The sequence below is a fragment of the Rhizobium sp. M10 genome (assembly GCF_002531955.1).
Classification (GTDB): Bacteria; Pseudomonadota; Alphaproteobacteria; order Rhizobiales; family Rhizobiaceae; genus Rhizobium; species Rhizobium etli_C.
Map to the genome: position 1 here is coordinate 1 of NZ_NWTA01000034.1, position 40510 is coordinate 40510.

A 40510-nucleotide genomic window follows, 5' to 3' on the forward strand; every position below is an offset into this window, starting at 1 on the left:
CGAAATCAAGCGACGCACCGAGGTCGTCGGCATCTTTCCGAACGACGAAGCCATCGTCCGTCTCGTCGGTGCATTGCTGCTCGAACAGAATGATGAATGGGCCGTTCAACGCGCCAGGTATATGACGCTTGAGACCATGGCCCAAATGAGCGATGATCCCCAAATCAGCCTGCCCCGCTGTGATGTCGGGTCAGGAAACGAGCGGGACAGCAGGCTAATACACTGCCCGAATTGCCCCGTGTGGACGGCAAGCGTCAAGCCTTGATGCCAAATTCAAACGGATATGAGTGGGGCTTCGCAGCTGCGGCGAGGTCTCGATAGGGTCCGACAGTAAGCCCGAATGAGTGGGCACAATGGGACTGAAAGTGGGATCACTTGGTGAGCCCGTTGTTCCCGCGCGGAGTTCCCGCCGCTATTCTCGCAAATGTCGGACAGCCGCCGCCCTTTGTCGCATTTGTCGAGATCACGACAATCGGTTTGTCCCGCTCTGCTCTACGCACCCGTCAAGCCACGGAGTGGTGCCTGCTTCGCAGCTTTGAATTTGAGAGCGAGCGGGCTACGGCTCCGTCATTGCTGGGGGTCCGATAGGGAAAGCCTGTTCGAGATGCGTGCTTCTCTATCGTCGCACAGGGCGTTTTCAGCATCTTGGGCCCTCTCACCGGTCTGAACAACTGTTTCAGCTTGATCATTTGAGGTTTTCGCAACCGAACGTGCTTGCCGTGGCTGGTCGGCAAGCCGTCGCTCGAACGATCATGGAATGCGATACTAAGTTTTCCGGAATCTGGATTCCAACTGGAATGCAGGAATACGATCGGTAGTAGCGTTTTTAGCTCGCATTTTACGCTGCATTTTCGAGTGGCACGTCGCTTGCTTCATTTCTCGTGCCGCCGATTCACCGAAACTCAGAAAGAGCCAACGCAAGCTCTATGGTGGTGCGAATTGCCCACTGCTCCCGCGCCCAGACGGCGCGGAACCGGCCTAAAAGCGGCATTAATCTTGGCGAAGGACAATTCAAATCCAAGGGAGAGTAAGATGAGCATCACACGCAGACATGTCATCGTTCAGGGTGGCGTCATTGCAGCAGGCCTGCTCGCCAGCGGCCTACCGGGGACAAAAGCCTTCGCGCAGATACCGTCAATCCCTTGGCGGCGCTCACTGCAGGGCTTGGCCTGGAACGACCCGATCATCGAGACCTATCGCGACGCAGTGCGCCTTCTCAACGCCCTTCCCGCCAGCGACAAATTCAACTGGGTCAACCTCTCGAAAATTCACGGCAGCGGTGACGTCGTCAAATACTGCCCGCATGGCAACTGGTATTTCCTGCCGTGGCACAGGGCCTATACGGCTATGTACGAGCGCATCGTTCGGCACGTGACCAAGAACAACGATTTCGCTATGCCGTTCTGGGACTGGACCGACAATCCGTACCTGCCCGAAGTGTTCACAATGCAAAAGACGCCCGACGGCAAGGACAATCCACTTTATGTTTCGTCGCGCACCTGGCCAATCACGCAGCCGATGCCGGACAATATAGTTGGGCCACAGGTTCTCAACACCATCCTAACGGCGAAGCCATACGAGGTCTTCGGCACCACCCGCCCCGAGGGACAGAACTCACTCGATCCTTCCTGGGTCACCACCAGCAGCGGCACGCAGGGGGCGCTGGAATACACACCGCACAATCAGGTGCACAACAATATCGGTGGCTGGATGCCGGAAATGTCGTCGCCCCGCGATCCGATCTTCTTCATGCATCATTGCAACATCGACCGCATCTGGGCGACCTGGAATTTGCGCAACGCCAACAGCACGGATCGACTCTGGGCCGACATGCCGTTCACCGACAATTTCTACGATGTCGACGGCAACTTCTGGTCCCCGAAGGTCTCTGACCTTTATGTTCCAGAGGAACTCGGATACAATTATGGTTTCCGGACCTACTTCAAGGTCGCGGCGGCGAGCGCCAAAACGCTGGCCCTGAACGATAAACTCACGTCCGTGATCGCGGCGACGGCGACCGATGCTGCAATCGCCGGCGTGACGACCACCTCCACGGACAACAGCAAGGCGGCAACGGAAAACGTGCCGCTTTCGCTGCCGATCAAGATCCCGGCGGGCGCATTGCAGGAGATCGTCCGCCAACCGCCTCTGCCATCCGGCATGGATACAATGGATTTCGGCGCGGCACAGGAGCAGGCGGCCTCCGCTCCTCGTGTGCTGGCATTCCTGCGCGATGTCGAGATCACCAGTGCCAGCACGACCAGCGTTCGGGTGTTTCTCGGCAAGAACGACCTTAAGGCCGATACGCCCGTCACCGATCCCCATTACGTCGGTTCTTTCGCCGTTCTCGGTCATGACGGCGACCATCATCGCAAACCATCCTTCGTCCTCGATCTGACGGACGCGATCCAGCGGGTTTACGGCGGAAGGGGGCAGACGGATGGCGAGGCCATCGACCTGCAGCTCATTCCTGTCGGATCGGGAGCGGGCAAACCCGGCGCCGTAGAGCCCGCAAAGCTAGAAATAGCCATAGTGTCCGCCTAACATCCGGACTGGCTGGGTTGTGGAGACATCGATGCGCTATCATCGTTGGGTGCTTATCGCTATTCGTGCGGCGGCATTATCGATGCTGCGCATCGTCAGCCCGGTTCAAGCTAACGAGAGCGACATGCGGGCAACGACCAGTAAGCCCGCGACGATAACCATATCGAGCAGAGCAGTCCACTCATCGGTTGATACCAGTGCGCGGGTCGTCCTTACTGTCACTGGTTATGAACCGTCGACTTCAGGACCAGTGACGACGGTCGTTTCGCTTGACTGCGGCAGTAACGTTCGCGAAATTGGTAGGTTTGGTATTTTTCCGAACAAGGCGTTTTCGGTATTGGACGGGGCAAAGCCTCAACGATTTGGGTTTCCCTTGCCCGATGACCCGTCTTGCCGTCAGCCACAGACCGTCATTATCCGGCTGGAGCCTCAAACAGGCGGCGGTTCGGGCGCCAGCATCACTATCAGCGACGCTAGCATTGAATAGATTGGCAGTCGGGGCTGATTTGCCGCTAGCTCCAGAACCTTGGCGGCAATGAAAGTCCGCCGGATAAAATAGAGGGTTTTGATAGGTTGTTGTGACAAAGGTCCAACGCGCAGCGCCTATCGTGGTCAACAGTTTACAGTCTTGCCGCTGCATTCGGCGACTGATGGTCGTCTGCAAGCAGGCAAAGGTTTTTGGCCGACCCGAGACTAGGCTCAAGATAAAGTCGCTCTTAAAGGCATTGAACCAACGACGCGTTCCTAGATCAGTAAAGTGACTCTTCAACCACTTCAGATGCTTGCGCGGAGTCTGTCCGAAAGCTGCATTGACTTCGCACGCGGTCCAAAACCGATTCAGACTGCGCGTTCAATTCAAAACTGAAGATTAGACGTGTGCTTTTAATGGCACTGGATTTGCAAGGACACGGGCGGCGTGCGGCCATAGGTATCGCTTCCATTCGTGATAGAGAGGCGCGGAGGTTAGTCTTGAAACGAAGAGATTTTTCGACTGTTGGGCTCACTGCTCTTCTCGCCGGGATCGTATTCCCGGCTTTTCCCAGCACCGGATTCAGTGAGCAGCGAAAGCCGTCCATCCCCGCACTCCCTGATCAGCGGAAACTTTGGAGTTGGATCAAAAGGCTCAACAGTTTCGGCCCCCGATTGACCGGCAGCCCGGCGCAAGCACGGGCAATCGATTATCTTGCTGGTGAGTTGAGAGGGATGGGCCTTGAGGTGAAGCGCGATCAACTCACGATGCGCCGGTGGATGCCACGAACCACCGCGTTCAAACTGTCAAATGGTGAAGTAATTGAGGTAGCGGCGCCGTTCCCGTATTCCGGGCTTACACCTCCCGGCGGTATCTCGGGTAAGATGGTTCTTTTCAACGGTCGGGTTCAGGCGTTTGAGAAAGCCCGCGGCAAAATTGCGGTGGTGACGGTAAAGCGTCGGGATCTGGCGGCATTCCTCGAACTGGTGACCAATCGACGCGGCAGCCTGCCGGAAGGCATAGACTTTCCCAAAGCCGTAACCACGCCGCTTATCACCGGTTTGCTTGGCGTACCGATCGACAAGGCGCGTGAAGCAGGGGTTTTAGCCGTCGTTTGCATTTTCGAAGGCGTCTCGGAAGTGCAGTTGAAGGGGCAGGTGCTGCCATTCACCACACCGTATTGGGGCTTACCTGCAATATGGGTGGCGCAATCTGAAGGAGAGCGGATCAAAGCCGCGAGCAAGCACGGTTTGAGCGGTCGCCTGACCTTGGATGGCACGTTGGAAGACGTTGCGACCGATACGATTTATGCGGTTTTGCCGGGCTGCAACCTGCTTGAGACAATCATCATCAACACCCACACCGATGGACCTAATGCGTGCGAAGAGAACGGCGGTGCTGGGGTACTCGCTCTGGCGCATTATTTCTCCTCGCTACCGAAATCTGCCCGCAACCGGAGCCTCGTCTTCGTACTCGTCACGGGTCATTTCCAGCTTCCCCAGTTCGGCCGCCACGGGAATCAGGCGACGGCGACCTGGCTCGAAATGCATCCAGAATTGTGGGACGGCAAACCCGGCCATGCTAAAGCCGTTGCAGGAGCTACGATTGAGCATCTTGGATGTACCGAGTGGCGAGATGACTTTGCAAAAGGGCACCCCGCGCCCACCGGGAAGCCGGAACTCGATTTGATCTATACCAGTAATAAGTCGATGAGTGACGTGTACATCGCTGCCGCACGCGGGCGCAAAAAGGTACGCGCGGATAGTCGCCCCAGCGGCGGCGCAGGTGATGTTGGGCGAAGGACAGCCATTATACGCATCAGGAATTCCGACGATATCAAGCTGTCCGATACCGGACTATCTTTGCCAGGTCTTGCCGGGCGGAGGCTTGGACCGGCTCGACCCTGATTACGCCTTTCAGCAAGTCGAAACCTTTGCCCGCACGGTCGACTTGCTCGACAGGATGCCGCGTGGTGAGATCGGAATCGTTCCGTTTAACCTGTCCACTGTTATCGGTGATCTGCTGTAAACCTGACCAACACTAACGCCAGCGAAAATGGCGGTGTCACGCGGTCGGCACTTTAACTGGCGCCGAGGATCATCTGGCTGTTCACGATAGTGCCGGGTCATAGCCGTCCCATCTGGGCACGCTTCGTCATGCATCAGATGACCGGCCTGCGTTTCCACATCGCGGCCTTCGAGGCTCTCGGCGGCGCTCCGCGGGAGTGCTTTGCGACCGGATGAAGACTGCCGTCATCGGTGAGCGTCAGACAGAAGGCATCGTCTATAACCGTGCCACCACCAGCCTTAGCCCCAACCAAAGCCACGCGGACGGCCGCTGAAACATCCTAGTTGGTGGGATCCCACACCGCAGGCGAATCCATCACCTCCTGTCCTCCGATAGTCTCCAACGAGCTGGGAGAAACTGCTGATCCAGGCTGAATGAAGACTTTGTGTGGCTTTCCCTGGCGACGAGCTTGCTGCCCCCTCTCCCGGCGTAGCTGGCTGACCCAGTGCTTGGCATAGACATTGCAGGGGATGAATGCGGCGGTAACTCGTTGGGGTCGGAAGTCGTCAAACTGCTTTCCTAGGCGTCGGCATTGCCTACCGAGCACCTCGCCAGACGGAAGCACGATCGATCTGGCACGTATGTATGCGTACGGGATCATAACCATAGAGGAGTTGAAACGATGGCGGATATTCTTACATCTCTAAACCCGCTCCGGTGGATTGAAGCGCCATCCACGGAACTGGACAGCCAAGTGACCCAAAGTCTATTCCCGATGTTCCAACGCTTGGCGGCAGCGGGCGCTGAAACCGCTAAAATTCTGCAGGTTGCCTTATTGCGCCGCGTGCAAGTCATGTGCGACACCCACTCTACCCGCCAGGGAAAGCTCTTTACTGAGGCCGAACGTCTTGCCGAGAGTCTACGCGAGGTGCACGGCAATGGGAATTTGGGCCACGCTTGGGCGGAATACCTGCGCGACGCTAGTGAGCGCGCCATATTGTGCATGGATCTTCTCCGACAGCGCGGCGACATCTTCCTCGAACATGAAGCGGCAGGCTGTCCGCCGGTTTTCTTCTGCGACTACGAGACAGTTATGGATGGAAACGATCTGCCCTTGAAATCCAATTACGTGTTACTTCGAATGATCCCGCCCCAAGGTGTTAACGTCGATGACACGAAGCGCCCCTTCATAATCATTTGCCCGCGCGCCGGACATAGTCCCGGCGTCGGTGGCCACAAAGAAGACAGCCAGGTCGGCGTGGCGTTCCGGGAAGGTCACCCGGTTTATTTGGTGTCCTTCCGCCGAGAGCCAGAGGGGGGCAGTATCTCTCTAATGTCACGTATGCGGAAGCGGCCTTTGTTCGTGAGGTCATGCGCCTGCATCCGCTTGCCCGCCTTCCAGTCGTAGTCGGCAACTGCCAAGCTGGCTGGGCTACCCTTCTGATGGTTGCGACAAATCTCGACTTAGCTGGCCCGATCATCCTCAACGGATCGCCGGTGACACCTACCTCGGGAAATATCGGCGAAAATACCCTCCGCTACATGGCGGGCCTCTTCGGGGGAGCTTGGATAACCATGTTTTTGTCAGATCTGGGCGGAGGCATCTTCGACGGCGCCCATCTCGTACAGAATTTCGAAACGCTCAATCCCGAGCGCCAGTTATTCATGAAGTATGTCGAACTGTTCCGAGATGTGGATGCGGCGAGCGAAGCCTTCCTTAAGGCTGAGAAGTGGTGGGGCGGCTTCTGCCTGATGCGGGGAGACGAGATCCGCTGGATAGTTGAGCACCTCTTTGTTGGTAATCGACTGGCGCACAACAAGGCGTATGGGGAGCCGGACCGGCGGCATTTCGACCTTAAGAAGATCAGGGCGCCTATTATCATATTTGCCAGTCATGGCGACAATGTAACGCCGCCGCAGCAGGCGCTGAATTGGATCCCCGAAATCTATGACAACGAGGAGGAAATCCGCCTTCTCGGCCAGCACATTATTTATATGGTACACAACGACGTCGGTCACCTCGGTACATTCGTTTCCTCGAGAGTAATCAACAAAGAATACAATGAGGTTGCAAGCACGCTCGAGGCAATTGAGGCGTTGTTGCCTGGCCTTTACGAGATGCGCATCACGGACATTCAAGAAGATGCTGGACACAAGAGCTATAGTGTTGAACTGATCGAGCGCACCTTCGAGAATATCCGTGAGTTTAACGACGGCCATGACGATGGAGGTCCCTTCGCTGCCGTCGCCCGCGTCTCTGAACTGCAAGCGCAGATCTATCACACAGTTGCCCGCCCCTTTGTGCAGGCCGCGGTCACAGACATCTCAGCAGACGCCAGCCGAATGTTCCATCCAAAGCGGCTGGAGCGATCGCTGCTGTCTTCTCAGAATCCGATCATGGTTGGCTATAAGTCAATTTCAGAGCAGGTACGGAACTCCCGGGCGAACGCAGCAGCGGAAAATCCTTTCCTGGCTGCGGAAGCGCTCTATTTCAAGGCTGTCGAACAGGCGATCGTGGTCATGCGCGACTGGCGCGACATGGGTTATGAGCTCGCGTTTCACATGATCTGGAACAACCCCTGGCAGCGATATTTTGACAATCCCCACGAAGCATACCGCAAAGGGACGACACTTGACGATATGAGATGGCAGCCGGACATCGCCAATGCGCTCAGGAGGATCGCGATCGGCGGACTCGCCGATGCCATCATCCGTATGGTCGTACTCCTGGTGAGCGATCGTGGCGGGATCCGACGCGACCGCCTGGCGCGCTGGTCACGGGTGCTGACCGAGGACGAGCCCTTCCGCTCACTAAGCGCTGATCATTTGGCCGAAATCACTCGCGTGCAGACGGCTATCGTCACCTTTGAGCCGGAGCAAGCAATCGAGACGCTGCCGCTGTTGCTAACGGAACCGAGGCAACGGCAACTCGCTTATGCAGCCGCTTGCTATATCCCGGGCTCCAGGGCGGAGATGTCATCGAGTACTGTTGCCATGCTACAGCGCTTCGCGGACGTGCTTGGCCAGCCATCGATCGTCGATGTGATTGAGGATCCGCTGGCAGTGACATAGTTTGTTCGTAGAGTAGCGTCTCGATCTCACCGAATCACATAATTATTGGTTTTCGCTCGTTGGTCACGGAGGCGCTTGAAACAATTCCATCGCAAATCCAGCCAGGACCGCAGATCGGAAAATTGCCATTGGACATCCGTCCTTTACAACGCAACGATGCCGTAATCCGGTTCAGTGATCGGGCCGGCAGAGGGCGGATTGAAACTGTGGAGGAAGGCTCTCGTCATAGGGCTGGCGCTCGCTGCAAATCATCGTGATCGAACGCACTGGCCATACGGTTGATCTCGGCTGACCGCGCACCGACCGCCTTGGCGGTCTCGCGCCACCTTGCGGTGTCGCGACTTCCTTAATGATCGCGCGAGCCTCGGCGAGCGTTAGGGCGTAGAGCCCTGCAGGTTCTTCCAGCAGGTCAAGGGAGCAGGTGCCTTCATCAAGATCAATGTTTGTCGTCAGCGCGCGCGCCTTGACATCCGTAGGCACTGGATTGAGGTCATAGGCAGGGGACAACGACCAGCTGGCTTTATTGAGCCACAGAAAGCCGTGATTTTTCTCCCCAGCTCAGAGCTAGAGCGGGCTGCAGCGAGAAGCGGCCCGGGTCCTCGAGCCAGGCACGATCATACTCAAACACGATTGTTTCGGCACCACGGGCGCGATTGCTCCGGGCCAGATGGGACGTGTGCGGCCGTGAAGGTCGAGATGAACTTCGAAATCAGCCATCGCGTGACGATCCCGGTGATCGCCTTGGGTGAGCGTGCTTGGGCAACTCTGCATTGGCCAGAGACTGGCCGACGCTGTCGTCACCGATGTCGGCGACTTGGCTCAGCCCATCTAGCAGGCCGAGTGCCTGGAGGACGCCTGCATAGATGCCGATGCTGACATTGGTGTCGCCGGCCTCGATCTTTTGAAGCGTTGAGCGTGAGGTGAAGGCACGTTCGGCTACTACCGCCATAGGCAGGCGGCGACGTCGACGTGGATGTCTGCGCCCAGTTTGCGCAACGCGCGCCGCACCCGGAGGGTTGTGAGGTGTCGGAATTTGTCACCTTCGCACTACAGATTGCACTAGATATGTAGCACGAAGGTTACAATTTTTCAAGAGAGATGGTCAGAGAGAAAAGTGGTTAGAATGGGAATTGCGGATAGCGCAAGTACGAGCCAGGCTGGCAGGCGAAGAAAGATGGCGGATCTTGAGGCGCTCAAGATCGATGCCGCCTCCGGACCGGAGGCGCGATCGGAACCACTATCGTCTGCTGATGCGGCTTTTGCCGATTGCCAAGCTGCACCCGGCCGTTAGTCGAACGGGTGCTCCTGGAAGATGCGGTGGTGTCGGTGACCGTGGACACCTCGTCGATCAGGGTCGCAACGTGGCTGGTTTTGAGAAATCGGCGGGCGGACATTGTCGGCCATCAGGACACCAATTGAACTAGGCCATTTGGACTAGAATTTCCACTTATGGCGCGCCAACCGATCGGTTCCTCATGGATCGGGAAGCCGACCTCTACACAGCGGGCTCAATCCTCGAGAATAGTTGCTAATGACCGCTCATCAGACAATCTGATTGAAAGTTCCCCGCGAAGCAGCCATATATTTAGCTCAAATTCATTAGTGCTACGTAGGACATTGATCATGGTAGATGTGGAGCTGCAGGTCGCTCGGCAAAATGCCTCTCTTCGAGTGCAAGTCGAAGAAAGGCTCAGACAGGCTATTGCGACGGGCAAGTTCAAGCCGGGGCAAAGGCTCGTCGAGCGCGAGCTTTGCGAAATGATCGGCGTGGGTCGCACGTCCGTCCGTGAAGCGCTTCGGCAGCTTGAGGCAGAGGGATTGATCACAAGCTTCCCCCACAAGGGTCCAGTTGTCAGTATCATAACCTATGAGGAGGCCGCTCAGCTCTACACCGTCCGCGCGCTGCTCGAGGGGTTTGCTGGTCAGCAGTTCGCCGAAAATGGAACGGCGGAAGATATTGCCACTTTGCAAGATGCCGTTAGAGAATTCGAAGCGTCGGCGGAAAGCGGCGTGGGACACAGGCTCATCGCTGCCAAAAACGCCTTCTATGACTGCTTGATGGATGGCAGCAAAAACGTCTTCGTCAGGCAAATGCTAACATCGCTGCACAACCGGATCAATCTTCTGCGCATGACTTCGATGACACAACCGGGGCGCCTCAAACATAGCATTGCAGAAATCAAAGAGATTGCCGAAGCGATCCAAAATCGCAACGGACCCAGGGCTGCGGCCGCTTGTAAGCACCACATTGATATGGCTGCGAAAGTCGCACTCGAGTACCTGCGCAACAACACCTCAGGCTGATGCCATAAGATTTTCCGAAAATTGACAGATTGTCTGATGCTGGAGGTGGCCGGGTGTAATTAAATCCTTCAGGCACGGTGCTTTTGACAACGCAACAACCTCTCTGGTGTCCATCGGACGATAAGATGGGTGCTGCTTGCACGTCATTTTAAGTGAGGTGATTGAAGAAGCGACGGCAAAATTGGCGTCGTAGCGAGGGCGCGCCGGCCCAAGCATGAATTTTCCGATTGACAGATTGTCTGATAGGTCGTTAACTACTCCTCACTAACGGAGGTAGCTGATTGTGCTTGCCTCACATTCGGGAGCGGGACGTTGTCACCACGAAAAAATCTGCGCGTCGCCTTTATTGGTCTCGGCGCAATGGGCGGGCCGATGGCACAACATCTGTTGTCGGCTCAATTCGAAGTCACTGGCTTTGATCTATCGGCCGAGGCTAGGGAAAGGTTCGCGGCCGTCGGCGGCGTTCCGGCAGAGACGGTAGCGGAAGCATTCAATGGGGCCGATGTTGCGGTTACCATGCTTCCCAACGGCAAGGTTGTTCAAGACGCGCTCTTCAAGGATGGGGCCTGGCAATCCCTGAGTGCTGACGCGCTTGTCATCGACATGAGCTCATCGGCGCCCAATGATACTCGTGAGCTCGCAGAGCGCTTGCATCAGAAGGGCTTGCGGCTGGTCGATGCTCCCGTGTCAGGCGGAGTGAAGCGAGCCGTCGAAGGCTCTCTTACTATCATGGCAGGCGGTGCTTCTGACGATATCGATCAAGCTGATCCCATCCTGTGCGCCATGGGCGGCCAGATTTTTAGGACAGGCCCGATCGGCTCAGGGCACGCCATGAAAGCCATCAACAATTTCGTATCGGGAGCCGGGGTTCTGGCAGCTATCGAAGGCGTTCTTCTTGGCCGAACGTTTGGTCTCGATCCTAGAACGATCGTCGATATTCTCAACTCGTCGTCTGGCAAGAACAACGCAACAGAAGTGAAGATGAAGCAGTTCATCCTCTCGGAGACTTTTGGCTCTGGTTTTGCTTTGGGGCTTATGGCGAAAGACATTAGGATTGCAGCGGACTTGTCGAAGGCGCTCAATCTCCAGCTGCCGACATTGGCCGGTACCGCTGATGCCTGGGATGCTGCTCGGCATGCTTTAGGCCCCGATGTCGACCATACGAAAATTGCGCAGTTCGTGAAAGATCAGGCCTGACCGCGAAAAACTACGCCAAACTGACAGTTGAAAATTGTCTGATAATCTGTCAAATATGATGAAGGGAGCGAAACCCAATGGCCACTTTGGACAGGAAAGATAAGGGGTCTAAGGCCGGCGAGCGAACAGCTCCATCGGAGCAGTTCAAGCGCGGACTTGCTACTCGTCGGCAGGTGATGGGGGACGCTTACGTTGATGCGGCCCTCGGAAAGGCGACCGACTTCACCTGGCCGATGCAGGAACTCGTCACCGAGTATTGTTGGGACAATATCTGGAACCGACCTGGCCTCGACCGTCGCGCTCGATCGATCCTCAACCTTGGAATGATAGCGGTTTTAAACCGACCGCACGAGCTCAGAGGCCACATCCGCGGCGCCATCAACAACGGTGTTACGAAACAGGAGATCCAGGAGATCTTCCTTCAGGTGGCTATCTACGTTGGTGTGCCAGCAGGCATCGACAGTTTCAGGCATGCCCAGGAAGTATTCACCGAAATGGGCATTTGAGAATGTGCTGTCCCGTGAGGGGGCATGTACAACATGCGCGGAGTTCTCAGCGCTTATCAACAAGGGAGGAGCCTAAAATGGCGATAGATCTCAAGAAATTCATAGAATTCGTGCGGGAGGATTTCGAGTTCAAGCGCGAAACTCGTTATCTTAACGGTATATTAAAATGCGATTTCCCTACCCGCAGTGTAGCGCTTCATTTCGAGGACGGTACGTTGCTAAAGGTGGAAGAGGCCGAATACGACGACGACAAGTGCACTATCGTCATACGCGGGACCGGTTCACAGTGGGAGGCGCTGCTTCAGCACAAACCCTTGCCGTTTTATCAGTGCTTGCAGTCATCAAACATCAAGCATGGCCTCTACCTTAGCAGTAACAACGAAACCTTCGCGTATCTGCCTGCTCTCAACCGCATGACCACCCTGATGCGCAATGCCCGTTCTGAAGGAGCAGCAGCATGACCAAGTTTGACCCCATTATCGGCCGTTATCTCTATCTCACCGTAGAAGGTATCGAGTACCGCGTCTATTACGAAGAAGCGGGCCAGGGGATTCCGCTTCTCGTCGGTCATACGGCAGGGTCCGACGGTCGCCAATACCGTCATATGCTTTGCGATTCCGACGTGACGAAAAATTTTCGCGTCATCGCGTTCGATCTGCCGTATCACGGCAAGTCCCTTCCCCCCTACGGCGTTCGCTGGTGGGAGAAGGAATACAACATGACCAAGAAGTTCATGATGGACTTCCAGCTCGAACTCTCAAAAGCGCTCGACCTAGACCGCCCCGTTTATTTGGGCAGCTCCATGGGCGGCCATCTCGCGATCGACCTGGCATCGAACTATCCGGACAACTTCCGCGCCACGATCTCGGTCGAAGGTGCGTTGCGCTCGGCGGCGGAGTACGTCGACGTCGGTATGGCTGGCATCCGCAGGGAGTTCGACAATCCAAACGTCAATCGCACCTCCATCGGTGCGGCGATGATGCTGAATATCTCACCGTACTCGCCAGAAGCGAATGTCCGTGAAATCCAGTGGGAATACAGCTGCGGTGGACCGGGAATCTTCGCGGGTGATCTTTATTACTACTACTACGACCACGATGTGTCGCCAGAAGAAGCCAGCAAAATCGATACGTCGAAATGTATGCTATACTTCCTCACGGGCGAATACGATCCAAACACGTCCCCGGCCGATACCAAGATTGCTGCAGACCTGGTCAAAGGCTCCAAGTTTTGGACAATGGAAAAGCTCGGACATTTTCCCGTTACTGAGGACTATAGCGAGTTCCGGAAGTATCTGTTGCCGATTCTTGAGGAGATCCAACAGTCATCAGCAGCCCGGTCTAAGGTTGCCTGATCCTTTTCTCGGGAGGAGAACTTCAATGAGGTGCATTCTGAATGTCACACTTGGGGCGCTGATCTCGGTTAGCGCCCTGGCGACAACCGCTTACGCGGATGGTGTCGATCAGCTACCGGCTACAGAAAAGAAGATCTATGAAACTGTAGATCCGCAGATTCCATTGGGGGCGAGCGCCTACAAAGACTTCAAGCCCAAAAAGGGTCCTCCGTGGAAGATCGGCTATGCAAGCAGCTACGCTGGCAACACCTGGCGAGCCGCAGCTCTCGATGCGGTCATGAGCGATCTTTTACCGCGATCAAAGGCTGCGGGCCTGGTGTCTGATGTCGTGGTCACCCAGTCGGATCTTAAAGACGCCGTTCAGATCCAGCAGATGCGTCAAATGGTGGACGAAGGCGTCGATGCAATCATCATCTGCTGCTCGAACGTCACGGCTCTTAATCAGACGATCGAATATGCCTACAAAGCCGGTGTGCCGGTGTTCTCATTTTCGGGCTACGTGACGTCGCCATACGCCATCAATGGCGCGGCCAATCACGCGCAGGGCGGTGCCGAGATGGCGACGTGGCTGGCGGAAAAAATAGGAAAGAAGGGCAATATCCTTCTCGTTTCTGGTATTCCCGGTTTCGCTTCTTCGGACAGCTTTGACAAAGCGGCTAAGGAAGCACTTGCTAAGTACCCCGACATAAAGATCGTCGGTGAAGTTGCAGGGAAGTGGACCGACCAGGTGGCCCAGGTCGAAGTTCAGAAGTTTCTTGCGACGAACCCGACGAAGATTGATGGGATCCTCACGCAGGGGGCCCAAGAGAACGGCGTTCTCAACGCAATGCTGCAGTCAGGTCGAGACATGATCCCGATTACTCTCGGGGGGGAAGCTTCCGCCGCGTGCTACTGGCGCAAGAACCCCGAGTTTGTGGACAGGAGTTTCCATATTTGGCCGCCGCGTCGCGAGATGCAACAGATGTGGGAGATCATGCTCCGCACATTGGAGGGACAAGGCCCTAAGGTTCAGTCCTTCCTTCGACCCGTCTTGCCTTACACCATCGATGAAGTCCGCGCGGCGATACCAGAAGATTGCGACTTGAACTCGACAGACTTCGTGGAGCCCAAGGCGGACGGGTGGTTTCCTGCTGCGATTGCTGCAGACTACTTCGAACGCCCGGCTGATCCCTGGAAGCCTGTGTCGAAGTGAAACTGTTCTGCCCGGTGGGTCTTGCCACCGGACAGAAGTTTCTCTTGTGGGAGGACCGCCTCGCGCGGCCGTTGGGATTAGAGGATCTCCGATGCAAAACCAAACTACGATCAAGTTGATCAATGTTGCCAAGTCTTTCGGCGAGACTAAGGCCTTAAAGAAGTGTGATTTTGAAGCCCGGGCCGGAGAAGTGCACGCCATCGTCGGAGAGAATGGAAGTGGCAAAAGCACGATGGCGAAGATCATGTCTGGAGTGTTGCACCCAGATTCCGGGAGCGTTTCGGTCCTTGGAGAAGAGATTTCGACTCCGACTGACGCCAAGCGCATCGGGCTGACAACGATCTTCCAGGAAGTGCTGGTGGCCGACGAGGCCAGTGTATTGGAAAACCTGTATGTCGGGCGCGACGGCATCTTCCGCTCGCAGGGCGGCAGTGGTCGGCGTACCGAGGCTGAGGAGATCCTGAAACGCCTCGTCGGCAAGCCCGTGGATCTCGATCAGAACGTTGGGGCATTGCCTCTGAGCGTCAAGCAATGGATAGTTATTGCGCGAGCGGTCTTGCGCAGGCCGAAGGTCCTCATCCTCGATGAATCGTCTGCGGCATTAGACCTCGATTCCACGATCCGCCTCCACGAGGAAATTGATCGTCTCCGTAGGGAAGGTGCGACCGTGCTGATCGTAACGCATCGGATCGCTGAACTTGTCCGCATCGCCGATCGAGCCACGATCCTTCGCGACGGCGTCACCATTGGTACGCTCGAGAAGCATGAAATAACTGAAGAGAACCTGCTTTCAATGATGACGCCCGCGGACCGAAACGCAAGCGACGCGAAGGCGTACGAATCAAAGCAAGTAGGCGCCGCCGCGCCGGCCGTGGTAGCGGTAAGAGACCTCGTTACTCACAGCGCGGCAGCGCCCTTCGATTTCGATCTACCGAAAGGAGCGATCATCGGTGTTGCAGGACTCGACGGGCAGGGGCAGGACGCTTTCGTACGCGCCGTTGCGGGTATCATCCAGCCTTTTGGTGGTAATGTCCAAGTCTGGTCATCCAGCACCGAGAGAATGAAAAAGGTCGCATCGCTCGAAGACGCTACCAAAGCAGGAATCTCGTATATTTCCGGCGACCGCAAGCGTGAAGGTATCTTCCCTCAGCAGAGCATCTTCGAAAATCTTGCCATCGGCGTCTATCGCAAGAACCTCGGTCCTCTTGGTATAATCAATAAGGCCGGCCTCAAACCCATGTTCAAACGCGAGGTGGATCGGCTCCGGATTAAGATTGGAAGTCCGGCGAACAAGATCACCTCACTGTCGGGCGGAAATCAGCAAAAAGTTTTGATCGGCCGTGCCTTTGCAAACGAACCGTCCGTCATCGTCCTTAACGATCCCGCTCGCGGTGTCGACCTCGGAACGAAGCGCGATCTCTACCGCGAACTGCGCCTGTTCACGGAGAAGGGTGGCAGCGTGATTTATCTATCAAGCGAAATTGAAGAGTTCATCGGCTTTGCGGACCGCGTCGACGTCTTCTTTGCTGGAAGGCTTTTCCGGTCGCTAGCAGGCGAGGACATAGCGGAAGAGCCAATCTTGGCCGCAATGTTTGGAAAATCGCCAAACGCCTCCATCGAGTTCGATCTGGAAAGGACTGCATGATGTCTGGAATCGCATTCCGTCAAATCACCCAGGACCGTTCCCTCTTCGTGCCGGCCGGCCTATTCATTGTCCTTTTGGTCGCCGTTGCCCTACGCGGACACGGGCTATTCACGAACAACGGCCTCGCAGGTGCAATCCTTGTCGCCACGCCCTTGATTCTAACGGCGCTTGCCCTCACCCCCATTGTCATGGCGGGTCGTGGAGCAGTGGACCTTTCAGTTGGCCCCTTGATGGGGTTCATCAACGTTACCCTTATTACCTGGCTTGTGGGTAACGGAATTACCAACCCTATCGCAGTGATAGTATGGGCAGTCGGCCTGGGAGCGGCATTCCAGCTACTCCAGGCGCTGGTTATCATTTATGTGCGTGTCGCTCCGATAATCGTTACGCTGTCGGGTTTTCTTGTCCTCTCCGGGTTGAACCTGATGGTGATGTCCCGACCGGGTGGAGTCGCGCCCGACTGGATGCTTAGCTGGGGGGCGGGGACCGACATCATGTCACCTGTTTTGCTGTTGCTGGTTGCAGCGTATGCATTATGGCTCCTTCTCAGGGGGACTATGTTTTACCGCAACCTTCGCATGACGGGTGCGGATGAGCGCATGGCGTATACGAGCGGCGTTCGAGTGGACGCAGTCCGCATCATCGCCCACGTTGTTGGTGGAGCATTCGCTGGACTTGCCGCCCTCAGCTACACGGCGCTGATCTCCTCTGGTGATCCGACGCAGGGCAGCACCTACACCCTTCAGGCTGTTACGGCCCTGGTTCTCGGAGGTGCGAGCCTCTCCGGTGGTCGTGGTGGAGCACTTGGATCTACGCTTGGCGCGATCAACATGTTCCTCATCTCCTATCTCCTCTCCACCTTCAACTTCGGCACGGTTTCGGGGTTCGTTACCCAGATGGCATTCGGCTTAATCCTCGTCGGATCACTTCTCGTGAACGTCTTTGTCATCAGTCGCCGCGCGGTTGTGTAAGGAGCAAGATAATGGTCGCGACAGTTATGAATTCCGAAATCAAATCGGCTCAGAAGTCTAACCCGCTCAAGGCTCATCGGAGCATCGTCATTGGCTTTGTTCTTCTGGCCTCTCTCTTAGCACTCGGTGCATTGCTGGTCCCCGGCTTCGTATCATCCCAAAACGCGCGTTCAATCCTTCTTCTCGCAGCGTTTCTGGGGCTTGCCTCCATTGGCCAGACCCTGTGCGCTCTGGTCGGTGCGCTCGATCTTTCGATACCATATATTATTGGAGGCGCGAACATCCTCCTTCCCAGCCTTATGGTCGCAGGTATTCCCGCTCCCCTCGCGATGCTGGTTGTCATGCTCCTCGGTGCGCTTGTCGGGGCCGCCAATGGCGCCCTGAGCTTCCGTCTCCAAGGGCAAGCGCTGATCATGTCGCTCGGAGTTGGCTTCGCGGCCGTCGGTGCGGTCCAGATCTACACCTCACTCGGCTCGGCGTTTGGTGGTACAGTGTTTGCTCCGGTACCCGAATGGCTGAGGAACATTTCGGCGTTCAACGGAAAGTTTTTCGGCCTGTCGCTGCCTCCGGTCATCGTGATCTGGGCTATCGTCGCCATCGCGCTTGGATGGTTCATGTACAACACCTGGTTTGGCCGCAGCATTTACGCCGTCGGCGGAAGCCGGACGGCGGCCGCCCGCCTCGGAATCTCCGAATTCAAGGTCTGGACCGTCATCCATAGCGTCAGCGGTGCCATGTCTGCAATCACGGGCATGCTGCTACTAGGGTTTTCCGGTGGTGGCTTCGTCGGCGTGGGCGACCCTTATCTTTTCACCACCGTAGCAGCGGTGGTGATTGGAGGGACGTCGCTTCTTGGTGGGGCGGGCGGCTATGGCGCGACAGTGCTCGGTGTTCTTGTCCTGACTGTACTGACCTCGCTTCTAGTTGGCCTCGGACTGAACTTTCCGGCGCAGCAGGCTGTCGTCGGTCTGCTCATCGTTCCGATGGTCGCGATATACGCACGGTCACCACACATTCGAAATCAGATATGATCAATGCATAGAAAGGAAGATCCATGGCAATCTCCAGCACCCTGCTAGGCCGTTTAAAGGACCAGACTCTCGTTCGCGAGCAGATGCTGGTTGGAGGAAAGTGGTCGAGCGAAGGGGTAAACGGCACACGCATCAACGTGCTAAACCCCTCCACGATGGACGTCCTTGCCTCTTTGCCTAGCGCTGGCCTTGCTGAAGTGCGAGCCTCTATCGATGCTGCAAAGGCTGCACAGAAGAAGTGGGCTAAGGTTTCGGCGAAGGAACGCTCGCTGATCATGCGGAAGTTCTACGAAGAGGTGGTAGCTAACGCTGAAGACCTGGCCGTAATTCTGACATCGGAAATGGGCAAGCCACTGGCGGAAGCGCGTGGCGAGATTGCTTACGGCGCTTCCTACATCGAATGGTTCGGTGAGGAAGCCAAGCGTGTCTATGGTGACACCATTCCAGGTCACCAGGCCGACAAGCGACTGCTTGTCATCAAGCAGCCGGTTGGCGTTGTGGCCGCCATCGCTCCTTGGAACTTTCCGTCGGCGATGGTGTGCCGCAAGATCGCGCCGGCGCTCGCGTCCGGCTGCGCGATCGTATTCAAGCCTGCTGCCGAGACTCCGTTATCGGCGCTTGCATTGGCGATCCTCGCGGAGCGTGCCGGAATACCCGATGGCTTGTTCAGCGTCCTCCCGACGGATAATGCAAGAATGTTTGGCGAGGAGGTCTGCTCCAACCCGGTCGTCAAGAAACTGACCTTCACCGGTTCGACCGAAGTTGGCCGTATCTTGATGGCGCAAGGCGCCCAGAAGATCATGAAGCTGAGCCTGGAACTCGGCGGCAATGCGCCGTTTATCGTTTTCGACGATGCAGATCTCGACCAGGCGGTCGAGGGGGCTATGCTTTCTAAGTTTCGTAACGCGGGTCAAACCTGCGTGTGCGCGAACCGTATTTACGTACAGAGCGGGATCCATGACAGGTTCGTCGAGAAGCTGGCAATGCGCGTGAGTGCCTTGCAGGTTCTTGACGGGTTTGAGAGCGGGGCGACGATCGGCCCGTTGATCAACGATGAAGCGGTAGCAAAGCTCTATGGTCATATCGATGACGCTGTGACCAAGGGTGCGACTGTCGTGGTTGGTGGTGACCGCGATGCTCGCGGAGGCACGTTCGTCCAACCAACGCTTCTCTCGGGTGCCACAAAGGATATGAAGGTTGCGCGTGAGGAAACCTTCGCGCCTCTGGCTCCGGTGTTCAAGTTCGATACTGTCGAGGAAGTCATCGAACTCGCGAACGATACGGAATTCGGCTTGGCAGCCTACTTTTTCGCCAACGACCTCAGGAACGTTTGGAAGGTCACAGAGGCGCTGGAATACGGCATGGTTGGCGTGAACACGGGTCTGATTTCCACCGAATTAGCGCCATTCGGCGGCGTCAAGCAATCCGGCTTCGGCCGAGAGGGCTCAAAGTACGGAATGGATGACTTCTTATCCATGAAATACGTCTGCATGGGCGGGATCGGCGCATAGCGATCGCCCAAGGGTCGCTCGCCGACTGAACTTAAAGGGGGAGAGGTCTGTTGAATAGAGGCAGGACAGCAACATCCTCTCCGCCGGTTGCGAGGTCTCAAAAGGCTGGACTTTTCTAGAGGTTTCGCGGGAGCTGTCCTACGGATCTTCCCTTCCGACCCCTTCTGGGGCCGGCCTTGCAGACGAGATTTCTGCCTGTCTTTTCGATTGTCGATCCTTCCGCCAATGCCCTACAAGGTAAGTCTTTCCCAGATAGCTTGTAGCCTTCGAAGAGGTAACACGACATGAACGAGCTGTTGCACCGTGGCGTTGTCGTTTCAACGTATCGGAGTCCTGAGCAGGAGCATGATCACCACCCGATCGATGCACGCGTTCGTCCTGAAATCGATCAGGCCGACGATGCTGCACGTGCCAGCGTGGAGGGTCAAGCGAAAGCCATTCGCGTCAACCAGCGACGCGTCAAGGTGTAGTTGTCGGCGGCCGCACCCTCAGTGTCGGTTTGACGTAGCCGCCGATCTTCGCCGGCGCCAGGCCTTTATGGTAGATCCGGATGCGTCCGGGTCATCCAGACGTCAAACGCGTAATGCAGGAAGAGATTCGATAGGATCGGGCTGACCACGCCCCCTTGCGGGGTACCACGCATCCGCTCAATGACTTCTCCGTTCTTTTCCATAGGCGCGGTCAACCATCTTTCGATGTAGAGCAGAGCCCAGTTGCATTTAACGTCTTTTCTGACCGTCTTCAGCAAGAGATCATGCGGAAGATTGTCGAACAGCTTTGATGTCGGATTCCGGATCAATCATCTGCTTGACCACCATCTGCGCGATCCGATCACTGACCGCCGGTTCCAGATCTTGTAGAGATTTCTCGCAAGGTCTTTGTCAAACATCTCCAGGGTCTCACCGTCCACCCGGCTGCACCACGGTTGGCTTTGACCGCTTTGTAAGCTTCGTACACTTGCCGCTTCTCAATCCGAAACGGCTTGTCTGTCGTACCTATCGAAGTCATCCTGTTTCCAGTTGTTCCAAACAATACGACCACCTGATCCGATCCCTTTGCTCCGGCCCCATTACAGGGCCCTCAACGCTCATACGGATCGGTCCGCCCCAGTCTCCTGCATCGGTACTCTCGCCTTACGGTTTCTCCGCTTGGGCTTCTCCCTTGGCATCAGGAGCCTGGTTCCTGCAGTTCCGGGTGAAAGCCTGTGTCCAACTCACGCCCCCTCTACGCCGGTCGCCGCCCGCCCAATCATCAGGCACCCGGCGGACTTGTCCCAGGATGACGAAACAGTCCTGGTTTCGACGACGCTTATATTCATAACGGCGCGTCTTCGGAGGGTTCACTTTCGTTCGTCTTCGGACACGCACCTGCTCGGATCTCGTCCGAACTTTTCATCCGGCGCTCACCACCACGGCTCTTTACCGCAGCAGCTCGGACTGGTTTGAGACCCGCTCCTGAAAGCCGATCCCGGAGGGCCATCCTCCATCATTCACGCAGCTTCACGTTACGGGGTTAGCTCACACTGAACTCCTTCCGTGCCTCTGCAGCACACTTTCGTCGATGAAGATCAGTTTCTCCGGATCGAGGTCCAATTGACCATCGAACCAGGCGCGCCGGCGCTTCAGGACGTCCGGTCGGTCCTGCTCCAGTGCGTGTGCGGTCTTTTTTAAAGGTCCACCCACGGCTTCGAAGCCAAGCGCCAAGTGCGCTGCGGCTGATCTTCACCTGCCGCTCGACGGACAAGCGCTCAACCATCTCATCGAGCGTCACATCCCTACGCTCGTTGATCAACGCGACAACGAATTCCTCGTGTGCATCCACTGCCGAAGGTCGTCTCCAGCCCTGTGGCCGAGCAGTCAGCTCACCCTCTTTCGCTCTTGCAATCCAGCGGATCGCCGTCGAAATCCCAACTCCGAAACGAGCCGCAGCCTGTCGAGCCGACATGCCCGCCGCAGACGCTTTCAAAACCCGTATTCGAAGATCATCGCTCAGGGCCTGTCCCATCATCCACCTCTTCTCTGTGGAGTTGAATCAGCTTCGATGGACGCCGTCACATCACAATCGATTCATCGATCGCAGGACTTGCTCTAGGTCGCTCGTGGCGGGGCGAAACTCGGTTGCTGAAAACGATGATGCTCTTCGAACGGCGCCAAATAAAATTTTGCCGGCTGCATCCTCCTTGTAAGCGCGGACGATCCATTGGACGCCTGACTATCCTTAAAACGTCGTCTTTTTGCATTCGAGACGGGCAGGAAAGGCTTCATTAACCAACGCAACCAATAGGTATTCTCAGCTATGTCACAGACCCACAAGATTGATCTGCCGTTCGAATGAATGAAACGGCAATTGGAAGATTTGAGTAGACAAGTCGATCGTCCACCTCACCTAAAAGGTTTGCCTTTATGCCCAAGTCCATTAGACTCGCTTTATCTTTGATATTTGTTCTGCTCTCTCTTCTCGCGGCGGGCCAGGGCATCGTGAGTATCGTCAAGCTGCTGTCCATTAGGAGCAATATATCCGAAGTTGCCAGCAACTGGCTGCCATCGATCGATGTGATAAATCGGATCAATACGATCACCGGGGACTACCGCATCCTGCAGTTCAGGCTGGTGACAAACTCATCAGATTCGACGAGCCTTGCGCATAATATCACCACCTTCCGCCAGAAGATGGAGGATCTCGCGAATGCCCGTGGTGAATATGAGCCGATGGTGACATCCGGCGAGGAGCGTCAGGCCTATGACGCGTTCTCCGCTTTGTGGACGCAATATCAGGAGGATGGCGAGCGGATTGTTAAACTAATGCAGGCAGGCAAGAAGGATGAAGCATTTGCTCTTCTAACGAGTGACGCCACGACGAAACTGTATAATGATAGCGGAGCGCTCCTTGACCAGGATGTCGCAGTTAACAAGCGTGGTGGAGTCGCGGCCGTCGGAAACACGATGGGCGCCGTTTCATCGACGGTTTTGGTCACCATTCTTGCCATGGCGCTGGCAACTACGACGGGCATTATAGCCCTGCTTTACTGCATCCGGAAGATTACCGATCCGATCTCGCGGTTGACTACCACGATGGGCGTACTGGCAGATGGTAATCTCGACACTGAGGTTCCTTTCGCAATGCGCGCCGACGAAATCGGCAAGATGTCGAGAGCCGTTGAGGTATTCAAGCAAAACAGCATCAAGGCCCGCGATCTGAACGCGCAGGAGGCCGCGTTGCAGGCCAAGAGCGCCGACTTGCAGTCGAGCATTGCCGAGGTGGTGTCAGCCGCCGTAGCCGGTGACTTCACCCATCGCATCACCAAGAAATACGGCGATGCGGCTCTCGACCGTTTTGCAGGAAGCGTCAACGAGCTGGTCACCTCTGTTGACCGGGGCATCGCCGAAACTCGCCGAGTTATCTCAGCGCTTGCCGATGGGGATCTGACGGAAAACATGTGCGGCGAGTTTCAGGGAGCCTTTGGTGAACTGAAGAGTAATGTCAACGCCACCATGGCAGCCCTTCGATCCGTATTAGGCGAGGTTCGCTCCGCCGTCGACACGATCAACGGCGGAGCCGGCGAGATGCGCATCGCCTCAGGCGACCTTTCAAAGCGCACGGAACAGCAAGCCGCGGCCCTGGAGGAGACCTCTTCGGCGCTTGAGGAAATCACGGTGGCGGTAAAAAGCTCGACAGAAAGAGCCACGGAAGCCAGCCATATGGTCGATGAGGCACGCAGAAGCACCGAGCAGTCGAGCGCGGTTGTCAAAGACGCGGTCGCCGCCATGGGCCGCATCGAGCAGGCCTCGGATGAAATCGGCCAGATCATTAACGTCATTGACGAGATCGCCTTCCAGACCAATCTTTTGGCCCTTAACGCCGGCGTCGAGGCGGCGCGTGCGGGTGACGCTGGAAAGGGTTTCGCCGTTGTGGCTCAGGAGGTGCGTGAACTGGCACAGCGCTCCGCCACTGCCGCCAAGGATATCAAGGCGCTGATCAACCGGTCCGGCGACGAGGTCAAAACTGGGGTCAGGCTGGTAACGGCCACAGGCGATGCCCTTGGTCTAATCCGAGGCCACGTGATCAAGGTGAACGAGCACGTTCATACGATCTCGACGGCGGCACGAGAGCAATCGACCGGGCTGGCGGAAGTCAGCACTGCGGTCAACCAGATGGATCAGACGACCCAGCAGAATGCGGCGATGGTGGAAGAATCGACGGCGGCCACCAACCGGTTGGCGGATGAGGCTTCCAATCTGGCGCGGCTTATTGCGCGCTTCAGGCTCGACGGTTCGACTGTTGTACGGCGTGTTGCCCACCAGAACGGTAAGCCGGCCGCCTCGCCAGCGCGTGCCCTCTCCCAGAAGCTTGCCGGCGCCTTCGGCGGACGTACTACAGCCGCTGTCGCGACTAAGGAATGGGAAGAGTTTTAATGAATCATGTCATAATTCACCGCAGGATATTATCGGTTTCCATCTGGCAGCCAGCAGTTCTGCATGAAGACGACGTTGATCCCGGAAATCCGGGGGTTAGCAGAGGCGACGCCGCTGCCCCTAACGCATGTTCTCGGTTCAGGGATCTGCCGGTTCTGTCATTCCGGTGATAGAGCTTGCTGCCGAGATAACCAATCCCATCGGTCTAGCCACAGCGCCATTGTCGTCGTTGAGGTAGCAGATGGTATCATCGGCCCGGTCGTCGATCAGGTCTCTGGCATTCTATCGATCAACGGCGATCGGATCCAACCGGTTCGGACTTAGGCGCGACTTCGACCCAACCTTCAGCTACGGAATCACTCCGCTTGAACAAGGGATGGAATGCTTCCTTAGTTTTGAGCAAAGGTTTGGCACCAATCAGGACGCATCGCAGCTGCCTAGCAGACTTTTGCTTTTTCACCTTCCGCGACTGTCTTCCTTCAAGACGCGGAGTATTAACGAAATTCAACGAGAGTTCGAAGATGTCCAAAGTTATCGCAATCAATTTCGGGCAACAGGCTAAGACAGATACCCACTTAGAAAGCCACGAAGATGCACAGTCGCAGCGCCTGGAGCAAGAGCGGCTGCAAATGATCCAAATCACCAATCACCTTGAAGCACTGTACGCTCGGCTGCTGACCGTCTGTGGCGACAGACCGAAAAATTAAGGGCGCAGCGATGGTATAGCCCGGTGGAGCGCTGCGAACCACAGCGCCATCGCGAAGGGCTATTTCCGGGTCAGCTTTCGGGCGGAGAGGCCTGCGAAGCACACATAGATCGCCTATGCGGCAGAACATCGCTCATATGCACTGTTTTAGATGGCAGTTCGCCGTAACGTCTCTTGTACTCTGCAGCAAAACGGCCGAGGTGTGTGAAGCCCCACTTAAGCGCTATTTCCGAAACGCTGATTTTAGCGCCGTTTTGCAGCAGTTCCTGTCGAGCTGCGCACATACGCAAGTCTCGGAGGTGCATTGTGGGGCTGGTATTACGAAATTGTCGGAAGCCGTGCTGCAAAGTCCGCACGCTGACCTTGGCCGCAGCGGCGATATCGTTAAGGGAAATGGGTTGAGCCATATGCTCTTCCATAAACTCCATTGCCCGTTTCACGTGGCGAGGCGTGGGAGACGGAGACGGACGACGAAGTTCATCGGTATAGCGATGCATACAGCTTTCGATCAAAAGGTACTCTATCGCGTCGAGGAGCGAGCTATAGGCCGACGGGCATTGTCGCAGAGCCCCCCCGGCACTGAGGCCGCGATGGGCAGACAGGGCTAGTTCTCGCATGAGCGTTCCCGCGCTCGATGCAAGATCAAGGGTCGGCTGAATTTGCAGATTTCCGCTGATCGTCCGATCGAGCATGCGAGAAAGCTTGTCACGCAAGGATTGCGTATCGATCGTCAATGACAGTTGAGATCTTATGCCATCTTGTCGGGCATTCAGCGGAGCATTTGCAACATGCGGCGACTCTACCTGTTGCCCAGACCAATGAAAGACTGCATTCCCGGACGCCGGCAGGAAGACCGTTACGACGTCAACTGGGGAATCTATCATGACCGAGAACGCCCCTTCATGATGGGCATCCGCAACGCCAAAACCATCAAGGGAAATTCGACTGCAGCGAGAGTTAAGCGATCTACTGTCGTGTTGAGCAAGGTCAGAGGACGCCAGGGGCGATGATATCAAAGGCAAAAGACGTTCGGGATCGGAGCCCTCGATAAAGTTGTCTTTCACTAAGGTCCCTTCATCGGGCTTGCTGAACAAACTTTCGGTCATCCAATATAAACCTATCTATGAACACCAACTCGCACATGCCGGGACTAGTTTTCCAAACCTTCAAAGCTCGAGACCGGATGGCGTGCGAGCGATTTTGATCGCGTACATGACCGATTCGGACCTTTGTGGAGGCCGGTTGAATCTCTCATTCCCTAGGCTTTCGTCATGGCGGATCATCACCAGCACCGACATCCACGTTCTCCCGCTCGAGATGGCCTCCTAGTTTTTCAGCGCTGCAGTTGGGAAGCCTCTAATGATGCGATGACTGGCTTCCACAAGCCTCGAACAGATTGACAGATTGTCTGATATACGTTAATGCTATTCCTGATCAAAGGCAAGGCAGCATCAGGGAAATCTGCCACGGTTCTAGTGGAGTTCCCGCACGGCAAATCAATCTAAAGATGCCTCCCAAGGCGAGGGGTGACGGGCTGCTTTCGATCGCAGCCCGTCACGGGAAGGGTGGGAGTGCTATGAGTGGGAGAGAACCTACGCCAACCGACCTTGGAGGCCGTTGAGTCGACACGGAGAAAAATGATTGTGCTGTAGGATGGCCCCACGATTTCGCCACACGCTGGTCCTCTTAACCTGCGCATCAGCATACTTCGGTTATGACGTATAAGAGAGGCACGCTCCAGGCTCAACACTCGGAGACGCAAAGACGTCGACGAGTTCTTTTGGCCTACTAAGCGAGGCGGTCGCGGCAAATATCAATGCGTAAGCCGCGCCTCGTCGCATTGAGTTGACTTTGCGCTCTTCTTAGCGGGTACGGACTCCGGGCGTCTGATTGGGCAAAAGAAGAGCTTAAGGACGAAACCTGATGATGGTCAAACAGCTTGTGCTGCCATAGGCGTGCTGTTGTCTGTGCCGCGCGAACGCGAAAAGCGCGATCAAATCGGAACGTGGCGGCGAGAGAAGACTAACAGGAAAGACCACATCAAACTCAACCGGGTGTCGGAATACCGATGCTTACGGCATTGCGTGCATGAGGCCTCAAAATGACGCCGGTCTCGACATGTGTCCGCCGAAAATCGCAAAAAAGGAATTGACAGATTGTCGGACAAAAATTTTACTATATCGCCCGCGCATTGCTTGTTCGCGGGAGACGCAGCGACGGACCGGGAGTTATAAGTGCTAAACTTGGCCAAAAATGCACAAATTGTCGACCTTCTTAATCTGCCGGAAGCGGCGACCGGCGCGTGATACAAGCGTCTCTGACTCACAAGGCGTGTCATACTCCATCGACCGAGGTACTGGTTGAACGTGACAGTGACGCCAACATTTCTCCTGGGGAAAAAGTCTGTGTCTTGATAGGCGCGTCAAATCCTGTTGGTCTTTGTTTGGCGCGCTCATTTATAGAAAAAGGCTATCGGGTCGCCGTAGGCGACGCCAATCCCGCCGACTTCGCCTCCCTGGCTGAAGGCCAGGGAAACAATTTTTTACCGGTCAAAGTCAACCCGAACAGAGACGTTTACGTCAACTCAATGGCTGACCAGGTGTATTTGCGCTGGAGACGGGTCGACGTTCTGGTGAACATAGTTTTCCGCAGAAATGAAACAACCCAAACTGTAACGGGATCGCTATCCAGCGCGAATCTGGGGCTTGATGCCGTATCCAATCTAATCAGAGTTACAGGTGCCTTTAGCTCTCGACTTCAGGGCGCGGAGCTTGCCGTAGTGGACGTCGCATGGTTCGAAGAGACGACCTCGCTGGAAGCAGAAGCCGTCCTTCAAGCGGCGTTGCGCACTACTACCTCCGCAATTGCTAGGCAATATTTCGGTTCCGGGCTGAGGATAAATGCTGTACACGCCAGCGATGTGAACTCTACGTCTTCAAGCGAAAATGACGTGCTTCGAACAGTGATCCACGCCGTGCAATTCCTGGCGAATTCGGAACTGTCCGGAAAGCTGACAGGGAACGTGCTGGAGATCGATCCTCGGTGCAGATAGATCCACTCCCACGTTCTGATCCGGCAAATCTGCAGGTATTAACCTTCCGTTAAGTTTCTCGAAAGACGCAATGGGTAAGAGGTCAAATCCTAACAACACGTAAAAAAGTTTCGATTGTTTTAGTGAAACTCTTATCCATGTTCGTTCAGGCTCAAACATTACTATTCCAAAAGCGAGGCCCCAGCACCGTTTGAGCCCTTTGGAGGTAAGTATGTTCGTCGATCGCCTGTTATCCACCTTTACCATAAGAGCAAAGGTGTTATTGGTACTTGTACCCTTGATCCTGATATTGGCGGCAGTTGGTGGGGTCGGCTTAAAAGCAACTGGCTTGCTTCAGTCTCGTCTTCGGCTTTCAAATGAGGTTCTTCAGACCTTGAGCGGGTTTCGAAGTGTCGCGGAAAGCATGAACCGCTTTTTGGCGCAAAGCTCAACGGAGTACCGAGATGAGGCGCTGACAAGTTTAAACGGGCAGAGCGCAACCATGCAGTCGCTCCAGGAAGCGGCGGCAGGTAGCGGGAGCGAAACTGGTGCGCTCGAAAACAGTGTATCGGCAATGTCCGTTATCTCGGGCAGCATCGGCCGCATGTGGTCTTTGCATAATGACGAGGAATCCGTTCGCAGCGACATTGTTTCCAACTTGTCGAAGATCAAGGAGGTCGGAGGCGCCCTTAAATTGGCTGCGGTTGATGTGCGCTCACAAGTACGCAATCAGGAGAACTCCGGGAAAACCATGCTCCGGGAGGCTACCCGCTCACTCGATACGGCATCAGTTATGCAACACATGGCGGAAGACTTGGTGAGCTTGCCGGACGGAGCGAAGCAGCCTCCGACTGTCGCCCAGCAAGGGCTTGTGATCAAAAAGTCGCTAAAAACAGTTAAGCGGGTAGTCTCGACTGCTGACGAGCAGGCCGTTACTAAAATTGAGAGGACTATCGCCAAGCTAATCGCCAACCCCGAATTTGTCGACCCTTCCACACGGCTTGCCGGCTCTGACCTACAGAGCTTTGCGACGAACCTGCGAGTGGATGCGATCCAGCACATGATTGAAGGAACAAATGCGATCCGGGCGTTGGATAAAGCGTTGACGGATTCCGAAATGCTTGTTGCGACGGCGACAACGATCGGCCAGGACGCCGATTCGATCGAAATCGAAATCAATAACCTGTTCCGTACAGCCAACGCAGAGAATCAGCAGCGCCTCGTTGAGCAACTTACAAAATTGGCGCGTGACACCGTGGCAGTTGGAGGCGTTGCCAGCTCGATATCTGGCTTCGATAAAATGCAGGAAGATCTATTCGCCCAGGTGGATTCTATCCAAGAGAACACAGAGAAGCTGGTCAAGATAGCGGAAGCCCGCCAAGCGCAATATTCTGAGGCGGACAAAACCGGTCAGGAGATCTGGAAAAACCTCGTAACTTTTGCAGCAACTCAGGAAAACGATGCTCGCAATGAAAGCAATCTTGCCCGCTTGCTGTCAACTATCGCCACAGTGTCCGGCGTCTTGGTAGCCTTGGCGGCTGGCGCCGGCCTGATGGCGACACTTCGCGCCCCGATCGAACGGATCGCGAAGCGCATGCAAGAGCTGGCAAAGGGCGATCTTCGATCGCAGATTGTCGGACGTGACCGGAGAGACGAAATAGGTGAAATGGCTCGCGCACTCGAGGTTTTCCGTGAAAATGCTGTCTCGAAGATGGACATCGAGACACGAACGGAAGCCGATAGGAAAACCGTTGAACAGGAGCGGATGGATCGTGAACGCGAACGCGCTCAGATGGAGGAGGAGGTCGCAACTGCCGTCACCATTCTAGGAGAGGCGTTATCTCGATTGGCGCGTGGCGACATCTCTCAAGAAATTGACCGCCAATTCCATCCCAATCTTGAGCCGCTGAGGCGCGATTTCAATCACTCGCTTTCGATCCTGAGAGAGACAGTGTCTCATATCGACGAGAATACCAATCAAATTCAATGGGGAACCAGCGAGCTTTTCAAAGCCTCAGATGATCTGTCGCGGCGAACTGAATTGCAAGCCGCCTCACTGGAGGAGGCTGCGGCCGCCGTCGAACAGGTGACGGTCACGGTCAGAAAATCATCCGAGAATGCCTATGAAACCCAGGCTTTCGTGTCCGTTGTTAAAGAACACGCCGAGGGTGCGGCAACCATTGTGACCGATGCGATCAACGCAATGGGCAGAATAGAAGACGCGTCCCACAAGATCGGCCAAATCATTGGTTTGATCGATACGATTGCGTTCCAGACAAATCTTTTGGCACTAAATGCTGGTGTCGAGGCGGCTCGTGCTGGAGATGCCGGAAAGGGTTTTGCAGTCGTAGCCCAGGAAGTGCGCGAACTTGCCCAGAAATCATCAGCTGCAGCCCGCGAGATTCGCCACCTGATTTCGGAATCCTCTTCGGAGGTGGCGATCGGCTCAGATTACGTGGGGAAAGCAGGTGAGGCGTTACACAACATAACGGCGTCGATCTTGAAGATTTCCGATCGGATTGATCAAATCGTCAATTCGAGCCGCGAGCAAGCGGCGTCCCTCGCCGAGATCAACAATAACGTCAATGTACTTGACCAGGGAACACAACAAAACGCTGCCATGGCCGAGCAGACAAATGCCGCGGCAAAGACTCTCTCGGATCAGACTAACGAACTCAGCGAGCGGCTCGCTTCATTCAAATTGACCGAAGATAAGTCGACGCGTCGGGTTAGGTTAGTGGCGTAAGCTACGCATCGAACGGGACTGCCACGCGTCGGATGGCCACTGTGATAGCGGCGTTCTACTGAAGGGAAATCCGCTTACGGAAGCGAAATCCGGCCTTAGGCTCTTGGTCTCCCTTTCGCCGCCCGTCTGACTGTAAAAAACCCACCTAGAGCCGATCAACCTTCAAGAGATCAACTGCTTTGCAATGCTCAGAGACACGAGAGGTATCAAATCCGTGCGCATACGTGAAATTACAAGAGCCATTATTCTAATCACCGGCTTGGTGATCCCTTCTGTAGCGGCCGCCGGTGGCCTTACGGAATTGCCGCGGGAGGAACGAAAAACCTACGAGTTGCTCGATCCAAAGTTGCCTACAGGTGAATCTGTCTTCCGCACGTTTAAGGCACAGCGAGCACCGCCGTGGAAAATTGGGTACGCATCGACATATGCTGACAATTCTTGGCGTGCGAGTATTCTTGATGAGTTCACAAACAAGATTGTTCCAGCTTTCAAGAAAGCGGGGCTGGTCTCCGAGTTCATCGTCACCCAGTCAAATCTTGAAGACGCTGTCCAGATCAGGCAGATGCGGCAGATGGTAGACGACGGCGTTGATGCAATTATTATCTGCTGTTCGAACCTCACGGCGCTTAATCCTACGATAGAGTATGCGTATTCAAAAGGAGTGCCTGTGTTCTCGTACTCTGGTTACGTAACATCGCCGTTCGCCGTCAACGCAACTGAGAACAACATGCAAGGCGGGTTTGAGGCGGCGAAGTGGCTCGCTGAAGAAATCGAAGGAAGTGGCAATGTGCTTCTCGTTTCGGGGATCTCCGGCTTTGCCTCCTCGGACAGCTTTGACGTCGGCGCAAAGAAGGCTCTGGAGTATTATCCCGAGATAAAGATCGTAGGTCATGTCGACGGGAAGTGGACAGACAAGGTCGCGCAGGCCGAGGTGCAAAAATTCCTTGCAGCGAATCCCGGTCGAATTGATGGTATTATCGTTCAGTCGGGAGCTGAGAATGGTGTTATCAACGCGGTGCGCCAGTCCGGGCGCGACATGATCCCAATCGTTCTAGGGGGCGAAGCTTCGGCAGCCTGTTACTGGCGACGGAACCCCGACTTCGTAAGCAAGAGTTTTCATTTCTGGCCGCCGCGCTCTGAGGCGGGTTTCGTATGGGACGTAATGATGCGAACTCTTGAGGGACAGGGCCCCAAAATTCAGACAATCCTGCGGCCAGCAATTCCCAGTACCATAGAGGATGTAATGGCGGATTTGCCAGCTGATTGCGATCCTAACTCTGAGGATTGGATCGAGCCGAAGAATACAGCTTGGTGGTCTGCCAGCGCTGCTGCTAAATATTTCGATAACCCAGCGGATCCGCTCTCCTGGAAGCCGGCCGATTGAAGATCGCATGCGGGGTCTGTGTGGAATGCGGTGCCTTCATGATCGGCTCTCGTGCAAGGTAGGCTGCGCTAAGGAATGACAGTTCAAATTGGGAAATGCCCGGGTCGCCTCAGGAGACATGAGACAAGCGATCCGGTTCCAACGAACATATTTGCTCCGCGGTAGCATTCTTCCTCCGGCCCTCCTCTCGCCAAACGGGACAACATACTCATTGCGCCTTTCAATCTACGTGCTGCCGCGAAGGTTGTTGCTTCGAATGTGAAAGCAAAGTTCATTTCCGACCGCACTATCCGGCTCAGGCCGACGCGCGGTTCGACGCCTTACTGACATATCTGCATCAATTTGTTGCTCGAATGATTTGGGTGGCGTTCCCGGAATTCCTGATCGGATGGATGATGCATCTGTCTTGGCCCTCGGTAAGGAGCTTCACGATGAATTCGACTTTACAACCGCTTTGGCAACGCTCCTTTTTTCAGAAAAGGCGCAATCGCCGGAGAGACGAAGCGCTGCATCATGATACCTCAGCCGACCGAGGAGCGCTGCTTGAAGCATTGATCGGCGTGTTGCCCCTCCCAATTTTCTTCAAAGATCTGCACGGTCGCTATGTCGGTTGCAACAAGGTTTTCGAAGATCTCCTCGGTCGCTCGCGCGACGAGATCATCGGGAATACAGATTTTGATCTCAGTTCAACGCAACTGGCGGAAATTTATTCTATTGAAGAGAAAGGCCTTCTTGAAAGGGGTGGAGCCCAAGTCTCCGAGCGTAAGATCGCTCTCGCAAACGGCGCCATCCTGGATGTTGTCTGCAACAAGGCAGTTTTCAGAGGTCACGACGACGAGCCCGCGGGTCTGATTGGCGTTATCATCGACATAACCGAACACAAGTTGGCGGAGCAGGAACTCAAAAACGCTCTCGAACTAGCCCAAGGGATCGTCACCGCTATTCCAGACGTTCTGTTTGAGGTCGACGAGGATGGGCGATATCTTCAGGTCTGGACCAGAAATCCCGAACTACTAGCCCAGCAGCGGGAAATGCTACTGGGTAGGACGGTCGACCAAGTTCTTGCGCCTGATCAAGCGGCTATTGCAATGGAGGCGCTTCGAACTGCAAGCAGTGAAGGAGTTGCCTACGGTCGATGCATTAGCGTATCCTTGCCAAACGGCGAGACCCGATGGTTCGAGTTGTCGGTGGCTAGACGACCAAGCGCCGATCCTGACGCCGCCACCACGCTCCTGGCATTTTCGCGTGATGTCACGGAACGAAGGCAGGCGGAAGACGCCATCAACTCCGTGCGGACGCAATTGCTAAGTGTGCTGCAAACCATTCCTGACATGGTTTGGGTAAAGAATGTCGATGGCGTACACCTGTTGTGCAATCATGCATTTGAGCGGCTGACCGGGAAATCGGAGGCGGAGGTCGTTGGAAAAACGGACCTTGAATTGTTCGGGGCTGAGAGAGCTCACATTTCCGGAAAATCTGATGAGGCCACGATCGAAGCCGGTGGCATACTTATCGACGAGAATTGGGTGGTTTCCCCGGAGAACGGTCAGTCCATTCTTCTCGAAACACGTAAACTTGCGGTCCTCGGCGCCGGGGGAGAGGTTACAGGAGTCCTCGGGGTCTCTCGCGATGTCACGGAACTGAACGCCTCGCGGGAAAAAATCAGGCAAATGGCCTTTTACGATCCGGTGACTTCTTTGCCGAACCGCTTGCTGTTTAACGAGCGATTGCAAAAGGTCGTCAGTGACGCGTCGTCTCAACGTCGGCGGACAGGGGTAATGCTGATTGACATCGACCATTTCAAAGTCGTGAACGATACGATGGGTCACCCTGTGGGTGATCAACTACTCTGCCAGGTCGCTACCCGGCTTAAGAAATCTGTCCGCGATCTCGACACGGTTGCGCGTCTCGGCGGCGACGAGTTCGCGATTCTGTTGCCGGAAATCCAGACAACCGACGATCTCGATTGGGTTGCGTGCTCGATCCTCGAGAGATTCAAGGAATCTTTCCTATTGGATGGCAAGGAAGTCTACGTGTCATGCAGTGTAGGCATCGCGATCTCGCCCGACGACAGCACAGATGTCAACGATCTGGTGAAATACGCCGACTCTGCGATGTATCTTGCCAAACGCTCGGGGAGAAACAGTTTTCGCTTTTATTCGAAGGATTTGACTGTGGGCGTGGAGGAGCGCATGCAGTTGGAATCTGAATTGCGCCGCGCTATCGAGCGCGAAGAATTGGAGCTGCACTACCAGCCCAAGGTGCTTCTGGACAGCGGCGTAATGATAGGATCGGAAGCGTTGTTGAGATGGCCTCATCCCGAGATGGGCATGATTCCGCCGGTTCGATTCATTCCGGTCGCTGAGGATACCGGGCTGATCGTTGAACTCGGGCGATGGGTGCTGCGTGAAGCGTGCAAGACGGCGAAGGAGCTGAACGCCGATTGCCACCACCTGCACAAGATTGCAGTCAACCTTTCGGGTAAGCAATTCCAATGCTCACGGTTGGTAAACGAGATCGCTGCAATCCTCGGTGAAACCGGTTGCCGCGCGGAATGGATCGAAATCGAAATCACGGAGAGTCTGCTTCTCGATCGGAAGGGCGAGACCCTGCAGACGCTTCTTAAGCTGCGTCAAATGGGATTTTCGATTGCTATCGATGATTTTGGCACCGGTTACTCGGCGCTCAACTATCTAGCCCGCTTCCCGATCGACACGCTGAAGATCGATCGGTCATTCATAAATAGCTCGGACAAAAGGAACGAAGAATTGGTCAAAGCGATTCTGTCCATTGCACAATGTCTTGGGCAGGACGTGGTGGCGGAAGGTGTTGAGACCGCCGAGCAGGCAGCATTTCTCGCAGCGAACGGATGCGGTTCGGCGCAAGGCTTCTTTTACAGCAAGGCCCTGCCGAAGATGGAATTGATCGCTCTTTGGGTGCGCGCGTCCGCCACCGGCTTCGTTTCAGATCGTTACGCCGCTTCGCGATGATGAGCGCGAATAAGGGAAAATGTCACCTGTCTGATGGACGGTGATGCGGTGCGCGCTGTGAGACAACTCAACTTGAGCCTCGTCAATCTCTGAATGTCTGCGGTTTTTCGCGGAACAGGGGGCAACGCTGGGTCAACGACCATGCGTTGTGCGGCCCCGCGAGCCGCATTCTCGAATGCTCTGCTCCTACTGCGCGGCATTCGGTAGGCCGGGGAAAACGCGGTACACCGGCTCCTAAAGCAAGGCAGTCGCTCTCGATATGGCTTTCTTCAAAAATATTTGACAGATTATCATACAATCTGCCAAAAATGTCGCCAAGCACCTGATGGGAGGAAAATCAGTGTCTCTTAGTATGCATCACCTGGCCAAGCTTCCGTATTTTTATCCGTTCGAATTTGGCGATGGAAAAATCACGGTACTGTCCGACGGGCCGTTAGAGCTAGGAGATCCTCGCCTGAACTTCTTGGGGGTAGAGCCACGCACGGTCAGCCTGATGCTAGAGGACAATTTCCTGCCAACGAACAAAGTTGTACTCGAGCAAAACGTGCCGCTTGTTGAGATAAATGGAAGAACAATTCTATTTGATACCGGGATGGGGTCTTCCAAAGCTTTCGGGCCCACCACAGGTCGACTCCTAGCCAGCCTGAGAGAGGCAGGTCGAGATCCGACGGAGATCGATGCGGTGGTTCTGTCGCACGCCCATATCGATCATATCGGCGGTCTGTGCGATGCCAATGGAAGGTTAAATTTCCCGAACGCCGACATCTTCATCAGTGAGCGAGACTTCACGGACTGGACGGACGGGTCGTCGATCGATTCTTCATTTCAATTTCAAATCGATAACGCTCGGCGAAACCTGCTTCCCCACAAGGATCGGACCTTCTTTTTCAAAGACGGCGAGGAGTTCTTGCCGGGCGTTCACGCGATTTCGGCCCCCGGCCACACGCTCGGTCATCATTGTTTTATGCTGCAGTCGGGAAACGATCGCCTCTGTTTTCTCGGCGACCTTACGCACCATCATATCCTGTTGATGGAGAGGCCGATGATGGAATTCCGATACGACACGGACCCGAAGCTGTCAGCTAGATCCCGCACGCGCGTGCTTGATATGCTGGCGACAGATCGCATTGCGGTAATGTCCTATCACTTCGCATGGCCAGGTGCCGGGCATGTGGTGCGAAACGGAGACGGATTCCGCTATATCCCCTCTCCAATGCAGTTGCTTGCACATCGATAAGGAATTTCAAAGATGCAGATGCGTTCGGTAATCCTCAGGGAGTCGGGTCTGCCGAAGCCCTATTCAAATTCGAAACCTCTTAAGATTGAGCTTGTGGAACTGACGCCGCCTGGCCCCATGGAGGTGTTGGTCAAGATCAAGGCTGCCGGTGTCTGCCACTCTGACCTGTCCGCAATCAATGGGGACAGACCGCGTCCGCTTCCAGTCGCTCTAGGCCATGAGGCATCTGGCGTCGTCGCAGCAATCGGACCGAGTGTCGAGAAGGTTGAGGTTGGTGACCATGTAGTCATGTCATTTCTGCCGGTTTGTGGCCATTGCTCATATTGCGCTGAAGGCCGCGCCAGCCTCTGCGAACCGGGCTACCAGGCCAATGCTGCAGGAACGCTTCTATCCGGCGGCAAGCACATCCGTTTGAGAGGATACGAAATTAACCACCATAGCGGCGTTTCTGCGTTTTCCGAATATGCTGTCGTGTCGGCGAGCTCGGTAGTCAAAGTGACCAAAGATATCGATTTGGCGACAGCTGCTCTCTTCGGCTGTGCCGTTATGACCGGCGTTGGAGCTGTGATGAACACGTGTGGGGTCCGCCCAGGCCGTAGTGTGGCGGTAATCGGGCTCGGCGGCGTAGGCCTTTCGGCGATACTTGGCGCTGTTGCGAGCGGTGCAAGCGATATCGTGGCGATCGACCTAATCCAAGCGAAGCTGGATCTTGCCAAGGAGCTGGGAGCGACGAAGACTTTTTTGGCCACCTCGCCGAATATTGTTGCCCAAGTAAAAGGCGCGACAAGCGGCGGGGTAGACTACGCGATAGAGATGGCTGGATCCAAAAAGGCATTCGAGCTTGCATATGAGATTACCCGGCGCGGAGGGATGACCGCTACGGCCGGACTGGCCAGCGCAAATTCCCGTTTCGAGGTTTCGCCCTTGCCGTTGGTCGGAGAGGAGAGAACGATCAAGGGCAGCTATATGGGTTCCTGCGTGCCATCGCGCGACATACCCCGCTATATCGACCTTTACCTCAAAGGTAAGCTGCCAGTGGACAAATTGCTGTCGAGCACTGGCCCCCTTGATGAGATCAATGAGGTTTTCGACCGTCTTGACAGGGCCGAGATCAATCGACACCTAGTCTTGATGGACTGATGGCGGGGAGAATTCTCTTGAACGAGTGGACAGTGCTCGCCATCCATTACGGCACCGCGCAAAGACCAGTAAGTGACCTGATACTAGAGACGAATGACATTCATGATCGTCCATCACAAATCGACTACTTCGTGTGGCTGATCCGTCTCGAGGACCGATTAATTCTTGTTGACACTGGTTTCGAAGCCGGAGAGGGCGCGGCCAGAGGGCGGACCCTCTTGATCCATCCGGTGGCAGCACTGAGCAGCCTTGGCATCAAATCCAGCGAAATTACTGATGTCGTTGTGACACACCTGCACTACGATCACGCCGGAAACCTCCCGGCCTTTCCTAACGCCACTTTTCACATTCAGGATCGGGAGATGGCGTATGGAACGGGGCGGTGTATGTGCCATGAGCGAATGCGTCGGCCTTTTGCTACAGAAGGTGTCGTCGACGCGGTCCGGCTCGTTTTTCAGTCACGGGTACGGTTCCATGATGGGGATGGGGAAATTGTTCCTGGATGCAGGGTGCATCTGGTTGGCGGTCACTCGAAAGGTTTGCAAGTTGTTACGGTGGCAACAGGCGGCGCTTTGCTGGTTATCGCTTCCGACGCGCTTCATTTCCAGCACTATCTTGAAAATGACGGCGCGTTTCCCCTGTTTGCAGATTACCTAGAGGTCATCGAGGGTTACAACAAGCTCCGCGTCCTTGCCGGAGCAAACGGACTCATCATTCCGGGTCATGACCCTGAGGTGCTACAGAAATTTTCTCCCCTTGCGCCAGACCTCCAGTTCGCTAGAGTTCTCCTGTGACCCACAATAAACCGATTGAAATTTTTTGCTGTTTGCAGACAATCGGGTTGTCCTACGAAACGCTCCGGCAGTATATTGATTCTGTGCGTCACTAGAAATTTCATCGAAGGTTTGTTGTGAATGGGAACGATCGACCTCCAGATTAGACGTCAAAACGCCTCTCTTCGAATCCTTGTTGAGGATAAGCTCCGGCAGGCTATTTCAAGTGGCCGTTTCAAGCCCGGGCAGCGGCTGGTGGAGCGCGAGTTGTGCGAACTTATCGGGGTTGGCCGAACTTCAGTTCGCGAGGCGCTACGCCAGTTAGAAGCTGAAGGGCTTATTACTAGCTATCCGCATCGGGGGCCGGTTGTCAGCACTATCAGCTACGAGGAGGCTAGGCAGCTTTATAGTGTACGCGCGCTGCTTGAAAGCTTTGCCGGCCAGGAGTTCGCCGAGAACGGTTCGAATGAAGAGATCGTTGCTCTCCTCGAGACCGTGGAAGCGTTCGAAGCCGCAGCCAAGAGCGGTTCCGGAACGCGGATCATCGAAGCCAAGACCGCTTTTTACGATTGTTTGATGACCGGCAGCAAGAACGTGTTTGTGAAGCAAATGCTCACGTCGTTGCACAACCGGGTCACATTGTTGCGGATGACATCGATGACCCAGCCAGGGCGGCTGCAGAACAGCGTTTTCGAAATAAGAGAGATTGCGGCCGCTATTGCGTTGCGTGATGGCGACAGGGCAGCCGCGCTTTGCAAGCGCCATATCGAAATCGCGGCTAAGGTGGCGTTGGACTACTTGAGCAAGAACCCCGTCGAAACCTCCGAGTAGTTCCACAAAACGAAGTTCAGGCGACGGCTAAGGTTGACAGATTGTCTGAAAATCTGCTTACCTCTCTTATGGGAGGTGAGACACAGGAAGTGCGGCTTCCCAACAACATCATTTTGTTAGGGAGGACGTATGGGCGCCCATGCCGAGCTGATTAAACGCGTAACCCTGGCGATCGAAGATCCGGAGCTACCGCGACTGACCCCAGGTCTTACAACACGGATCTCGTTGCAAGTTGGACCAGAAAAGTCATCACTTGCTGTGGGAGGCGGGATAGTCGCACTGGACGGCGCGGACGAAAATGCTGACGTCATACTGAGTGCCCCAGAAGGAGCTTGGGAAAAGGTTATGCAGGTGCCGCCGCCGGCAACCTACCATTCGTTCACCGCCTTTCAACTCGCTAACCCTGAGTTCACGTTATCTGGTTCGCCCGTAGCAATCGCTCAAGCGCGTCCCGCTCTGGAGCGACTGTTCGAAATCGTCGTAGCGTCTCCGCCCCTAGTTGCGCCGAAGGTCGATCGAAATATTGAACAGGTCACCGGACGCTATAAGCGGGTAGAGGTCGGCGGCGTAGAACACGATATCTTTTACGAGGAAGCCGGTGCAGGAACTCCTATCCTTTTCCTCCATACGGCTGGCGCAGACGGCCGTCAGTTTCTACCGCAACTCTCCGACACTGGGTTTGCGCGTACGAACCGATTGATCTCAGTTGATCTGCCGTTTCACGGACGTTCGATGCCTCCTTTAACTTGGGACGGCTCGCCCTATCAACTCACAACGGATCTCTACCTGACCTGGTGCACGGCGATACTCGACCAGCTCGTCGGAGACAGAGCTATCGTCGTTGGAGGATCTATGGGCGCGGCGATGTGCATGGTGCTGGCGGCGGAGCGACCGGAACGTCTAATGGGTGTAATTGCGGTCGAGCCGCCGTTGAAGTCAAAGGGCCGTCGCAACCCCTTTCAACACAACGTCAACGTTCATGGGTCGCTTCATAACTCAGCCTATGTCCGCGGAATCATGAGCCCGCTCAGCCCGCAAGAAGAGCGACGCCGCGCCAGTTGGATCTACTCGCAGGGTGCTCCTGGAGTTTATCCCGGCGATCTTTCGTTCTACAGCGACGAGTTCGACGGTGCCGTCGTCGGTCCGAAGATTGATGCCAAGCGAACACCGACCGTTCTTCTCTCCGGGACCTATGACTACTCTGCGACGCCTGCAGACGGAGCAGCGCTAGCGGCCCTCATTCCTGGCAGCCGTCATGTCGTTATGGAGGGGCTTGGGCACTTTCCGATGTGCGAAAATCCTGACTATTTCCGGAGCTTCTTGCAAGACGCTATTCGGTTCGTCGAAGATAACGGCTGATCACAAAGCAACCGCGTTGGCCATTTACCGATCGTGTCCCAGTACGTGGCGTAGGTGACGGTAGGGAGTAAAGCCGAGCGCCCGCGCGCTTCTCGTTG

General features: G+C 55.5%; 30 protein-coding genes and 4 pseudogenes. 29 read left to right on the plus strand and 5 right to left on the minus strand.

What is annotated here, in order from left to right; translation table 11 throughout:
• The 7 genes and pseudogenes from CO671_RS30555 to CO671_RS30580 all read left to right on the plus strand — a co-directional run.
• Positions 1–265, plus strand: a 265-nt coding sequence (locus CO671_RS30555) for a transposase (protein WP_245425047.1), incomplete at its 5' end; no start/stop codon positions are given.
• A 449-nt stretch (positions 266–714) separates the two neighbouring features.
• Positions 715–2544, plus strand: coding sequence for a tyrosinase family protein (locus tag CO671_RS30560; RefSeq protein WP_011053333.1), 1830 nt, complete (start codon positions 715–717; stop codon positions 2542–2544).
• Positions 2545–2575: 31 nt separating this feature from the next.
• Positions 2576–3031: a hypothetical protein gene (locus CO671_RS30565; RefSeq protein ID WP_011053334.1), complete on the plus strand. Its 456-nt coding sequence runs from the start codon at positions 2576–2578 to the stop codon at positions 3029–3031.
• 482 nt (positions 3032–3513) lie between these two features.
• Positions 3514–4920: a hypothetical protein gene (locus CO671_RS30570; RefSeq protein WP_245425048.1), complete on the plus strand. Its 1407-nt coding sequence runs from the start codon at positions 3514–3516 to the stop codon at positions 4918–4920.
• Positions 4901–5041 carry a hypothetical protein gene (locus tag CO671_RS34385; protein WP_008534315.1) on the plus strand — a complete coding sequence of 47 codons (141 nt, stop codon included), beginning with the start codon at positions 4901–4903 and terminating at the stop codon, positions 5039–5041. Before CO671_RS30570 ends, CO671_RS34385 begins: the two co-directional genes overlap by 20 nt.
• Before the next feature lie 65 nt (positions 5042–5106).
• A pseudogene (locus CO671_RS34390) lies at positions 5107–5303 on the plus strand (IS21 family transposase); the annotation flags it as partial.
• A 720-nt stretch (positions 5304–6023) separates the two neighbouring features.
• Positions 6024–8092, plus strand: a pseudogene (locus tag CO671_RS30580) (DUF3141 domain-containing protein).
• 223 nt (positions 8093–8315) lie between these two features.
• On the opposite strand, the pseudogene CO671_RS34615 reads toward CO671_RS30580, so the two are convergent.
• Positions 8316–8641 (minus strand): annotated as a pseudogene (locus tag CO671_RS34615) (HipA domain-containing protein); the annotation flags it as partial.
• A gap of 160 nt (positions 8642–8801) precedes the next feature.
• Positions 8802–9041 carry a helix-turn-helix transcriptional regulator gene (locus CO671_RS30590; protein WP_008534330.1) on the minus strand — a complete coding sequence of 80 codons (240 nt, stop codon included), beginning with the start codon at positions 9039–9041 and terminating at the stop codon, positions 8802–8804.
• A gap of 674 nt (positions 9042–9715) precedes the next feature.
• Here CO671_RS30590 and CO671_RS30595 point away from each other — a divergent pair.
• From CO671_RS30595 to CO671_RS30645, 11 genes are all read left to right on the plus strand, one after another.
• Positions 9716–10396, plus strand: a complete 681-nt coding sequence (locus tag CO671_RS30595) for a GntR family transcriptional regulator (RefSeq protein ID WP_004668612.1) — start codon at positions 9716–9718, stop codon at positions 10394–10396.
• A gap of 312 nt (positions 10397–10708) precedes the next feature.
• Positions 10709–11593 (plus strand): NAD(P)-dependent oxidoreductase, encoded by an 885-nt coding sequence (locus CO671_RS30600; protein WP_004668614.1) that lies wholly within the window; start codon positions 10709–10711, stop codon positions 11591–11593.
• 77 nt (positions 11594–11670) lie between these two features.
• On the plus strand, positions 11671–12099 hold the full coding sequence (locus tag CO671_RS30605; protein ID WP_004668619.1) for a carboxymuconolactone decarboxylase family protein: 429 nt from the start codon (positions 11671–11673) through the stop codon (positions 12097–12099).
• Positions 12100–12176: 77 nt separating this feature from the next.
• Complete coding sequence (locus CO671_RS30610) at positions 12177–12560, plus strand: hypothetical protein (RefSeq protein ID WP_004668622.1); 384 nt, start codon at positions 12177–12179, stop codon at positions 12558–12560.
• Positions 12557–13453 carry an alpha/beta hydrolase gene (locus tag CO671_RS30615; protein WP_004668623.1) on the plus strand — a complete coding sequence of 299 codons (897 nt, stop codon included), beginning with the start codon at positions 12557–12559 and terminating at the stop codon, positions 13451–13453. The genes CO671_RS30610 and CO671_RS30615 overlap by 4 nt, the downstream gene beginning before the upstream one ends.
• A gap of 25 nt (positions 13454–13478) precedes the next feature.
• Positions 13479–14645 carry an ABC transporter substrate-binding protein gene (locus tag CO671_RS30620; protein ID WP_008534334.1) on the plus strand — a complete coding sequence of 389 codons (1167 nt, stop codon included), beginning with the start codon at positions 13479–13481 and terminating at the stop codon, positions 14643–14645.
• Between the two features lie 91 nt (positions 14646–14736).
• Positions 14737–16290: a sugar ABC transporter ATP-binding protein gene (locus CO671_RS30625; RefSeq protein ID WP_004668627.1), complete on the plus strand. Its 1554-nt coding sequence runs from the start codon at positions 14737–14739 to the stop codon at positions 16288–16290.
• The gene (locus tag CO671_RS30630; RefSeq protein ID WP_008534336.1) at positions 16287–17261 is read left to right on the plus strand and encodes an ABC transporter permease; all 975 of its coding nucleotides are present in this window, start codon (positions 16287–16289) and stop codon (positions 17259–17261) included. Before CO671_RS30625 ends, CO671_RS30630 begins: the two co-directional genes overlap by 4 nt.
• An 11-nt stretch (positions 17262–17272) precedes the next feature.
• On the plus strand, positions 17273–18292 hold the full coding sequence (locus tag CO671_RS30635; RefSeq protein WP_004668632.1) for an ABC transporter permease: 1020 nt from the start codon (positions 17273–17275) through the stop codon (positions 18290–18292).
• A gap of 23 nt (positions 18293–18315) precedes the next feature.
• Positions 18316–19803, plus strand: a complete 1488-nt coding sequence (locus CO671_RS30640; RefSeq protein WP_008534338.1) for an NAD-dependent succinate-semialdehyde dehydrogenase — start codon at positions 18316–18318, stop codon at positions 19801–19803.
• 284 nt (positions 19804–20087) lie between these two features.
• Positions 20088–20273 carry a hypothetical protein gene (locus tag CO671_RS30645; RefSeq protein WP_004668636.1) on the plus strand — a complete coding sequence of 62 codons (186 nt, stop codon included), beginning with the start codon at positions 20088–20090 and terminating at the stop codon, positions 20271–20273.
• Positions 20274–20338: 65 nt separating this feature from the next.
• Here CO671_RS30645 and CO671_RS34395 read toward each other — a convergent pair whose 3' ends face one another.
• Entirely contained in the window at positions 20339–20602 is a 264-nt protein-coding gene (locus tag CO671_RS34395; protein ID WP_008534342.1) for a reverse transcriptase domain-containing protein, read from the minus strand.
• Between the two features lie 754 nt (positions 20603–21356).
• Positions 21357–21807: pseudogene (locus CO671_RS30660) on the minus strand (transposase); the annotation flags it as partial.
• A gap of 398 nt (positions 21808–22205) precedes the next feature.
• Here CO671_RS30660 and CO671_RS30665 point away from each other — a divergent pair.
• Entirely contained in the window at positions 22206–24215 is a 2010-nt protein-coding gene (locus CO671_RS30665) for a methyl-accepting chemotaxis protein (protein ID WP_012489469.1), read from the plus strand.
• A gap of 521 nt (positions 24216–24736) precedes the next feature.
• Positions 24737–24922, plus strand: coding sequence for a hypothetical protein (locus CO671_RS30675; protein WP_004673279.1), 186 nt, complete (start codon positions 24737–24739; stop codon positions 24920–24922).
• Positions 24923–24992: 70 nt separating this feature from the next.
• Here CO671_RS30675 and CO671_RS30680 read toward each other — a convergent pair whose 3' ends face one another.
• A complete protein-coding gene (locus tag CO671_RS30680) occupies positions 24993–26027 on the minus strand; it encodes an AraC family transcriptional regulator (protein WP_008534360.1) in 1035 nt (344 codons plus the stop codon).
• A 1304-nt stretch (positions 26028–27331) separates the two neighbouring features.
• Between CO671_RS30680 and CO671_RS30685 the strand changes: the two genes are divergently transcribed.
• From CO671_RS30685 to CO671_RS30730, 9 genes are all read left to right on the plus strand, one after another.
• Positions 27332–27973, plus strand: a complete 642-nt coding sequence (locus CO671_RS30685) for an SDR family oxidoreductase (RefSeq protein WP_010031458.1) — start codon at positions 27332–27334, stop codon at positions 27971–27973.
• Positions 27974–28184: 211 nt separating this feature from the next.
• The gene (locus tag CO671_RS30690) at positions 28185–30698 is read left to right on the plus strand and encodes a HAMP domain-containing methyl-accepting chemotaxis protein (RefSeq protein ID WP_008534365.1); all 2514 of its coding nucleotides are present in this window, start codon (positions 28185–28187) and stop codon (positions 30696–30698) included.
• Positions 30699–30882: 184 nt separating this feature from the next.
• On the plus strand, positions 30883–32082 hold the full coding sequence (locus CO671_RS30695) for an ABC transporter substrate-binding protein (protein ID WP_008534366.1): 1200 nt from the start codon (positions 30883–30885) through the stop codon (positions 32080–32082).
• 431 nt (positions 32083–32513) lie between these two features.
• Positions 32514–35072, plus strand: coding sequence for an EAL domain-containing protein (locus CO671_RS30700; RefSeq protein WP_004673285.1), 2559 nt, complete (start codon positions 32514–32516; stop codon positions 35070–35072).
• Between the two features lie 340 nt (positions 35073–35412).
• Entirely contained in the window at positions 35413–36309 is an 897-nt protein-coding gene (locus tag CO671_RS30710) for an MBL fold metallo-hydrolase (RefSeq protein ID WP_237350508.1), read from the plus strand.
• A gap of 12 nt (positions 36310–36321) precedes the next feature.
• Positions 36322–37449, plus strand: coding sequence for a zinc-dependent alcohol dehydrogenase family protein (locus CO671_RS30715; protein WP_004673287.1), 1128 nt, complete (start codon positions 36322–36324; stop codon positions 37447–37449).
• On the plus strand, positions 37449–38243 hold the full coding sequence (locus tag CO671_RS30720) for an N-acyl homoserine lactonase family protein (RefSeq protein WP_018247149.1): 795 nt from the start codon (positions 37449–37451) through the stop codon (positions 38241–38243). Before CO671_RS30715 ends, CO671_RS30720 begins: the two co-directional genes overlap by 1 nt.
• Positions 38244–38363: 120 nt before the next feature.
• Entirely contained in the window at positions 38364–39053 is a 690-nt protein-coding gene (locus CO671_RS30725; protein ID WP_004673291.1) for a GntR family transcriptional regulator, read from the plus strand.
• Between the two features lie 129 nt (positions 39054–39182).
• Entirely contained in the window at positions 39183–40412 is a 1230-nt protein-coding gene (locus CO671_RS30730) for an alpha/beta hydrolase (RefSeq protein ID WP_008534369.1), read from the plus strand.
• Positions 40413–40510: the final 98 nt, after the last annotated feature.

Excerpts from the sequence above, each read along its gene's own strand:
- CO671_RS30565 (WP_011053334.1), top strand. The coding sequence starts at position 2,576 with ATGCGCTATCATCGTTGGGTGCTTATCGCTATTCGTGCGGCGGCATTA.
- CO671_RS30590 (WP_008534330.1), bottom strand. The coding sequence starts at position 9,041 with ATGGCGGTAGTAGCCGAACGTGCCTTCACCTCACGCTCAACGCTTCAA.
- CO671_RS30595 (WP_004668612.1), top strand. The coding sequence starts at position 9,716 with ATGGTAGATGTGGAGCTGCAGGTCGCTCGGCAAAATGCCTCTCTTCGA.
- CO671_RS30605 (WP_004668619.1), top strand. The coding sequence starts at position 11,671 with ATGGCCACTTTGGACAGGAAAGATAAGGGGTCTAAGGCCGGCGAGCGA.
- CO671_RS30610 (WP_004668622.1), top strand. The coding sequence starts at position 12,177 with ATGGCGATAGATCTCAAGAAATTCATAGAATTCGTGCGGGAGGATTTC.
- CO671_RS30615 (WP_004668623.1), top strand. The coding sequence starts at position 12,557 with ATGACCAAGTTTGACCCCATTATCGGCCGTTATCTCTATCTCACCGTA.
- CO671_RS30620 (WP_008534334.1), top strand. The coding sequence starts at position 13,479 with ATGAGGTGCATTCTGAATGTCACACTTGGGGCGCTGATCTCGGTTAGC.
- CO671_RS30625 (WP_004668627.1), top strand. The coding sequence starts at position 14,737 with ATGCAAAACCAAACTACGATCAAGTTGATCAATGTTGCCAAGTCTTTC.
- CO671_RS30630 (WP_008534336.1), top strand. The coding sequence starts at position 16,287 with ATGATGTCTGGAATCGCATTCCGTCAAATCACCCAGGACCGTTCCCTC.
- CO671_RS30635 (WP_004668632.1), top strand. The coding sequence starts at position 17,273 with ATGGTCGCGACAGTTATGAATTCCGAAATCAAATCGGCTCAGAAGTCT.
- CO671_RS30640 (WP_008534338.1), top strand. The coding sequence starts at position 18,316 with ATGGCAATCTCCAGCACCCTGCTAGGCCGTTTAAAGGACCAGACTCTC.
- CO671_RS30645 (WP_004668636.1), top strand. The coding sequence starts at position 20,088 with ATGAACGAGCTGTTGCACCGTGGCGTTGTCGTTTCAACGTATCGGAGT.
- CO671_RS30665 (WP_012489469.1), top strand. The coding sequence starts at position 22,206 with ATGCCCAAGTCCATTAGACTCGCTTTATCTTTGATATTTGTTCTGCTC.
- CO671_RS30675 (WP_004673279.1), top strand. The coding sequence starts at position 24,737 with ATGTCCAAAGTTATCGCAATCAATTTCGGGCAACAGGCTAAGACAGAT.
- CO671_RS30680 (WP_008534360.1), bottom strand. The coding sequence starts at position 26,027 with ATGACCGAAAGTTTGTTCAGCAAGCCCGATGAAGGGACCTTAGTGAAA.
- CO671_RS30690 (WP_008534365.1), top strand. The coding sequence starts at position 28,185 with ATGTTCGTCGATCGCCTGTTATCCACCTTTACCATAAGAGCAAAGGTG.
- CO671_RS30695 (WP_008534366.1), top strand. The coding sequence starts at position 30,883 with ATGCTCAGAGACACGAGAGGTATCAAATCCGTGCGCATACGTGAAATT.
- CO671_RS30700 (WP_004673285.1), top strand. The coding sequence starts at position 32,514 with ATGAATTCGACTTTACAACCGCTTTGGCAACGCTCCTTTTTTCAGAAA.
- CO671_RS30715 (WP_004673287.1), top strand. The coding sequence starts at position 36,322 with ATGCAGATGCGTTCGGTAATCCTCAGGGAGTCGGGTCTGCCGAAGCCC.
- CO671_RS30720 (WP_018247149.1), top strand. The coding sequence starts at position 37,449 with ATGGCGGGGAGAATTCTCTTGAACGAGTGGACAGTGCTCGCCATCCAT.
- CO671_RS30725 (WP_004673291.1), top strand. The coding sequence starts at position 38,364 with ATGGGAACGATCGACCTCCAGATTAGACGTCAAAACGCCTCTCTTCGA.
- CO671_RS30730 (WP_008534369.1), top strand. The coding sequence starts at position 39,183 with ATGGGCGCCCATGCCGAGCTGATTAAACGCGTAACCCTGGCGATCGAA.